This is a genomic window from Mesorhizobium sp. M0019 (assembly GCF_040323975.1).
In the GTDB taxonomy this organism is placed as follows: Bacteria; Pseudomonadota; Alphaproteobacteria; order Rhizobiales; family Rhizobiaceae; genus Mesorhizobium.
The window spans coordinates 1-43,074 of the sequence record NZ_JAMYVK010000054.1; the positions used below are offsets into that span (position 1 = coordinate 1).

The window sequence follows — 43,074 nt, forward strand, 5'->3', positions numbered from 1 at the left end:
CGAGGTTCGCGGAAAAGCGCCCAACAGCGGCCACATCGCCGCTTCAGGCCGCCAAAACCTCATCGCCGTGCATCAAGGCGGCTAGATCAGACCGTATTGGCGAGCCTTGTTGCGCAAAAACGGCAAGCCATTACCCATCACTTCGGCCTCGTCCTTCGCGACTGGCCGCCAGACTGAGAGGCCGTAGGAGACTTCCGGCGGCATGTTGATGAAGCTTTCCATCGCAAGTCCACCCTTGAAGCCGATCGCCGCGAGCGTCGCGTAGATCTCGTCCCAGGGGCAATTGCCCGTACCAGGTGTGCCGCGATCGCTCTCAGACAAGTGGATATACTTCAGGTGGTCGCGAGCGGCCAGAATACCATTGGCGGCCCCCTTCTCCTCGATGTTCATGTGATAGGTGTCGAGATGGACAAAGATGTTGTCGGCGCCGACTTTCTCGAGCATCCAGACGGCCTGCGCGCCGGTATTTATCAGGTGGTTCTCGTAGCGGTTCACCGCCTCGATTCCGAGCTCTATGCCGCGCGTCTTGGCGTGCTTGGCGGCGACGGTCAGCACATGCGCGATGTTGTCGTATTCCTTTTCGGTGGGTGGCACGCCGGTGCGTTCACCGATACCACCGAAAATCACACCGGAAAGCGCCAGAGCGCCCATCTCTGCAGTCTTGTCGATGGCCACTTTGAGATGTTCGATGGCGGCATCCGGCCGCACCGAGGCCCAGGCCCGCTCCGGCAAGCCAAGCGAGCAAACAGCTGGAAGATTGTGCTTTTCGAGCAAGGCGCGCGTATGCGCGGCATCGACCGCCGGCGCGTTCAGAAGCGCGATCTCGATAAAGTCCATGCCGTATTTGACGGAAGCGGCGATCGCCTTCTCTGCGCCCGCCCGGTCCCAGTTCATCGTCCACATCGAGGTGTGGACCCCAAAACCATGCATCTAACTCACCCTTTGTTTGTGTTTAGGAACTTTAGGCGCCCGGCAGCCCAGCGCAGGATCATCACCGTGATCATCAAAATGCCCCAGACCGCCGTCGCCAGATGCTGGTTGGCGCCCATCAGATTGAGTCCCGAGGACAGAAGCTGGAGCACCACGAGCGCGACGAAGACAGGGATCACGCCACCGAAGCCGCCGAACGGATTGACCCCGCCAAGAAAGCAGGCAAGCACAGTGATCAGCAGATAGGACTCGCCGTGGCCGACACGCACCGAATTGAAGCGCGCCAGCATGATGATACCGGCGACCGCGCACATCGCACCGGACAGTGTGTAGACCAGAACCTGCACCTTGCGCGTATTGATGCCGGAGTAGCGCGTGGCCTCGATGTTGGAGCCGATCATATAGGTGTTGAAGCCTAGCTTCATGCGCGTCAGCAGGAGGTGCCAGATCAGCACACAGGCGATGAAAATGAGCAACGGAACCGGGATACCAAGAATCGAACCGTAGCCGATCGGCGCCAGGAAGCTGGGAAAGCCGGACACGTCGCCGCCATGCGTCAGGAACTCACCGAGACCGCGCAGGAAAATCATCATCGACAGCGAGACCAGGATCGGGTGAGCCTTGGTGTTGGCGATGACGAGCCCCATGATCAGTCCACTAAGTGCTCCGACCGCAAGGGCAAGGATCGCGCCAAGGACAAAGGCACCGATGCCCGCGTCGACGCCGCCCTGGCTTTGAAGGATCCAAGCGAGCGTCAGCCCGGCGATGTTGGCCGTGAAGGTGATGGCCAGGTTCAGGCCGCCGGTCAGGATCGGCAGCAGCATGGCGAGTGTGAGCAGGCCGAGCTCCGGCAGCTGGTAGGCGACGGAGCCAAAAGTGGCCCGGGAAAGGAAGTTCGGTGCGGCAATGCCGAACACGATCATGACTACCACGAAGGCAGCAAGCGGACCTGCCAGTTCGGGGCCAAGCAAGTTGCGGACGCGTTCAATCACAGCCGTCATGAAGGCACCCGCCGGCTTTTCAGGAACGGCAGCAGGCGTTCGATGCTGGTGTTCGACAGGGTGATGGCGGTCAGGATGATGGTGCCGACGATCATCTTGAACGCGAAAGGCGACACGCCCATCAAATTAAGTCCGTTCTGGGTGATCGAGACCAACAGAACGCCAAGAATGCAGCCGAGCACGCTGCCCTTGCCGCCGCCAAGCCGCGCACCGCCAAGCACTACGGCTGCCAGGACGTCGAGTTCGCGCCCATATAGGGCGTTAGGCACCACTTCCTGCGCGTAGTGCGCTTGGACGAGACCGGCGATGCCTGCCATCAGGCCAAGCCAGCCGAAGGCGATAAACTGCATGGCACCGATATTGATGCCGAAGCGGCGCGCGCCTTCCGGATTGTCGCCAAAAGCGTAGAGTTGGCGACCAGTGGTCGTGCGCGTGATCAACGCCCACGTCGCGAATACGCATATGGCCATAATGAGCACGGGTAGGGTTATCTCCGCCCAGGTGCCGTCAGCCATCTCGCGCTCGAACAGCACCACGCGGTTGGTGAGCCAGTCCGGCAGATTGTAGATCGAAACGCCGCCTGTGAAGAACATCAGCAAGCCGAAGAAAATGTTGAAGGTCGAAATCGTGGCGACGATCGAGATGATCCTGAACCTATGGATCAGGAAAGCATTGATGCAGCCCAACGCGGCGCCCAATGCGCCAGCAATGGTAAGGCCGACAATCCAATTCCCGCCGCCGATCCAGCCAAGGACGATTGCCGTCAGATATTGCACCACGGAGGCGGCAACCGCGAAGGAGATGTCAATGCCGCCGGCAATCAGCACGACGAGCAGACCGACGGCGAAGATGATGTTTACCGAACTTGTGTTCAGGAGGTCAAACGCATTGCCGAGAGTGAAGAACCGGTCTGTCGCAAACGACAGAAAGGCGCAGATGACCGCGATCACGGCGAGCAAAGCCAGCTCTGTTGCATGAGAGCGGACAAACCTACGCATAGACCGCCTCTTCGATCGCCTGGAGGGACGTGGCGCCGGGAACATATTCGCCGACAACGCGCCCCTGAGCTATGTGCAGCACACGGTCCGCGTTGAAATAGACTTCCGGCACCTCGTCCGAGATCAAGATAATCGACAGGCCGCTGTCGGCCAGCTTGGAAACGATATCGAATATGCCGGCACGCGCGCCAACATCAACACCGACCGTCGGTCCGTCGAGGATCAGCAGTTTCGGTTGGGTCGCCAGCCATTTTGCAATGGCGACACGTTGCTGATTTCCCCCCGACAGGGTCGAAACCGCGTCTTCCTGCATTCCGATCCTAACGCCGAGATCCCTTATCCAGCTACTGACCAGGGACCATTTGCGATCGCTCGAAATGAAACCGCCCGAAAGAACCTTGTCCAGCGAGGCAATGACTATGTTGTCGGCAATTGATTGGGGCTGAATGAGGCCGAGCGACAGCCGGTCTTCCGAAAGATAGGCGACGCCGGCGGCGATCGCGTCACGGTTGGAACCGAAGCGAACGGGCCTGCCATCCAGCACAACAGAGCCGGACCTCGGCTTGCGCATGCCGAACAAGGTCAACGCCAGCTCGGTGCGCCCTGCCCCAAGCAGCCCGGTGACGCCGAGCGTCTCGCCGCGCCGGACCGTCAATGACACGTCTTCGAATTCACCGGGCCGCGACAGCCCTTTAACCTCAAGCATGACCGGGCTCGTGCTCAAATCGCGATGCAGGACGGAATAGTCGAAGGTCTTACCGGTCATCAGCTCTGTGATGCGCGATTGGGTCAGACCTTTGGTCGGATAGACGCCAACCAAGGCGCCGTCGCGCAGCACCGTCACACGGCTGGAGATTTCGAGAACCTCCGCCAAGCGATGACTGACGAACACAACGGCAACGCCCGACGCCGACAGATTACGCACAATGCCCAGCAGATAGTCGGTTTCAGATTGCGTGAGCGAGGCCGTCGGCTCATCCATGAAGACAAGCTTCGCCTCGCCGACGAGCGCGCGCGCGATTGCTACGATCTGCCGCTGTGCGATGGGAAAATGGTGGAGCGCGAGATCGACATCGAGGGTAACACCAAGACGTTGCAAAGCGTTGGTCGCGAGACGGCGCATTTCGGCATAGTTCACCAGCCGCGGCCACCGGCCGATGACAGTCTGAAACGCGATGTTCTCCGCGACGGTCATCTCGGGGAACAGAGCGAGGTCCTGCCAGATGACCTGAATTCCGCCGGCCTGCGCCGTTACCGGTGACATATGGGCGTAGCTCTGGCCGTCATAGTCGATCCCGGCGCCAGCCTCGGGCTTGTACACGCCAGTGATGACCTTGATCAGCGTGCTCTTGCCCGAACCGTTCTCGCCGGCGAGGCAATGCACCTCGCCCGGCAGAACCTCAAAGCTGACATTCTTCAGGGCCTTCACGCCGCCAAACGTCATGTTGACATTGCGCAGCGATAGCAGCGGCCGTGACGCGGAGCCATCGGGTGCCTGATCAGCCATCGAGTTGAACCTGGATCTAATCGCGTTGACACATCCTCAGTCGGGCCGGCTCGAGGCCAGCCCGGCTGCCACAGCCTTTGGAGGCTTTACAGGCCCATCGCCGCGAGCCCGTCGACAGTGTCCTTGTTGATCGGGACCAGCTGATCGACGATGATGTTATGGTTTTCGAAGTCGGGCTTGACTGTCCCTAGCCCTTCGATCGTATCGCCATCTTTGACTTCTTTGCCCTTCATGAGCTGGTCGGCTAGCGTAACGAAGACCTCACCCGCCTGCTTCGGATTCCACATGAAGCCGCCGGAGATCGCGTCGCTCTTGATGAGCTTCTGGCCCTGCCCCGGCGAGAATGGGCCGAGCACGAATATCTGGCCCACCTTCCGGCGCTCTTCGATTGCACGGCCAGCGCCAATCGGGCCTTGGCTGCCGAAGGCAAGGAAGCCTTTCAAGCCGGGATTGGCGGAAATCAGATCAAGTGCAGTGCTGCGGCTCTTGTCCACATCCTCGGCGACGCCGTAACGATCGCCGACAAGCTTCATGTCCGGATGGTTCTTCTTCAGATACGCGATTGCCGCATCGGCCCAGGCATTGTGCAGCGGCACCGTCAGCGAACCAACGAAGACTGCATATTCACCTTTGCCGCCCATCTTGTCCGCCAAGAGCTTGGCATGAGCCTCGCCGAAGCCGGTCGCGGACGCGAGTTCGAAATCCCAGTCGGCGCCCTTCTGGCCGGGCGATTCATGCGTGATGACGATGATGCCGGCGTCCTTCGCCTTCTGCAGGACAGGTTCAAGCACCTTCGCGTCATTCGGCACGACACCTATGACCTTGACTCCCTGAGCGATCAGATCCTCGATGGCGCGAACTTGCAGTGCCGGATCGGCACTGGTCGGGCCAACCATGAATGCGTCGACGCCGAGCTTCTGGCCGCGCTCCTTGATGCCCGCCTCCATTGCGTTGAACCAGGGAATGCCGCCGATCTTGACGACGACGCCGACTTTGCCGGCCTGTTGAGCCATGGCAGCGATTGATCCGCCAAGCATAAGGGTCGCGGCGAGCGCCGCGATCATGAACTTTTTCATCTGTACTCCTCCCATAACGTTCCCAACGGGAACACACCTCCGCCACCGATTTGTGCTTGCACAATCGATGGTGCATTAACTATTGTGCATCAAGACGCGCTCGTCAAGCGAGATATTGCTCCAGCGGGATATTGCTCTAAACAGAAGCTCCGGAGGGCCAGATGCATCAGCAGGTCAAGAAGAAGGCGACGATCTATGACCTGTCCGTGCTATCGGGCAGTTCGCCGTCGACCGTGAGCGCGGTGCTGAACGGCACTTGGCGCAAGCGCCGCATCAAGGAAAGTACGGCGGAAACAATTCTCAGCCTCGCCGAACGCCACCAGTACACCACCAATCTGCAGGCGCGAGGCTTGCGACGATCGCGATCGGGCCTGGTCGGCCTGATGCTGCCCATCCACGACAATCGCTACTTCTCCTCCATGGCGCAGACATTTGAGGGACATGTGCGCAGCCGGGGTCAATGCCCGGTCGTGGTCAGTGCCAGCCGCGACCCGGAAGAGGAACGCCGGACCGCGGAGACGCTGATTTCCTACTCAATCGACCAGCTCTTCATCGTCGGCGCCACCGATCCGGACGGCGTGCACGAGGTCTGCGAGGCGGCGGGACTGAGGCATGTCAACATCGACCTACCGGGAGCAAAGGCGCATTCGGTGATCAGCGACAACTATGAGGGCGCGCGGATGCTGACGGAGTCAATCATCCGCCAGTTCGGCAATGATGACCCCCTGCGGCCGGACGAGCTGTTTCTGTTTGGCGGCCGCAACGACCACGCAAGCCGCGCACGCATCGCCGCTTTCCATGCGACCAAAAAGGCACTGTTGGGCGCCGACCCTGATGACGGAGTACAGTCCTCCGGCTATTCGCCCGACATAACATTGCGTGCTTTCGAGGCATTTTGCCAACGCCATGGCAAGCTGCCGCGCGCATTGTTCATCAATTCGTCGATCAATATGGAGGGTCTGCTGCGTTTCATGGCGGGCCGGCCGGCGGAGATGTTTAGCGAGCTTGTCGTCGGTTGCTACGACTATGACCCATTCGCCTCTTTCCTGCCCTTCCCCGTAATCATGGTGCGGCAGAATTTTGAGGCGATGATTGCGAAGGCGTTCGAACTGATCAATGAACCGCCGACGGCCCCGCAGATTTTCCTGATTGCGCCGGAGTTGATCCAACCCAGGTCCGCTTTGAAAGGGCCGCTCGACACGCTGAAGGATATAGCGTGAGCGCCCCGAGAACGGGTCTTTGCACAGCTCTCTTCATCCAGGTATCGACGCCTGACACGTGTAGCGTCTTTATGGAAGTCAGCGGCGGTTCGTACCTCAGAGGCGTGCGCCGCTTTGCGTGCACGGCTTGGGATAGTTGTGTGCGTCAAGTTCTGCAAAAAGGGACGGCCATGGTGGTGGTCATGCGGCTTGGCGCAGAGCGCCGTCTCTTTCATGGACACTTCGAGACCGATATAATGTTTCATGGCCGTCCTCCGTTCGATGCCTGGGCCCGGTGTTGATCGCGAGCCCGTTCACCTCGCAAACGTCCTGGCGGCGCGACACAAATTCGAACCAATCCAGATCGGTGACGCCGACATAGATCTTGATCGCGCTGCCGGTCATGGAAACGCCTTGATACGATCGCTCACGATCGCCTTCACTCGCTCCGCGACCTTTTGAGCAGCGTCGGCCCGTCCGGTAAAGGACGGCAGAGCGAGCGTGGGCGCTGCTTCGCGCAGGGCGGCGGCAATCGAACCTATCGCTTCTTCCGCTCGCGCGACCGGCAGTTCGATCGTGCGCGCGAGAGTTAGGAAGTCCTGCCGTGTAAGCCGGTCGTCCTTACCGTTGAGCTTCAGCGCCGTACGATCGCCACCAAGCCCCGGAAAGACGCGGGTCGTCACGGCGTCGTAAAGGGGTGCGAACCGGACAGTCTCGAACCGCTTAGAGCCAAGCTCTGCAATCTTGAGGAGCGCCAGGTTCTTGAGATGCATGTCCCCGTCGGCGATCAGCCACGCGAAAAACGCCCGGCGGAACAAGGTCTCGATATCGGCGGCAGGGTCGGTCGAAAGCGGCCGCAAACCCCGCGCCATGCGTTCGATCGTGCCGTCGTATTTGGCTGAGGCCGGCAGATCGAGAACCGAACAGAAGTCCTCGAGCGCTAGGAAGCGTCGATCATCGGGCCCGCGTCGCACGTCGAATCGCTCGACGACCAATGCAGGTGACATCCCATCCGGCATGTCGATGAGCGCGGCGGCCGGAACCTCGAAGCCCGCTGCGCGACCAAGTTCAAGACAAAGCCATTCGACGACCGGCAGCATTTCGAAGCCCGCGGTTCCGGCCGGCTTAAGGATGTGAGTGAATGGCAGATCGATCGCGGGCAGCAGGGCGCCGTCCGATGCCAAATTCATCGGCGCCTTGATCTGGACACCCGATAATCTCGGCGTTTCCGCGCGCGCAAACAGCTGAGCCAAGTTGTGCTCGAACGTCTCCTCGATCTCGCCTCGCGACGGGCCGACGTATCGACCAGTGAAGCGCCCATCGTCGGTGAACGCGGCAAGTTTGGTGTCGAGTTCGTCTCGCGGCAGGACGTTAAGCTCGGCTTGGCTCTCGACGACCGCGATATTTGACATGTAGCGCTTGCCGCGTCGCAGCGCTTCGCGTTCATCCCGCTGATGGAGCACTTGCGCGAGCCATCCTTCTGGGAGGAGCGACTCGATGAAAGCCGGCAGCTTGCCTGGTGCAGTCTGTCGAACGAGTGGCGGACCGCTGCGCCTCACAGGCTTCCAGCGCCACTCGAATCCATCGTGGATTAGACGGCCGAGGGGATCCCCATGCCATGCCACAAGGAGATCCAGTGCTGCCTTGTTAACGGAGCCCTTGGGCGCCGCCGGGCGCGCAATCAGATAACGCTCAGCGCCCTCCCCTTCGCGGTACCATCCGTTCTCGCGAGCCAACGCCCAGACCGCGTCAGCGGCCACCTGTGGCGAGCCATGTTCCTCTATGAGTCTTGCCGCCATCTCGGCGCGCATCGGTTCGGTGATGGCGCTGGCATGCTCGCTCCGCAAACGGAACGCTTCCAGGAAGCGTTGGCGCGGCGAGGAAACGTCAACTCGCAACTCGCCGAGATCGTCCCCTACCACCGCAGAGGCAGTCGAAGGATGGGGGGGCGCCTCATTCTGGATTATTTCGAGCATCCGTAGCCGGGTTCGTTGGTTGCGCCGACCGCTAACGAACAGGCGGCCGTCAGGTGTGGGAGCAAGAAGTTGGGCAGAGGCCGACGATAGATAGGCAGTAGGATAGAGGTAGCGCGCGATGCGCACGGCGTGGCCTAAAACTGCTTGCTCAACGTCGTCGCCTGATCGTGCATAAACACCGCGGACGAGCGGGACGAGTTCCCCTACCGCCGCTAGCGCATGCGCACGTCTCTTGTCTATTGTCTCTCCAACCAGCAGTATGGGCACGGACTTTCTCGCATTTCAGATGCGCGAAAGTCCGCTAATAGGCGTCGAGAGTCAAGGACTTTCTCGAATCTGAAATGCGCGAAAGTCATGTCTGGCTACCGGCGTCGCCAGTCTGCTCGGCCGCATTCTCGATCTACTTTTTGCCGAATGCACTGCTATCACGGTCGAGCAATGGAACCCCGTCGAATGAGGGCTCGCGCCCAGCGGAAGCGATCAGTCCAGCATGGGTCATGCCCTGCCCTGCGCACTTTTCCGCAGGATCAACGTTCGTTGTTGTCATCCTCATAGCCTTCATAGTTGTCCTGCGGCGCATAATATTCCGCTGCGTCATAGACTTGAGTCTTCTTGTAGCGCTCGCCCAGGCCAACCGCAGCGAGGCGCGAAAAGCTGTTGATCTTCAAGCCGCAGGCGATGCACTCGAAGCGATTGGGCAGATATTCCTGCGTCTCGGTGATCTCGCCGTCCTCGAGTTTCTGTGTCGGCGCAGTGACGGGCTCACCCACGACCAACGCTTGGGAAGCGCACGATGGACAGTTCACCCGATGGCCGCCTGGCGGATTGCCCAAACGGCCGCCGACTGGCTGAGCGTGGTGCGCTCCTCGTTGCTCTTGGCGGCCCAGGCGTTCTTGTGAGCGTCGACATCTCCCAGGACCGCCTTAGCGCCGTCATCGGCAGCGGCGGCGATGAGTTTGGCGGCGACTTTCGCCTCGGCATCCCCGGCAAAGTCAGGCAGTGACATGCCCATAAAATCAAGGAGAACCTCGCATATGCGCTGAGCCCGCCGATGAGCGCACACGGCATCATGGAGTTCTTAAGCAGCCGTCGAAGGCGCACAGCATCCTGAGATCGACGCACGCTGGCCACGAGCACGTCGATGGAAAGAGGACGACCGGCAGCCGGTCACTCGCATCCAATGAAATCAATCGGAAGGCTGCCTTCAAGGCGCTTCGCATGAACCGGCACTGGTCCAGTCTGCCAATGCTGGCGCGGGATCGCAGTTGCTCAGTTTACTGCCTCCCCAGCATCTCTCGCTGCAAGCGAACCGAGCGCCGACCAGTCGAGCTTTTCGCCGCCATGGGCGAGCAGGGTGAGGAAGCGGTCACGCAGGAGGTTTGCCACCGGCAGCGGCACGCGCAGGTCCTCGGCTGCTGCCAGCGTCAGCCGGATATCTTTCTGACCCAACGGCGCGGCGAAGCCGGCAGGCTCGAATTTGCCCTCCACGATCAGCGCACCATAGGTCTTGTAGATGGGGGCCGTGAACAAGGTCGACGTCAGAATATCGAGATACTGTTCCTTGTCGACACCGCCCTTGCTGACCAGCGCGATGGCTTCGCCCAGCGATTCGATCACCGAGGCGATCAGGAAGTTGCCGCTAAGCTTTACCAGGTTGGCGGCTTTCGGCGTCTCGGAGACGACGAAGGTCTTCTGGCCCACGGCGTCGAAAATCGGCTGCACGGCGGCGATGGCATCCGGCGCTCCGGCCGCGACGACGAACAGTTTGCCGGCAGCCGCCACCTCGGGCCGGCCGAACACCGGCGCTGCGACGAGGCGCTGGCCAGCCGCGGCATGATCGGCCGCGAGGCGCTCCGACAGAGCGACGCTGATCGTGCTGAAGGAGATGTGCGTCGCTCCTGTGCGAAGGGTCGCGAGCAAACCGCCATCGCCATAGACCACGCTTTCGACCGCGTGATCATCTGCCAGCATGGTGACGACAGCCTCGCCGCGGCAGGCCTCTGAAAGTTTGGCCGCCGAACGCGCACCCTTGCGGACCAGGACCTCGTCCTTGCCAGGCGTCCGGTTGTAGACGGTCATGGCATGCCCTGCCTCAAGAATGTTCGTGGCCATTGCGGCACCCATGTGCCCCAGTCCGATGAAGCCGACGTCCATGATGTTCTCCTTTCGATGCGGTCGCGAGACGCGCGTTTCTCACTTGTGCCGATCCGCCCGATCCAGACGCTCGGGTTGGCTGGGGATCTCTTGGGCCTGAACTCTTGCGGTATACGGTTCCTGTTGGAACGTGCTCCATCCTCGCGCGGTTGCCATCGTGAGTGCACTTTGGAAACTATCCCAACCTCAGCTCAATGACGGGTGCGGATGTTCGGCCTGACGAACAGCTGGGCAAAGGGCGATCAGGCGATCGATCGCCGCCAAGGCGAAGCGTAGGCTGGGCTCATCGACCAATCGTCCATCCCAAATCTTATCGGCAACGTTGCCAATGACGACCTGCGGACCGAGAACGGGACGTGACTGAATGGCGAGCAGCGTCTCGTTGGCCTGTGCCTGAGCACGAACGCCGCCGGTAAAGGCCGGCGACACGGAGATGACGAGCACCGCTTTGCCGGTCAATGCCGACCGACCGAGCGGCCTCGACGCCCAGTCAAGCGCGTTCTTGAGGACGCCTGGGATGCCGTGATTGTACTCCGGCGTCGCGATCACGACCCCGTCGCTTTCCGCGACAGCTTGCCTGAACGCCTGCACCGTCTGCGGTGTCGATGCTCCATCTTCGTCCTGGTCGTAAAGAGGCAGCCGCAGGTCGCCGATCTGGAGATCAACCGCCGAACTGAGCGCCGGCTGGAGGCCTCGCAGGACGGCAAGGGAGTAAGAGGCTCGGCGCAGGCTCCCCGGCAAGCCGAGGAGCCGCGCCTGACTACGTGCCTCGATGATCGTCATCGGTGCGATCACTTTCCGGGCTGCAACGGGCCCGAACCGGCGCCGGTCGCTTCGATGGCGGCAGCGATCTCAGCCAAATCCCGCCCGGTCAATTCGAGGCTTGCGGCGTCGAGCCAGCCGTCCACCTGAGCCGGGCTGCGGGCGCCGACGATCGCACCCGTCACCCCCGGCCAGGCCAGCGTCCAGGCGATCGCAACCGCGGCAACGCTGGCGCTGTGACGCTCCGCGATCGGTTTTAAGGCATCGGCGAACTCCAGGTTGCGGGTGAGCTTTTCGCCGGAGAATTCGGCGTTGCGGGATCGCCAGTCGTCTTTCGGCAGGGCTTGGGCGCGCTCGACGGAGAAGCCGCCGGTGAGGAGGCCGGATTGCATGGGGCTATAGACAATGACGCCGGTCTCATGAGCGTGGCACCAGGGCAACTCCGCCTGGGCGACATCGCGACGAATCGCGGAGAACGGCGGCTGCAACGTGTCGACATGGCCGAGGCTCTGGGCCGTTTCCAACTGCGCGGCACCGTGGTTGGAAAGGCCGACGGCACGCACCTTGCCCTCCTTCTTCAGGTCGAGGAGCGTTTGCCAGTACACTTCGAGCGGCGTGCCATCCTCGGCCGGCCAGTGCATTTGGTAGAGATCGATGCGCTCAACGCCGAGGCGCTTCAACGAGGCTTCCACCTCGCGGCGGATGCTTGCGGGCGCGCCGACTTTGCTGGGGAGCGCTTGGCGATCGTTTTCGTCCCAGATGAGGCCGCACTTGGTGAAAACGTAAGGCCGCTCATTGGCCGGGATCTCAGCGAGCGCTTGACGCACGACCTCTTCCGAGTGGCCGAGGCCGTAAATAGCCGCCGTGTCGATCCAATTGATACCGCGTTCCACCGCATGCCGTATTGCAGTGATCGAGTCGCCATCGTCCTGTGCACCCCAACCAACGGCCCAATCGGCTCCGCCGATCGCCCAGGCGCCGAACCCGACATGGGTGATCTCCATGTCGGTGCGACCCAAGCGGCGGGTCGGGAGTGCCTTGGCGAGGGATGTCGATTGTTGAAGCGTATCCATGATGCATTCTCCTATGTGCACCGCAACATGAGAAATCTCCGTCCATCTTTCCAATGGATAATTGAGATGCTATTGATCGGTTTAATGCCTTAATAGGATGGCAATCATGGAACTGCGCCAGTTGCAGCATTTCGTGGCGGTCGCCGAGGAGAACCATTTCACCCGGGCCGCCCAGAGGGTGAATATTGTCCAATCGGCTCTGTCGGTTTCCATCCGGGCTCTCGAGGAGGAGCTCGGCGCTCAGCTCTTCATTCGCAGTACGCGACAGGTACGGCTTACGACCACCGGCCGTGTCTTCCTCGACAAGGCGCGAGCGGCACTTGAAGCGGTGCGCGAGGCTCGCGACACCGTGGCGGCGATAAAAGGACTGGATCAAGGCACGCTCACTATCGGCACCGTGCAGAGTCTCCCGGCTTTTCTGGATCTGCCGTCGCTGCTCGCGCGGTTCCATGCGCAGCACCCAGGTATCGAGGTCCGGCTCTGCCAGGGAAGCTCGACCCATCTTCTGGAGAAGATCAGAAGCGGGCGAATTGACCTTGCGTTTTTGCCTCTATGCGAGCCGCCAGTCGGCATCGCGACAACCATGATTGCTTGTGAATCTCTCGTCGTGATCTGCGCACTCGATCACGACCTGGCGGGCGGTGACGAGGTGTCGCTCTCCGCGTTGAAAGGCGACCCATTCGTTGATTTCGAGCCGGATTGGGGGACGCGGAAACTCGTCGACCGCGCCTTTCTGGAGGTCGGCATAGAGCGTCGTACCGTCTTCGAGGTTAGCGACCTTGAAACGCTCCTGGAATTGGTTGCGCGCGGCCTCGGGATCGCCCTTGTTCCGGAGGCCATCGCCGAAGCACGGCGCTCCACGCTCAGCATCAACCCGATCGCTCAAACAGAGCTCTGCTGGGAACTCGTGGTAGCCTATGCAGCCGGCGACGGCACGAGTGATTCCCCGCCAGATCACGCCCCGAAGGCCTTTCTGAAACTCTTGGCGGATGCGAGGAGATCCGACAGCAGTTTACAATACCAGCCATGACTTCAAAAGAGGGCCGGATCCGGCGCGCCGCAATCGCCGCCACTTGAAGAATTTGCTCCCGGCAATCGATGGCTAATCCTCGACCCGGCTGTGGCGCTGACGCTGATTTGAAGGGCGAGATATACACCATTATCGTCCGTCGTTTCTCAGCGAAATGGGACCAGAGATGCCGCAGTTCGCGCGCATCTGCGCCAGTTTTGAGCAGGAGTTGGTCCATGCGATTCAAAGGTAAAGACGTTCTCGTGACCGGCGGGAATTCGGGGATAGGACGCGGAATCGTCCAGTATTTCCTGAAAGAGGGAGCCCGGGTCGCTTTCGCCGGCCGCGACCGCGAGAAGGGCCGCGCCGTTGAAGCGGAAGCAAAGGCGATCGAAGGCGAAGCCCGCTTTTTCCCGTGCGATCTGTCGGAAGAACATCAAGTCGAGGACCTGATCGGCCAGATCGGCCAATGGGGGCGACTGAGTATCGTCGTCAACAACGCAGGCGCCGGTTCGCGCCGAAGCGGGGTTGAGCCCGGCGATCGCCCCCGAGCGAGATGGGACAAGATGCGCGGCGCCAACCTGGACTCCACCTATTTTGTATCCTCCTACGGCTTGCCGCTGCTGCGGGATTCCGGTGGAGGTGCGATTGTGAACATATCGTCCACGGCCACATTGCACGGCAATTGGGGCCTGTACTGCGTCGCCAAGGCGGCCGTCGAAGCGCTGACGCGATCGCTGGCCATCGAGGGGGCTCCGCATCGGATCAGGGCGAACTGCGTCAGCCCTGGCTGGATCGCCACCGAAATCGATGCAGGGGCGCCAGCGTCGGGTACCGGCGACTGGACGGTGCCGCCAAGCGTGTTCGACCGGATGGGCACACCGGCCGAAATCGCCGCCGCTGTCGCGTTCCTGGCGAGCGATGAAGCTTCGTTCATCACCGGCCAAACCCTGGTTGCCGATGGGGGGCTCTCGATTCTGGACTACACCTCGCTATCGCTTCTCGAGCAACGCGGTTCGGTGCTGTTCTCGGGCATGGTCGGCGACACTCCGTAAGGGGTCGAAAACAAAGACGCGCCCGGCATCAAGTTGCGTGACCGCGAGGCAGGTTACTCTCATTCTGACCACTACGAAGCTTGGATGGCATCATTGAATTGAACGTCCGCTTAGGGGTCCACAACGGCAAGTTCGCGCGAGCCGGAGAATGGCGGGTGGTGTGTAGGGTTTCGGATGCCGGCCCAAGCGAAAGTCTCTCCTCCTGCACGGAGCCGGCGTCGGAAAGCCTCCAGGGAAGATGCTATGGGACCGGCGGCGAGACTGATCCTGGCGAGTTGGCTTGTCGCCGGGATCGTGCCTGGCGTCGAGCGCCAGCCAGCCGCTGAAGAAGCTCGCGATCGACGAGAACGCATTGCTGATGCTGCTGCATCGATGGCGTGCGGAAGCGGAAACGGCGGGTCACAGCGCGATCCCGAAACGGCCGGCGTGTCGGCGCCAGTGTTCGGACCAGGGCGCACTTTGCTTGGCGCGCTGACACTTGCCGGTCCGCGGTCACGCGTCGATCAGGCGTTCCTTCGGGGCATGAAACGGCCGCTGCTGGAAGCGGCCGTCCGCGCCACCCGCGCCTTCGGCGAGGATGCTTCGGCCCTCGAGCAAGCGAGTCGGCAGGCCAAGCGCACGCGCAAGAATGGCCTAATCGATGGGGTGGAACCGTCGACGCCGACGTTGCCAAGTGCGGCAGGTACGCAATGCGTGGGATTTCGATGGCCCGCCGATGAAGGTTCGCGCGTGAATCGCCGCTCTCTTGATAACGATCAGCGTGCCACCAGCCCGCTCAACGACCAAGCGTCACAAGTTTCGGATTCTTCGGCATGCCAAAGTAATGGGCGACGCCGGTAAAACGTATCGCGATTTCGCGATTTCGGCACCGGCAAGCAAACTTCCATCGCCTGGCCGTCGTCGGCACTATCTGTGTCAATACGGAGGAGTTGTGTTATAGGCGGACTCCCATCAACAACCGTGGCGGATTGCCGCCCAAAAGGAGACCATGCCTAGTTCCGATGGCAGTATTTACGATCTGATCGGGATACTCGCCGTACTTGTTCTCGTTGCCGCGAACGGTTTTTTTGTCGCAGCGGAATTCTCTCTCGTCGCAGTCCGCCGTAGCCGGGTGATGGAACTGGTCAATGCCGGCAGGACCAATGCCAGTGCCTTGAAGCGGGCGGTCGACAATCTCGACGCCAACCTTGCTGCCACGCAGCTCGGGATCACCATATCGTCGCTTGCGCTCGGATGGATCGGCGAGCCTGCGCTCGCCCATTTGATCGAGCCATTGCTGAGCGCGCTGCCGGGATCGCTCGCCATGGCCGGCTCTCATGCGATCGCGGTTGCGATCTCCTTCATCATTATCACCGCCCTGCACATCGTGCTCGGCGAACTCGCCCCCAAGAGCCTTGCCCTTCAGCGCAGCGAGGGCACGGCACTCTGGGTCGTGCGCCCGCTCGGCCTATTCCTATTTCTGCTGCGGCCAGCGATCATCTCGCTTAACGGACTCGGCAACCTGGTACTGCGCCTCTGTGGGTTGCGACCCGGCACGGGAGAGGAATCCCTTCACTCGCCGGACGAACTCAAGCTGCTCATCGCGGCAAGCCAGGAGGCGGGGCTGCTCCACCAGGCGCAACAGGAGGTCGTCGAGCGCGTCTTCAGTATCGGCGACCGGCGCATCGCTGATATCATGACGCCGCGCCGCGACGTCGATTGGATTGACGCTGATGACAGTCCCGACGAGATTCTGCGCACCATTCGCGAATGTCGCCATGAGCAGCTTCTGGTCGGCCGGGATGGCATCGACGAACCGCTTGGCATGATTCTGAAGAAGGACCTTCTCGATCAGGTGCTTGACGGGCAAACGCTCGATCCGATGGCTGCCATCCGCCAGCCTCTGATCGTTCACGAGGGAACAGCAATCTTTCGTGTGCTCGATCAATTCAAGAAGGCGCCTGTACGTCTGGCGATCGTCATCGACGAATATGGCAGCCTGGAAGGGATCGTCACGCAAACCGATCTGCTCGAGGCCATCGCCGGCGATCTGCCGGACGCGGAGGGCGAGGAACCGTACATCGTCGAGCGTGGGGATGGTTCGCTGCTGATCGACGGCATGATGCCGGCTCATGATGCTTTCGCTCGCCTTGGCTTCCGATCAGGACAGCCGGATGGCGGTTTTCACACGATCGCCGGGTTCGCCCTCTCCCGGCTTGGGCATCTCCCGGAAGCCAGGGAGCATTTCGACTATGAGGGCTGGCGGTTCGAGATCGTCAATATGGATGGAAAGCGGATCGACAAGCTGCTCGCCCGCCGGCTGTCCATCACATCTACTGCTGCAGCCATTTGAGGCCGAACGCGCCAGGAACCAGAATGCCGGTGGCCCAGACGAAGGCTGAGGTGGTGTTGGCAATCTGAAACGCCAGGGCGGGCATCTTACAGATGCCCGCCGCCAATGGCACGGATGCGCGCAAAGGACCGAAGAAGCGCCCAAAGAACACGCCGGCCACCCCCCATCGCTCGAAGAACAGGTGACCGCGCGGAATGAGGTTTGGATAACGTGACAAGGGCCAATAGTGCGAAACCCCGTTTCCCAACCGCGTGCCGATCCAGAAGGACAGCCAGTCCCCCAATGCCGCCCCAATGGCGGCGGCAAGCCACAGAGGCCAGAATGCGATACCGCTTTCGCCGATGAGAAAACCGACACCGATCAGGATCACGGTTGCAGGCAACAACAGAGAGATGAACGCCAGCGATTCCCCAAAGGCCAGCACGAGCACCAGCGGAAAACCCCATGCTTCATGCGTCCGGATAAACGCGATCGTCGCTCGCGTGATCTCATCGAGGCTCATTCATCACTTTCCAATTCGCACCAAGCGTGACCGGCGGCTGACATCTCACCATATCGGTCCCTCTGGCAAAGACCTGCCACGTCGGAACGGATGTCTTGCAGACGTGTAGCGGCCGAGCAACGCACACGGCGCAAGTAACCATTCACAAGGATGTTCCTCTCGCTCTGATTGACAGTACCCACGGGATCGACCTTAACTCATTCTTAACAAAAGTTGGTTGGGCGGGTCGGATGAGTTCCTCACGAGTGCGGTTGTGCGTACGGTTGGGCGGCGGTGCGGTCGTTGCAATCGTTGCGATAACGTCCACGTGGTCGGCGGCGACGGCTTCACAGTCGATGCTGATCGGTGGCTTTATCTCGCAGCCGATCGGTCACTACAATTTCTGCAAATCCCATCGGGCCGAATGTGAGATCCGCTCACGCGACAATGGTCCGGAGCACATGACCGGAAAACTCTGGCGGCAGATTACGAGCGTCAACCTGACGGTCAACGACAAAGTCAAGCCGAGGAGCGATCTCGACCAGTATGGCCAGGACGAATTCTGGGCCTATCCAGACAGCGGTTTCGGCGATTGCGAGGACTATGCGCTGGAAAAGCGCCGGCTGCTGATAAACAGCGGCATTCCTGTGTCGGATCTATTGATGACGGTTGTTCGCAAGCCCGACGGCGAGGGTCATGCAGTGCTGACTGTTCGAACCGACAAGGGCGACTTCATCCTCGATAACCTCATCAACACGGTGCGCCGCTGGGACCAGACCGGCTACCGCTTCCTGAAGAGGCAAGCCGGCACCGACACGGGGCGCTGGGTCTCCATCCTTGATGGCGACAACCCACTGGTCAGCGCGATCAAGTGACGGTCGTGTAACAGTTCACCCAAAGTTGACGCCTTGCCGAAAGAGATCTCTCCGGCTGGTGCGCAGCCTGCTCTTCGTCTTAGGTCGGAGTGTTCGTCGTTGTTAAGGCTTTGTGTCCGCCTTCGCCTGATTGCTGCTCGCCCCCTTCGACGGGCACACTCAATGGCGCTGTCGCCTCCGGGCAGCCGCTCTGAATTTTTTTCCATGACGAAATGTTGAGAACCATGTCGCACTGCGCGAGTTCCGGTCCCGACGGCAATTGCAGACAGGCGAATTCACCGTGATGGAACGTGCGGCCGTTGGCGATGCACTGACATTCTGCCCGCGCGGGCGTTGCAACAAGCGCCGCGAAAACCAGGATGCAAGAGGCATGGAACGTCCTCATGCGAAATCATAGCACGATCCGGAGCGGGCGCCAGATCGCCCAGCACGAGGTACAGCGCCGTGATGATGACGAACGCAATCGCGACGGCGGTGGCATGGGAACCGGCGTTGGCGAGCGAGCCCGGGAGGCCACTCAGCAGAGGCTCGATCAGATGCACAGATCAGCACCCGTCGCCGGCCGCTCCGGCGCCCGCGAGCAGTAGCGCCATCAGTGCGGCGAGAACTCGGACGCTCCGCCGCGCCCAATTTCGACCCTTTCACGCGCTCGGCAACGCAACCCTGGATGAGGACCGCGTCATTCCACACGCAAATAACCGCTCAGGCCGCTCTTCTGATGTTCAATGACGTGGCAATGGAATACCCAATTACCCGGATTGTCAGCGACCAACGCCACTTCCATCACTTCTTGCGATTTAAGAAGGGCCGTATCCGTTACAAGCGACGCAATTTTGCGCTTGTCGGAGTAGCAGACGGAAGGACATACCGTGCAAATGGATCGGATGATCGTTCGGCGTTTCGTTGCGAAGGCGCAGAACATAGCTTTGCCTCGTTTTAGAGCCGCGAGCGGATCAACTGGCCCCGGCGCGTCCCCTCGCCAGGCGACGCGGTTGATCGACCAGAAGGTGTAGCCGAGCGTGCCGCAAATACCCGGCGCCGGCGCATCACCATTGGGCGACCAGCCAAAGACGAAGTCCATTGTCTCGGCATCGGCAAGATCCGGCTCCGGTACGCGATTCGGCCGCAGCGGCTTGAGTTCGCCAAGCGCCCGCCCGGCGCTGGCGCCTATAGGCAGGAATCGGACGAGAACGCGAGGTCCCTTGGCTGTTCTGAGTTTCAGGCTGACGATCTCGTCTTCGCCATCAGGCACGCGGAGGGCGATATCGGCGCGCTAGCCGGGCGCGACGACAATGCCCCGAGGCGCAACAGGCTGCCGCAGCGGGTTGGCATCAAGAGCGATCACTTTGGCCGTTCCGCCATCGAGGTCATAAGTGCCGATACGGGTGACATCGGTGACTGCCAAACGCAGGCGCACAAGGCTGCCCGCCGGCAGATCGTAAATCGGGGTGACTTCCCAATTTACCGTCGAGACCGTACCCAGCGTGCCGCCGCGCGCAGCGTTGCGTGCCTTGAACAATTCGATGAACTGGCCGTCTTCGCCGAGACGGAAGTCGCGGATATTGAGCGGCAAATCCTGGTCGAAACCGGCATCTTCGTCATCTTCGACAACAAGCACGCCGGTCAGACCGCGGGCCATCTGATCGAGCGTGTTGCAATGCGGATGATACCAATAGGTGCCGGCATCCGGCGGTGTCAGAGTGTAACGGAAGCTTTCGCCCGCCGCGATAGGACGCTGGGTGAGATAAGGCACGCCGTCCATGGCATTGGCGATGCGCAATCCATGCCAGTGCACACTCGTCGCTTCATCGAGATCATTGACCACGTCTATGGAAAACGGCCTATCTCGCAATAAACGCAGAGTGGGCGGCGGCCCGCCCGCACCGAAACTCATCATCCCTTTGGTGACGGTGCCGGGCAAAATCGACCGACTGATCGCTGAAACCGGCAAGGTCAGATCGGCTGCTACGGCCCTGCCGGCAATCAGCCCGCCTGCAGCGCCGACAGCTACTGCTGCCGTGCCGCCCAGCAAGAATCCCCTGCGCGACATTCCCGACATGAAGCAGCCCTTTCAGTGGAGTATAGCGGACGTGGTGTTGTTGTCTCTTCCTTCACGAATTTCGAACCCTGGCAATGATTCAAGGTGAAGGTGGCGTAGTCTCCGAAGGACTTCAACTGAAGTTGGAGTTTCACTTGCTTTTTGAGGATTGCCACACAACGTCGCACTGAACCGCGAGGCGTCTACGTGGCAGCTCTCGCCGAACGGCTTGTTGTGGGTGTAGCGTGCCCGATTGGCAGGAGTTACGACGCAAGCTATCCCCTTACCGGAAATGGGCTCGCCTGAAATAGCACATTTGAAGCGGCCACGGTCTCTTAAACGCCCCATAAACGCAAACGCCCATAGACGCTCATCACTCGTCAGCGCTCTATTTCGGCCCATTTCTGCTCGCCGCAGGATCGGTGCAAATACGGTCATCCAATTTCAATAACGGAACCCTGTAATGCTGCCGTCACATACGGTGGCTAGGCGGATGCAGGGCGCCCTGCCCGTCCAACCTCTGGAGACAACCATGCGCGCTTTGCCGACTGTCATGACGGTTGCGGCCCTGCTGGGCACGCAGCCCGCTTTCGCCGAATTCGTCACAGCTTTCGATTTTCCGCAGCCGAAAGACACCAGCGAGTTTTACACGGTTATCGAGATTCCGGCGGGAAGCTTCACTAAATACGAGATTGACTCAGAAACTGGCCATATCATCGTCGATCGATACCAGTCCATGCCGGTCGTCTATCCGGCCAACTACGGTTCCGTTACCAGTTCGTTGGGCGGCGACGGCGACCCGTTGGATGCGCTCGTCTTCACCCGGGAACCCGTCGTGCCCGGTGCTCTGATCAAAGTCCGCGCCATCGGCGTGCTCAACATGGTCGACGGCGGCGAAACGGATGACAAGATCATCGCTGTGCCGGCCACGGACATCGATCCGCAATATGACGGGATCAAGACCATCGATGATCTTCCGGCCATCGAACGACAGCGCATCGAGGCATTCTTTCGAGTTTACAAGCAGCTACCTGAAGGCCGCAAGGTCGTTGAGCTGAACGGCTTTGGTGGCGCCAACGTCGCCATCGACATGGTTGGCAAAGCCATTGAGAGCTACCGGAACAAGAAGGACTGACAGGATAGCAGAATCTTAACAGGAAGCTCATCCATAGGACTGGTCCCTAGCGGTGTTGGAACACCGCTAGGGTATGCATTGGCCTTGCGTCGCACTGTTGGCTGCGCGCAAGCTGCGCTTCGCTTTAGCTCCGGGCGTTTGCTGTTGATAAAGCCAAATCGTTGGCTTTATCTCCGCCTTCGCCTGGTTTCTGCTCGTCCCCGTTGACAGGCAAGCCAAACGGCGCAGTCGCCTCCGGGCATCCATCCTGAATTTTTTCCATGACGAAATGTTGAGAACCATGTCGCACTGCGCGAGTTCAGGACCTGACGGCAATTGCAGACAAGCGATTTCGCCGTGATGGAAAATGTGGCCGTTGGCGAGGCACTGGCATTCGGCCGGCGCGGGCGTTGCAGCGAGCGCCGCGAAAACCAGAATGTAAGAGGCCGTGATCGTCCTCATGCGCAAGATCATAACACGATCCGGAACTGTCGCTAGTGTGAACGCTCCACAAGTAACTCGGCGGAGAACTCGTACCGCGGGCGCTCGCGATCCCTCAATCGTCGTTCGCGTCGGTTTTTGCCCTCATTGTCGTATTTTGTGGCCCGAATCAAAGGCACGGCCAAGCGACCAAAATGACCAGCAAATCCATCGGCATGCCGCGCCCAACGACACCTGCCAAACTGCCGGCATGCATGACGAGCAGCGTTGTTCGAACCAACGGCCGCGATGATGCGCGGCACGTTCAGGTTGAGGGAATGCGCGGGTCCTGAACGAGATAGAGCCGCGCAGTCGGCGTGAAATCAGTCACCAGGAATGAGAACGAAACCGTGCTCAGCGGATCGACCTCGCCTTTCCGGAACAGAAGATGGTCATAAGGTTCGAATTCACGACTGAATTCGGCGAAACTATCGGACCGAATTGCATCCGTTTCGCGGCGCGCCTGGTCGAACGAAAGCCCGTCGCTGGAATCGCTTGGCTGGTTGAGAATCTCCTGCAACTCGAACTCGAATTCGACCCAGGCGTGACCGCTGTTGTTGAGGGCAACGATCCTTAGGGAAATGAAACCGGTGGCATAGTTGCCGGAGGCACCGAATGGCTGAACCGGCCGGATGGCGCGTATGGTGAGGGTTACCGGGCTTGCCGACTCGAGTTCCTCGGTAATCACGACAGGATCGGCCCTTGTTCCGGCTCCCGAAGCGGCAATGATCCGGAATCCGCCGAGTTCGTCGGAAAAGGAGTAGGCGCCTGCTTCAAATATTCTGGGCCTTGTGCCATCGGCTCCAGCGAGGAGTCCGCTTGCTGCGAGCACGGTTGCGAATATCCCTACCAGACGTGCGCCTGATATTCGGGTTGACGGGTGGTGCCACATGGCTCGAAGTATGAACGACATTCCCGCGGCCGCATACTGGAATGGCTCAGGCGAGAGGGTATGATGGTTGGATTTGGCGCCGTAGGTCGAGGCATTCAACCGGATCGGCCACCGCAAACCGCGGAGAGGTTGTCGCTGCCGGCGATATGCGCGAGAGGACGTACCGATGTTCGGACTTGGCATGACCCACCTGTTGGTTATCTTCGTGGTGGCGCTGGTTGTTTTCGGCCCCGAGGAGCTTCCAAAAGTCATGCGATCGGCGGGGGCAATGATGAAGACATTCAATCGGATTGCGGGCGATTTTCGAAAACAGTTTGACGACGCTATACATCAAGCCGAGAAGGAACTCGACCTGCAGGAAACCCGCTCGATGCTTCAGAATGCGATGGAGGACGTGCCGCGAAGCGCTGACAAGGCCATAGTAGGGAAGGACAGCAATCTCAATCCGGCCGCTGAGCGGGGCGCAGAATCTGAACTGACGTCGGTCACGGCCAAGGACGCGAGGTTTAATGCCGAAACGTCATCAAACCAGTGATCGGGCAGAAGAGCAGTCGCCCATCGGAACCATCGCGAGGCTCCCAGCCGTTCCACCTTCACCGTCTCGGTTTCGCCCGACCACAGGCCGAGGCTCAAGACCTCATGACGGGCATCCCCTCACTGTGAAATCCCTTCACAGGTTACCGTTGTTCCCCCACTGCCGTGCTGCAGCCGTGGTCTTTTTGACAATCGCGTTGCTGACTGCGGCGGCCACCGACGTCGGCTCCGCTTCAGCGCATCGCAACGCGCTCTGGCAGGTTGTGCAGACCTGCGCTCTTGCCGCAGCGCATCTTGGCAGCGCTTTCCCCTGCGAGGAAGTGATCCTGCCCAGGCAGGGCGTGCCTGGATCAGCTCTCATTAAATCACCCCGCTACCGGACCGAGTTTCTGTTGACGCCACTCACGGCTGTTGCCGGCGTTGAAAGCCCGTCTGTCCGTTGGCAGGGCAGTTCCCAACTCTGGAATCGGGCATGGAAAGCACGAAGCAAGGTCTCGGCGAGCCTCGGACGTCACCTTCCACGAACGGCCATCGCCATGGCTGTGAATTCCAGGACTGAGCGATCCCAGGATCAGTTCCACATCCATATCGATTGCGTTGCGGTGTCGGTGGAAAAGAAACTTGTCCTGAAGGGGCCGAAGGTGGAAGGTCCGTGGCAGCTTCTCCCTTTGGCTCTGATGGGGAAACGCTATTGGATCAAGGCAGTCGATAAGCCGGATTTGGAAACGACCAACGTAGTCGGCATCATCGCTTCCGGCCTGCCGCAGGCCCGGCGCGCCATGCATCACGTAAATGTCGTCGTCGTTGGCGCCGAACTCGCCGGCGCAAGACCGGGATTTTACATCCTGACCAACTGGGAAAGCTCGCCGGCCGAGCGCCTTTTGGATCATCACTGCACCTCGCGTTGAGCACCGGAGGCAACTGGCGAGACCAATGGCCGCACCCGGACACTCGACGGAAGTCTCAAAGCAGTCTTCGCGGAATGGTATCCGGGCATGGCAAACGACAATCCAAGACCCGATCAGCGCAGCAAAGCTGCGTGACCGCCCCACAGTTCCTCATGCTCTCCTATCTGCAGGCCCGCACCGGCTAACGTCGGCTCTTCGACGATCCGATGAAGCGACAGCCCGAGACGAGCTGCGCACCATGCGCCTCGAAACGAGCGAGATGCCGTTGCGGGGGCAGCGACGGTCTACCCGCTTGATCGGGCCACGATCCTGGCGCAGTCGCCTTTCGACGTGAAGGTCGAGTTCGACAAGGTCGTTAGCGCCGACCAAGTCACGGTGACGATCAACGGCCAGCCGGCGGAAACCGTGTTGGGCAAGAAATTCGAATTCATCGAGAAGGAAGAAGGTTTCGACGCTTCGGCGGTGTTGATCCGCGCAGCCAGCATTTCGCAGCCTGGTACCTACAAGCTGGAGGCGAAGGCCGGCGACGAAATGAAGTCGGTGAGCTGGCAGGTTTTCGGCACCCCGGCAACGCCCAAGGCCAAGAACGTCATCTTCTTCCTCGGCGACGGGCTTTCGGTCGCGCATCGCACCGGCGCCCGCATCATGTCGAAGGGCATGACGGAAGGCAAAGCCAACGGGCGCCTCAACATTGACGACCTCGATCACATGGCCTTCATCGGCACGTCCGCGACCAATGCGATCTCAACCGATAGCGCCAACACGATGTCGGCTTACATGACGGGCCACAAGACGGCTGTCAACGCGCTCGGCGTCTATGCGGATCGCACCAAGGCTAGCCTTGACGACCCCAGGGTCGAGACGATCGCAGAGGCGCTGCGGCGCACCGGCAACAAGTCGATCGGCGTTGTCTCGACCGCCGAGGTGGAAGACGCCACCCCTGCAGCGGTCCTCGCCCATACCCGCCTGCGCGCCGACAAGGCTGACATTGTCGGCATGTTCTTCGACGTCAAGCCCGAAATCGTCCTTGGCGGCGGCTCCGCCTACTTCCTGCCGCAGAGCACGCCGGGCTCAAAGCGCAAGGACGACAAGGACTACATCGCGATGTTCAGGGATGCCGGTTACACATTGGCGACCGACAAGACCGAACTCGTGGCCGCCAAGGGAACCAACACCGGCAAGATCCTCGGCCTTTTCCACACCGGCAACATGGACACGACACTCGACCGTGAATTCCTCAAGAAGGGCAGCGTCGAGAAGTTCCCGAACCAGCCCGGCCTTGTCGAGATGACGCAGACCGCACTCGATCAGCTTTCCAAGGACGAGGACGGCTTCTTCCTCATGGTCGAAGCGGCGTCCGTCGACAAGATGTCGCATCCGATGGACTGGGAGCGGTCGCTGTTCGAGACCATCGAGTTCGACAAAGCCGTCGGCATCGGGATGGAGTTCGCCAAGACGCATCCGGACACGCTGATCGTCGCCACGGGCGATCACACGCACGGCGTGTCGATCTGGATGACATCGCCGGGCTTCTCGAAGCAAACGTCCTTCGGCTTGCGGATGGCGTGTGGCCTGGTCTTTGGGGGCGATTTGCGGCCGGCCTTGCGGATGAGTTCGGGCACCGGCGTCACCCGGCCACGCTCGACCAGCTTCTTCAGGATGCGGCCGACAGTGGCGTTGGAGACGGCAAAGCCGGCCTTACGCAACACAGGACCGAGCTTGTCCTTGCCCCAGAAAGGAAAGTCCAGCCTGAGCCGCTCGACCTCGGGGCGAAGGGTCGGGCTCCAGCCGTTGGCGCGAACCCGGTGCGGACGCCGGCTCTTCGGCTCGGGTGCGCTTTCCCAGCGATAGAGGGTCGAACGCGGCACTCCGACGGCCCGCGCTGCCTGCCCGGCATCCAGTCCGTCCCGCATCGCGCGCCGCCATCGCGCCACCGCGTCGCGTCTTCTCTCTGCTTCGATAGTTGGGGTCTTCGCGCCGAGAAGCCGCGACGCCCGGCCGGCGTTGCGTATAATATGACCGGGCAGGCCAAAAACCTGCATGGGGTTCTCCTATGATTCGAGCTTCGCAACCCGAGTTACGGAGAACCCCTCCTCAACTGCAAGAATCTCATATCTGTCTGAGCGCGGTCAGTCGCGACATGGCTCCTGACGCTCCGGCGCCTGGAGCAGAACGCCGGAAGCAAGTTTCGCTCATGAAACAGCGCCCGATCACCCGCCGCAAATTGGTGCTGCTTGGCTCGGCCGTCGCACTGGTCAAGATGACTGGCGCGAGTTCCGCTTCCACGGCAACGGCAACCCTTGGCTTCGATGAGCTCTATGGAAAGATCAGCGTTCTCGGGCTCAGCTTTTCGGACAAGGTGAAAGGGCTCGCGGAAGCGGAAGTCTCCATGCAAGGCTTCATGGCGCCGCCGCTCAAGGCCGAGGCAAATTTCTTCGTGCTCACGGAAATCCCAATGGCGCTTTGCCCGTTCTGTTCCTCCGACGCCGACTGGCCGGACAACATCGTGGTAATCTACCTCGACGAGGCGCAGACGTTCGAGCAGGCCAATGCCCCGATCGAGGTGAGCGGGCGGCTGGAGGTCGGTTCATGGACCGACCCGGAAACCGGCTTCGTCAGCCTGCTTCGCATCGTCGATGCGCATTTCCGCACGGCCTGACCGCAGATGCTCCGTTTGACGATCCGTGACCTTGAGATGTCGTTTCAGGGTCTTGGCAGGCCTGCGCTGGCTCTGTCCGCGCTGGAAATCGCGCCAACCGAAAAGGTTGCCGTTACCGGTCCGTCCGGGTGCGGGAAGACGACCTTCCTGAACGTCGTCACCGGGCTCGATCGCGTTCGGAAGGGTTCGGTGCGATGGGGCGAGACCGATCTTTCCGGTCTTTCGGAAGCTGGTCGCGACCGTTGGCGCGCTATGCATGTCGGCCTTGTCATGCAGGAGATCCACCTGTTCCCCGGCCTCTCGGCGCTCGACAACGTGCTGTTGCCGAGCCGACTGTCGCGGCTCCGTTCGAATACCGACTTCAGAGCGGACGGCATGCAGTTGCTCGAGCTGGTCGATATAGATCGTCCCGATCAGCCGGTCGAAACCATGTCTCGTGGACAGATGCAGCGGGTCGCGGTGGCTCGGGCGTTGGTCGGGCGGCCGGCAATCATCGTCGCCGACGAACCGACAGCCAGTCTCGATGCCGATTCCGGGGCCTCTGTCGCGGACCTGTTGCTGCGACTGTCCAACCAGGCGGGTGCGACGCTGATCGTGGCGAGCCACCAAAAACGCCTCATCGAAGGCCTCGATCGCGTGATCCATCTGGAGTCCGGCGCCGTCGTCAGCGACACCGGCAAGCCCGCGGCCACGCATGATGAGGCGTTTCTTTGACGTGCGCGCACGATCGGTCGCGAATCCGATCAGCCGAGGTAACCATACTGCCGGTTCTGCGGCCGCGCTCACGCGAAGGAAATGACCCTTGTTGCGGTTTATCGCTGCGGACTTGAAGCGACACTGGATCGGCGTGGCTGCGGTGGCGCTGCTCATCGCGCTCGCGACCGCGCTCGGCGTCGCTGTCACGCTCGGCGAGCGGGCGCTTCGGTTGGGTAGCGCGCGTGCGGCGGGCGCCTTCGATCTGGTAGTCGGCGCGCCCGGCAGCGAGACCCAATTGCTGCTGTCCGCCGTGTTCCTGCAGGCAGCGCCCTTGACGCTCATGCCGGGCAATGTACTGGCGGGGCTGATCAGGGACGAACGTGTGGCCTGGGCGGCCCCCGTCGGGTTCGGTGATTTCGTCGAGGATTTCCCGATCGTCGGCACGACGCAAGCGCTGGTCGACGGACTGGGCGGCGCGTCCGAAGGACGCACGTTCGAGAAGCTCGGCGAAGCGCTTGTCGGAGCGTCCGTGGCGAAGAACATGGGAAGCCGCTTTCACCCGGCGCACGGCCAGGTCCGCCAGGCGACCGCAATGCACAATGATGTCACCTACGCGGTCGTGGGACGGCTGAGGCCGACCGGTACCGCCTGGGACCGAGCCGTCATCGTTCCGATCGAAGCGGTCTGGCACATTCATGAACGCGATCCGGCGGGAACAGGATCGCCGCTCCTGCAGGCTGCCGCCCAAGGCGCCGCAGAGACAAGCGAGTTCGACCAGCCGATCCATCCGGAGGCCGTCCTCGATCCATCGACACCCGGCCTGCCAGCCATCGTGGTGAAACCGCGTACGGTCGCTGACGCCTATAAGCTGCGACAGGCGCACCGCAACAATCGGACCGTCGCGATCTTCCCGGGCGAGGTGCTGACGAGGCTCTACGGAACGCTCGGCGATGCGCGACGCCTGCTTTCCTTGGTGGCCGGCGGAGCGCAGGCGCTTGTCGCCGCCGCGATCCTGCTTGTCGTGATCCTTCACGTCATGCAGCGGCGCCGGCAGATTGGTGCCTTGCGCGCGTTCGGGGCGCCGCGCGGACGGTGGTGTTTGAAATCGTCTGGCTGGAGACGTTCGCAATCATCGCAGCAGGGGTGCTTCTCGGCTTCGGGCTGGGCTACACGGCCGCCAGAACGGGTGCGCACCTCTTGAGCGGAGCCAGCGGCTTTACATTGCCCGTCGAGTTCCACAGCGAGGACTGGCAGTCCGCCCTTGTCTTATTGGCTGTCACGGGTCTGATCGCTCTGGTGCCGTCGATGCTTGCATACCGGCAATCGCCGGCGCAGGCACTCAGAAACTGAACCGATTTGTGCTCATCAAAAATTCTCACCGCAGCCCGAATTAGGAAACTGCTCGTCCTCGCAAACGGTTTCGTCAAAGCCAACAAAACCTATGCCCAACGCTCTATCGCGATTGACACCCAAGACAGTCGTCGGTTCAGGTTGCCGGAAGATCGTGACGGCCGCAAAGGAAGTGCAATTGGCTGAAATCGGATGGAGCGAGGCGGCGATCCTAGGAGTGGTTCAAGGACTGACGGAATTTCTCCCGATCTCCTCAAGCGCGCATTTGCGGATCGTTGGTGAATTCCTGCCACCGGCCGGCGATCCCGGCGCCGCATTTACCGCCATTACGCAGATCGGGACCGAGATCGCGGTCCTGATCTATTTCCGGCATGACATCATCTGCATCATCGCCACATGGCTGCGTTCCCTGGCCGGCCGCCGTGAACGGCTGGACCCGGATGCCCGCATGGGATGGCTGGTGATCATAGGGACCCCGCCGATCGCCATCCTGGGACTATTGCTGAAGAACCTGATCGAAGGTCCGGCCCGCAACCTCTATCTCACGGCAACCATGTTGATCGTCTTCGCGCTGGTTCTCGCGGCCGCCGACCGGCTGGGCCCCAAGCGCAAGGCTTTGCGCGATCTGGGCTGGCGGGACGGCTTTCTGTTCGGCGCCGCCCAGGCGATGGCCCTCATCCCGGGCGTTTCGCGATCGGGAGGCACTATAAGCGCCGGACTGCTGATGGGTTACACGCGAGAGGCCGCGGCCAGGTATTCGTTCCTGCTGGCGATACCTGCCGTGCTCGCCTCAGGCTTCTTCCAGCTCTATGCAAGTTGGGGGGCAGACAGTCCGGTCGGCACCGGTCCGACCGCGCTTGCCACCCTGCTGTCCTTCGCGGTCGGCTATGTCGCGATCGCGGGTTTTCTGAAGCTGGTCTCGACGCGCAGCTACATACCCTTCGTCTACTATCGGATCGGGCTCGGCGCCTCGATATTTCTGCTTCTCGGCGCCGGTCTCCTGTCAGCGTCCTGAGATTATTTCGTGCCGCTCACGAGAATGTTCTGTTGGGATTCGATCGCTTCGCAGTGGCCGGAGTTGGATCGCGACTGGCGCTTCAGGTAGGTGTATCCGGTGTCCGACCACAGCAGGACCTTCGGCTCCAGATTGTCGAGAATGAAGTCACCGGCGGTCGTGTTGACGCTCAGGATCGCGTGCCCCTCGCCGCTCGACTGCCTGACCACCGTTATCCAAAAGGTTTTGCGGGGGCACGCCCTGTCTCATCAGTTCGCGACGTTTTTCCAGCACGATGTCGTCGCAGTCGCCAAATCCCTTATAGGGATACTCCCATTTCTCCTCGACACCCCGGGTATCTATGTCCGTCATGGCCATGATCGTCGTGTTGGCCCCGTTGTTGATTTCGATCCTTGTCTTACACAAGGAGCGGGTCAGTTCGATGGGCTTCGGGTCGCGCCTGACGATCGAGCAATCATCGCGATAGTTCCGACAGTATTCGTAATGACCGATCGCTGCGTTGTCCGTCCGTTTGTTCGCATGAATGCGAGCTGCCCTGCATTCGCCGACCATGACCGATGACTTTTGCGATCGCTCGTAGGCGTTAACGTATCCGTAAACCACCGCGTCAAGCCGGTGAGCGACATGGAACACAATGGAGTTCCAGAATATTGGTCCTATCCTGACGATAATCTGGGTGATTGCGAGGATTATGCACTGGAAAATCGGCGACCGCTGATGCGAAAGGCCTTCGCGTCTCCAGTCTGCTCTTGACGGTAGTGCGCAAGTCCGATGGCGAAGGACACGCTGTATTGGCGGTTCGAACCGACAAGGGCGATTTCATTCTCGATAATCTGACCAATAGGGTTCGTCCCTGGTACGAGACGAACTATCACTACCTGAAGCGCCAAGCGGAATACAACACGAGACGGTGGGTTTCCATCTTGAGCGAAGACGATCTTTTCGTCGGCGCGGTTAGGTAACGCGATGCCGAACATTTTTTCCAGCGTCCTTGCATCCGAACACCTTGCCGGCTCGCAAAACCTCCGCCTCTCTGTTATAGGCTCGAAAGCACACTGCCATGACCATATGACGGCACACCCTGCATCCCTTCACGGAGCCGGAGGCTGCCAACGGAGCCTCATGCCAACAGCCAAGCTGCAGCGCTTTTTGATGACGGTGACGATCGTTGCAACTTGTGTCGGAACGGCCCCAGCCGTGGCGCAGACTGTCACAGTCGTCCCGACGGGCAATCGTCTTGCCGAGCAACCGGTGATCCCAAGAGCGTCCGCGCTTCGTTCCAAGGCATTCAACACGACGTACGAGGAGAAGTATCGGGCCATAACCGCCTTGCTACGGGACGACCGCAAACTCGTCGGCAAGATCAGGAAGGCGGCGCTCGCCTATGGCATCGATCCGATCCACATCGTCGCGGCTCTCGTCGGAGAGCACACCTACAATATCAGCGTGGTCGACTCGGTTCAGACCTATTACGTCAAGGCGCTCGCCTATGCCGATCTGAAGTTCTCCTTCAGCTACAGGGGCACTCCGGTCCAGTCATTCGTCCAGCGGCCCGAATTCGCATCCTGCTCTTCTCTCGAAAGCAGCGCGCTGATTTGGAGCTGCCGCGACCAGGTCTGGGAAGAGACATTCCGGGGTCGCAAGGTCGATGGCGTCGACCACGAACCCATCACGTTCCAGCGGGCCTTCTTCCAACCCTTCTATGCGGGGCAGACCTTCGGCCTGGGACAGATAAGCCCGCTTGCAGCCCTGCAGGTCACAGACATGGTCAGCCGGGTCAGCAAGCTTCCCCGATTGTCGCCCGATCGCCCGCAGGCGATCTATCGCGACGTCATGGATCCTGATCGCAGTCTTGTTTACATCGCCGCGATCATCCGGGATTCGATCGATGCCTATCGGGAACAGGGGTTCGATATATCCGGTAATCCCGGAATCACCGCCACGCTCTACAATGTTGGCCAGCCGCGCAGACGTGCACGTGAGTTGAGGCAGGCCGTGACCGACAAGACCGGCCGCACCCTGCCCGTCGAGAACTATTACGGCTGGCTCATCAACGACAGGCTCGAAGTACTCAAGGCGCTTCTCACCGATGGCACGAAATGATCGTGGTTGGTGGCCGGACACTCGCGAACCTGCGTCGGATGGCGGGACAGATTTATGCCGGAAAAGCTGGCTGTCATGAGACCAATTCCGCTTGCATTTGGCGAACGTCTGTCGACATCAGATGGAAGCAAACAGTGCACTCAAGCGAACTCATAAAGCGCGCCGGAATTGCCGGTCGCGTGCAAGATGGCCAAGCGAGGTATCGTGTGTCGATAACCATGCGGCTCCAAACTGAGAATGGCTTACCCAGCGCGACGTTCTGAAAACCACATATTTGAAGGACAAGGTGGCGTTTCGCACACGCCTCTACGGCTTGACTGACTGAGGGGGTGACATCGCCATGCTTGATCCGATCGTGAGTTTCTTCACCCGGATTTTCCAGTGGATTGGCCGCGGCATCGGCCTGCTGATCGGTGCGATCCTGTGGCCGTTCCTGTGGGCGGGGCGCTGGTACACGCAACGCGGCTGGATCCTGAAGGCGGTGCTCGGCCTGGCTGTGCTCGTGCTGATCGGTCTCTATGTCAACTTCTTCTACGCCACCCAGTGGTGGAACAATTTCGACCCGAATTACGTCGACAAATACACGTTCGAAAAACGCAACAGCTCCGCCGGTGAACAGGTTTCCGCCGCCACCGGCACCGCCACCGCCAAGACCTGCGGAAATTCAGCCATTGCCCAGGTCGCTGCCGACCTGACCGACTTCAACGTCAACCAGAATGCCTGGGTGTCGTCGATGATCCTCTACAAGCTCGGCCTGTTCGGCATCGACTGGGACCACACGCCGTTCATGGACAACAAAGCTTCGTTCCAGCGCGGCATCAACCAGGCGGTGCGGCGCACGGCGACCGAGCTTGCCGACAATCTCGGCCGCGTGCGCACCACTTCGCAGATCGACGCCGATCTTCAGGACGCGCGCGGCAATCTGCAGTTCGATGAAGAGACCTGGTATTTCGGCCTGAACCCGTTCGGGCCGAAGACGCCGACGCCGAGCTACTATCGCGATGCGGTGCGCAAGCTGCGCGCCTTCAACGCCCGGCTGGAAACCTGCCAGACGGTGTTCGATGCCCGCGCCGACAATCTCAAGCAGTATATCGACCGCATCTCGTCCGATATCGGCTCGACCTCGGCGATCCTCAAGGAGCGCGCTGAGCACTACAACAATGGCTGGTTCGATTTCCGCGCCGACGATCGCTTCTGGTTCGCCTATGGCCAGCTCTATGCCTATTACGGGCTGATGAAAGGCGCCGAGGCCGATTTCGAGGACGTGATCAACGAAAAGCACCTGCAGAGCCTGTGGGACACGATGGACTCGCAGTTCGTCTCGGCGCTGCGCATCCAGCCCTTCATCATCGCCAATGGCCGCGAGGATGGCTGGCTGTTGCCGAATCACCTAACGACAATTGGCTTCTACATGTTGCGCGTGCGCTCGAACCTGGTCGAGATCAGCAACGTTCTTGCGCAGTAACTCGGTGGATGAAGCGCTCGGGGCATCGAGGCATGGAGACCGGTAACTTCTCTGGGGTGAGCCCGGCCACGATTTGTTAGCGCCGACTGGGCCATCACCGTTGCTTTGTTTAAGGCGGCGGCGATGGCGGTGGAATGGACGATCACGATCGAGAGCAGGAACGAATTCGGCGATGTTCGCCGAAATGAGGTCCGGATCGACAAAAGCGATGAGCGTCTGCGTGACGGAGACCTTGACCTGTCGATCGACGGTGGCAAGAAGATCATGGCCGCCCTGCAAACAGCGGTCGCGACCTAGGAGGCGAAAACCTACACCCTGTTGAATGACATATTCACGTGCGTCGAGGGCCGGCTGCGGTACAAGGATTTGATCGGGTGACCGATAAGAAACAGGAACCGCCGCTCTATCTCGACATGGGCTTTGCCGAGGCTCTCGAACGTTTCGCACAGACAGACAAGAAGGAGGCCGACGAGCTGGCCGAGCGTGGACGCGCCATAATCCGCGAGCGGAATGAACCGGTATCGCGCACGGACCTGTTCAAGGCCCTCACCGAACGCGGGCTGACGATTGCAGCCACTGACCCTGAGATGGTCCTCTCAACGATGCTGTGGCGCACGCGCGACCGTGTGGCCCGCGTTAAAGGCGGCGGCTATTGGCTGGCAGACGTTCCAAACGAGGCGGCGGGTTACTTCCCCGAGACCAGCACCGACAATGACCAGATGGAAAACACGCCGCCTGAAGAGGGGCTGCCGACCGACGCCGGCACCCCCGCAGTCCGCCACGATCTTCTTGATGAGGCATGATGGGCGGGCACCCGGTTATCACCTCCCCAGTGTTTTCGAGCCTCTGAATAACGGTGCCGGAAGTCATTGCGATGTAGCGTGGCGATTGATCAGTCCGCCCGGCCTCGGTGCAACGCTTGCCCTAACCGGACTCTGATCCTGAAACCTGTGCTCTGTCAAATGCTGGGTGAGACACGTATATAGGTCCCAAAATTTGCAACAGAACCGATAGGCTGCCATGCGGGCCCTCGCCTCAACCTGGGGCGGCGGGACGTAGGCTCGCCGGGTTCTCAGGACAAGTCCGCACGCGAGGGACGCAATCCGTCGACAGGATCAGGGCCCATTGGGTCCGTCCGACATAGTCGTGATCCAGTCAGAACGTGTCCAAAGAATTTGGATCACCGGTTGAACGCGGAAGGTGCGGATCACTGCTATTTCGCTCGGCGCTGCCTATATGAAGCAGCAAGAGCATCGATTAGGGAACTTACCTATGTTGATTTCGCGTTGGTTTGCAGTTTTGTTTGCAGGACTGTTCCTGGCATTTTCCATGGTCGCGATGGATCACGCTGAGGCGCGCCGTGGCGGCAGCTTTGGCAGCCGTGGCATGCGCACGTTTCAGTCGGCCCCGCCGACCAGAACGGCGCCACAGCCTGTCGCTCCGGTCGAGCGCTCGATGACGCCCAACACCGGAACGAATACTGCGGCCCGCCAGACGCAGGTATTCCCGCAACGACCAGGCTTCCTTAACGGCTTCGGCGGTTCGATGATGCGGGGCTTGCTGCTTGGTGGTCTGATCGGAGTTCTTCTGGGCCACGGGTTCGGCGGTTTGGCAGGCATGTTTGGCCTGCTGCTTCAGGCGCTGCTGATCGGCGGCGCGATCATGCTGGCCCTCCGCTTTTTCGGGTCGCAGTCGGCACGCAGCCAAGCGCCTGCCATGGCTGGCGTTCCGCGAGGCGTGGGGAGCTTTGGGCGAAGCGACACGACCCAGCGCGATGCGGACAACGTCACATCGTTTCCCATTCCGGGCATCGGGTCTGGATTTGGCGGGACGGCTCAAGCTACCGCTTCCGATGAAATCACACTGACCCAGGCGGACCTCGATACGTTCCAGCAACGGTTGACGGAAGTCCAGGAAGCGTTCGGGCGCGAAGACCATGCTGCCCTGCGCCGGCTGGCGACCCCGGAGATGGTGTCCTACCTGTCCGAGGAACTTGCCGACAATGCCAAAAACGGCCTCAGGAACGACGTGTCGGATGTCAGCCTGTTGCAGGCCGACATTGCAGAATGCTGGCGGGAAGATGATCGCAACTACGCGACGGCTGCGTTGCGCTACGAGTCTCGCGACGTCACCCGCGAGCGCGACAGTGGCAAGATCGTCGCGGGCGACGCCGATCGGCCGACGGAAACAACCGAACTGTGGACCTTCACGCGCCAGAACGGCGCGGACTGGAAGCTCTCCGCAATACAACAGGCTTAACGGCTAAAAAGCCGCGGGTTTAGGAATCAGAGTCCATTCGCCGGCGACGCAAACGCGCGAGCGAACGAGCACGCCTTTCCCAATGGAACATTAGCGATATCGAATAGTTGAGTTCTTGCTCTGGATGCCGCCGCATGGTGTCTAGATGGACAAACATCGGCCGGCCCGCGTCATCGATCCCTCCGGTGGCGCGGCTTTTTTCGGGCCCAAGGAGGTCACCTCGGCCCGGGAGTGATTTCGTCAGCGCCAGCGCTCCTCGGCCAGTTCCGGCGAATAGCCACGAGGTCGATTTTCCGGCGGAGCTTCGCAACGTGGTTTCTGGTCCGTGGTGCCTGGAGCACCATTCGGGGATTCTCACTGTCTCCTAATCGTGATGCTCGGGCATGTCTTTAAGCTGGTCCTTCGTCCAGTTGGTAACGGCATGGACGTCGCCGTTCTCGTCGCGCATGAAATCCAACTGGCTGGCGGAAACCGCTACAGGCTTGGTGCCTATGCCGAGAAAGCCGCCGACATCGATGACGACCTGGCTGCCGTGCAGATGATCGACAGAACCGATCTTTTCATCGTCAGGGCCGTAAATGGTCGCGCCTTCGAGTATCGATGGCGTCAGCTCAGCGTTTGTAAGCCGTACGTGGTTGGTGTGGTCCATGACCGGGTCTCCTGTGGGTTAGACAAGATGAACCAGCGACGCTCCTAAGAGTTCCGAGGGAGCGCTTGACTCAGCCGGAAGGCGCGGGCATGGGCAGCAAGCCGACCGCGGGTTGATACCGGGTTGAGGGCGGCGAAGTCATCTCTAGGCCAACTAGACTCGCCGACAAGGGAACAATCAGGAATCACGTTCCAGTGGCTTGTGTCCGGGCTGCTCGTGCCAGATGACCCGGAGGTCTCGCCTATCGACCGGCTGGCCACATGCAGGGCAGATGTAGAAGTTGTCTGCCCTGTCGGCGGGCTCTTGGCCGTGCCGGCGACCGATGATTGGCGCGCCGAGATCGGATAGCTTTGTCACCCTTCCCAGGTTCGTGGCCTCGCGCTCCAAAGTTTTCGATTGTTGCCATGCTCCTGAATGAGCTCCCGAACCTGCTCGGGGCGTGATGCGGTGCTGCTTGCGAAGTATCTGACCTCATGATCTTCATCGCCCGACACGCTCGGCTGGAGTTCATCGAACCGTTATTCCCGACCCTTGTGGAGAAACCTCCAGAGGGCGACGACTGGATTCACGAAGTTAAGTTCGACGGCTACCGATCGCAGATCGTCACGGATGTCGGCGGCGTGCGTATCTTCACCCGCCGTGGCCTTGATTGGACCTCGAAGTACCGTGACCTCGCAAAGGCCGCCGCCGAACTGGAGTTGGAAAGCGCCATTATTGATGGCGAGATCATCGTACTCGATGAGACCGGCCTGTCGGACTTCGGTGCGCTGCGCAAAGCCATCACGCGGCGCCAGCACGAGCTCTATTTCGTCGCCTTCGATCTGTTGCACCTCAACGGCCACGACCTGCGCGACGTGCCGTTGGAGGGCAATCGCTGAAGGACAGCGCATCCAGTTCAGCGAAGCCCTGCCAGACGACGCCAAGGCAATCTTCTACCTCGTCGATCGGGCCGGTCTGGAGGGTATGGTTTGGAAGCGCAAGGGCAGCAAATATCGCAGCGGCAACTCGACAGCCTGGCTGAAGACGAAGGCTTTCACTATCGACGAATTCGAGCTGCTTGGCGTCGAGCGCGAGGTCGGAAAGCCCGCCTTCGCACTGATGGCCGAACGCGGTACTGGCCGTTATGTCGGCTCTGCTTTTATCACCTTGAACCGCGAAATGCGCGAACGGCTTTGGAAGCGAATACAGGAGCGTGCAGGCACGGCGCCAAAGGGCATGAAGCGGCCGACGAGACATTATTGCTCGTCCCCCTCGGCGCTTCTCAATTTCGTATGTCAGCCAACGGCAGAACATCCCAACGATGGATGACGCGCCGCCGCCGAGCAAACAGGCAGTAAGTACAGGACTGGTTGAAGCGCTCGACCAACTTACGATGGCTAGCAGGATCACAGTCACCGTTGAGATCAAATAGCCCACGCCCTTCAGCATGTGCAGGGAAGCCTTTGTCATGCCTAAACCTCCTCAACGGCTTCAGGTCTGTAAGCGCTCATACGACCCCCTCGATTCCGGACCTGCTCAGCCTGGCCTGACCATGCGAAGAATCCTCTGATTTGGACGGAGGTGACTGCATGGATAGAGACGGCAAAATGGGCGTCCAATTGGACGTCTCAAGCGACGGCTATGCCGGTCGGCTGGAGGTGATCGAGGGCCCGACGGGCCGGCGGCGGCGCACGGACGCCGAAAAGACGCGGATCGTAAGTCCGCCATAGGGCCACCATTGCTTCCCCTTCTTCATTGCGGCGCTCTTCCTGCTCGCGGCGAACTTCTTTCCGCGCTCAAGGGGCGTCTTTGAACTTCTGTTTCTGGCATGGTACACGGCGCTCGCCACAGCCGCCGCCGTTCCGACATTGCCGAGTTCGCCCAGCCCTTTGACGCCGGCCGGGTTGACGTCCAGATCGATCTCTGGGACGAGGATCACATCAACTTGATTGATGTCCGCGTTTACCGGCACCAGATATCCCGGGCGCGGATCGTGAACAGCGGAGTTGCCACCACATCCTCGGCTGCCGCTACTGTCAAAACAATGCTTGCGGTCGCTACTGCGCTCATGGCAACAAACAGGCTAATTTTGGTTGACCCTCTCTCGTCATCGACGCCTGCCATCATAGCCACAATCGTTCAGGACGGAATCGATGCGGCGCAAGATCGCCTTGGAATATTGAGCTAGGCTATAGCGAACCTCGGTCGTCTGAGCTTTTTGGCGGGCTGAAGTGGCGAGGCTTGAGGTGTAACACGCATTGGGCCAATGGTCGCTCGACAGCGACCGAAATCATGGAGCTGAGGTCTGATGAGTAAAATTGCCTTACTTCCTCTGGTGACGTATCCGGAAGCGAATTCCACCAAAATCGTCTCAAACGCAATCGCGGTGGTCAAGCACATTGGCGCGGCGCTTCACGCATTAACGGTCAATGTCGATATCCCGGGTATTTCCAACCCCGTGTCGAGATACTTGATCAACCTTCCCGAAATGATCCGGGAGACAGAAGCGACCAGCCGCAAGCATGGGCTCGATTTGCTAGAGGCATTGAAAGCTGAAGCGGCACGCGTCGGATCGCCCCTGACAACCGAGGAGATTGCTGTTCAGCCGGCATCTATCAGCGATGTTGCAGCAACGCAGTCACGCTATTTCGATTTTTCTTTGATTGGGTTGGAGCCAAATAACCAGACTGCGCGTATGACCGTTGACGCGGTTCTGTTTGGTTCGGGCCGACCGACCATAATTCTGCCGGAAGGCGCAAATGTCGGTGCAATCGATCATGTCATCATCGCTTGGGATGGGAGTCGCGTTGCGGCCCGGGCCGTTGCCGACGCGTATGAGTTTCTGCAATGTGCGGCAAAGATAACTGTACTGACAGTGACAAGCGAAAAGCCGCTGCGCGATATTGGCGAACGCCTCGCTCTAAGCCTGAGAACGCGTGGCCTTCCCGCTGAGGGAGTCTCAATCGATGCTGAAGATCGCCCCATTGGCGTTACGCTTCAGGAGCGCGCTGTCGGCATGAGCGCCGATCTGCTTGTCATGGGTGCGTACGGCCATTCCCGGATGAGAGATTTTGTCGTGGGTGGCGCAACCAAAGGCGTTCTTGGCGATCTGCGCCTGCCTGTCCTTTTGTCGCACTAGAAATCTGCAAATCTGCCCTCGATTGCGCCAACGGCGTCAAAGGAACCAGCTACGAGTTCAAAACGAAACCGTGCCTAATTCTCGTGAGTTGCGGATTGTTTCGCCTTGCCCATCAGATCCACGCCTGCAGCCATTTGAGGGCTTCATGCCGTCCAGATCGATGAAGGTCACCACCAACCCCGTTCCGGTCCGGGCGGCGCGCTTCACCACTTCTTTAGCGAGCATTGCGAAGCCGCGACGGTTGTGAAGGCCTGTAAGTTCGTCGTTCGCGCCGCCTATGATTGATTCTTGCCCCTGCCAGAGGCGGTTCGAGACGGTGCGCAGGACCATCTCGTCAAAGGGCATATCGACGGGTAGCAAATTGCTCGCGCCATTCGCTGTGCTCGGGAGCGCCTTCGAAATTCGAGCTCGAACTGAACTGCGGAGCATACCCTGGACGGGTATCTCCACTCCCATGAGATCAAATATTGAGCCCATCATTGCCCATGGGCTGGACACCGACGATCGGCGCCTATGACGGCAAGCCGACCGACGGAAAAGTCCTGCAGCACAGTGGCCTCGCAAGGGTTGTCATCCCGCCTCGTGCAACAGCGGTGGAAAGCGGTGACACCGGACCGCCTGGTCAAAGGGACAGCCACGTCGCGGTGATCGCGAAAGACGGGCGGCTGCCATGGCAGGCGGCCACCGGCTATGGCAAGCGTGCCCTGATCGAAACCGCCATCGGGGCGCTACAAGGCGCTGATAGGACGCCGCTTGCGGGCGCGTTCCTTCCCGGCTCAGCAGACCGAGGTCGCCATCGGCTGCATGGTTCTCAACCGCATGCTGGCATATGGACGCCCGGAATCTGTCCGCTGCCGAGCCATGAAGGCATAAGGGTTGATATCAAAGACCGGGATGCGTCGATCTTTTGATCGCTGCACCAAAGTCCAGTCGGAGGTGCTGGCCGCTATGCCCGGAAGAAGGCGAGACGAGGCGCCGCGTTGCAGGTATAGCCGGTCGCCCGAGCTGTCAAGCGACCTTGAGATTCTTTAAGGCCTTCTCGAAGGCGTCCTTGACGGGCTTGGAAACGTCGGTCACCGCCTTGGTTGTGAGCGCCTGGAATTCCTTGGCCTGCTCGACACCCATTTCGACGCGCTTGCTCAGGAAAGTGGTCTGCAGCTCAAAAACTTCTGACGGCGACTTGGCACCCACCAGAGCTTCGAGATGCGAGAAGTCGGCTTCGGCATTGGCGCGCAGCGCGGCAATCGTCTTCAACGACAGCTCGTTACCGACCGACTTGGCGGTTTCGAAGGTCGACTTGAGCACCTTCTGGGTATCTTCAGCGCCCGACTGGAATTTGGCAAGAGCTTCCTTCGATTGCTCGACGTCCTTTTCGGCGACCGCGCGGAGCTGATCGGTGGCCTTGCTGGGGTCGAATGCCGGGAGTTCGGTCTTTTCAACGGTTTCGCTGGTCTTTTCAGCGGTCTTGGACATTTCCTTATCCTTCTAGTTGGCGATGGTTTGTTGCCCCGCCCTTACAACTCCCAGTATATGACAGTCTCTTTTGCATTGCGACATTTTTGTTGCGCCGCATCACTATGGCCGCGCCATAGGAGCGCTCTGACGGTGATGCGCCCCGTGTCCTTTTCTCGCGCTCGAGCGCAGACCATCTGATGAAACCGCGCTGGGAGCCCTGGACCGGCATCTAGGTTTTGATCTCCGTCAATTGACGTCGAACGAGGTGAGCGTAAAGACTTCCTATGTCGTGGGAGGGGAGTTAACGAATTGCGGGTTCGAGTAGGGGCCGCAAAGCGACAAGGCGAAGAAGTCATGAGCTTCGACCAGCCGCTTTTGAGCGTCTGCGTGACGGAGACCTTGGCCTGTCGATCGAGGATGGCAAGAAGATCATGGTCGCCCTGCAGAGCGCAGTCGTAAATGAGGAGGCGGAAGCCTACACCCTGTTTCGACGGGTCTGTCCGGATTGCCACAAACTTCGGCCAGTCAAGGACTATACGACGCGTCGCGGTGTTCGGCACGGTGGAGGTTCGCAATCCCCGCTGGATGCTGTGCCGGGATTGCCATCCAGGGATGGACGCTGCGCGGGTCGATCGCGCGATCCGCGACCTGGGACAACTCTTGGAGAGAGTGATCAATTTTGCAAGGAGACGGCGACTTCTCCATCGCCCGTCTTCTTAGCCTCGGCTCGCAGCTCCTGACCTATTTCAGATCGAACCGCGACGCGATCGTCAACTATGCTTGAAAGCAGAAAAAATATAATACAAACACCAGCTTGTTAGGCGGATCGATCCCAGCCAACTGGTCTTCATGATGGACCGCTCTTGACGCAAAGCGACCGGGAAGCTGCGGCACTCGATCCCTTGCTGTCTCCAAGAGGTTTTCAGTTCGGCATCCACTGCAGCTTCGGCTGGATCGTATCGGCGGTTCCAGAGAGAACCGCGTCGCCGCCACACTCCGCGAGGGCTTTGCTGACGGTTTGGAGTGTTGGACCGCGCCCAAAACTGAGGGTGACGCCAAGATTTCGCAACTTCAGTTGCAGGCGGGCCAGGGAATGATGCAGCCACCAGGGACTGGCTCCGCCGATTGCGCGCAAGCCTTGGCTTTGCTCGTTAAAATGTAGAGAGCCATGACCGGCTTCCCGGTCGACGCCGCTGCCGCGAGTGCCCTGTTATCGGAACCCTCAGGTCCCGGCGGAAAAGCACGATGGTGACCGGCGTCTGGCTCATATGGGCCTGTTGCGCAGTAACCGGGGATGTTTGGATGGGGCGGGATCGCAGGGATTTCGCTCGTATTTGTGAGCTCCGCCCCCTTGTTTGGGGTTTCGGCGGCGGTTTCGGCCCGGGCGGCCGGGCTGCGGGCGCACCTATCCCGTGATGGCGGCCCATCGGCGCATGTTGAAGGCGATCGCCGCCAATGTCACCTGGGCGGTGGCCTTCGCCAGTCCGACATAGCGGATCTTGGTCAGCTTCATGCGGTTCTTGAGCGTGGCGAAAGTGGTCTCCACCGCCGCTCGCCGTCTGGCGATCAGGCGGTTGTAATGTTTGAGCCGCGGCGGCAGCGCATGGTGCTTGTTGGGGCGGCGCGCGATGCGCACCTTCTTGCCCTCGGCCTTGAGCCGGGCGCGGCGGGCATGGGTGTCGTAGGCGGCGTCCGCCCACACCGTCTTCTCGTCGCCGCAGATCAAGTCATCGGCCATCACCGTGTCGTTGACGTTGGCTGGCGTGGTAATCACCGTGCGGATCAGGCCAGAGCCCTCATCCACCCCGACATGGGCCTTGTAGCCAAAGGTGAAGCCGCCCTTGCCCTTTCGCGCGGTGACGCGGGCGTCCGCATCCTTTGAGGCCTGATCGTCCGTCGGGGGCAATGAAA

Annotated in this window: 48 protein-coding genes and 3 pseudogenes; 24 read left to right on the forward strand and 27 right to left on the reverse strand. The window is 60.5% G+C overall.

The features are described from left to right. Nucleotides 1-81 precede the first annotated feature (81 nt). The 5 genes from NKK47_RS28635 to NKK47_RS28655 all read right to left on the reverse strand — a co-directional run bounded on the left by NKK47_RS28635 (nt 82) and on the right by NKK47_RS28655 (nt 5,512). Complete coding sequence (locus NKK47_RS28635; RefSeq protein ID WP_352579123.1) at nt 82-930, reverse strand: sugar phosphate isomerase/epimerase family protein; 849 nt, start codon at nt 928-930, stop codon at nt 82-84. Between the two features lie 5 nt (nt 931-935). Further along, on the reverse strand, nt 936-1,931 hold the full coding sequence (locus NKK47_RS28640; RefSeq protein ID WP_352579124.1) for an ABC transporter permease: 996 nt from the start codon (nt 1,929-1,931) through the stop codon (nt 936-938). After that, nucleotides 1,928-2,929 (reverse strand): ABC transporter permease, encoded by a 1,002-nt coding sequence (locus NKK47_RS28645; RefSeq protein WP_352579125.1) that lies wholly within the window; start codon nt 2,927-2,929, stop codon nt 1,928-1,930. Before NKK47_RS28645 ends, NKK47_RS28640 begins: the two co-directional genes overlap by 4 nt. Next, nucleotides 2,922-4,436 carry a sugar ABC transporter ATP-binding protein gene (locus NKK47_RS28650; RefSeq protein WP_352579126.1) on the reverse strand — a complete coding sequence of 505 codons (1,515 nt, stop codon included), beginning with the start codon at nt 4,434-4,436 and terminating at the stop codon, nt 2,922-2,924. Before NKK47_RS28650 ends, NKK47_RS28645 begins: the two co-directional genes overlap by 8 nt. A gap of 86 nt (nt 4,437-4,522) precedes the next feature. Beyond that, a complete protein-coding gene (locus NKK47_RS28655; protein ID WP_352483383.1) occupies nt 4,523-5,512 on the reverse strand; it encodes an autoinducer 2 ABC transporter substrate-binding protein in 990 nt (329 codons plus the stop codon). Between the two features lie 161 nt (nt 5,513-5,673). Here NKK47_RS28655 and NKK47_RS28660 point away from each other — a divergent pair, with 161 nt between their 5' ends. After that, a complete protein-coding gene (locus NKK47_RS28660) occupies nt 5,674-6,732 on the forward strand; it encodes a LacI family DNA-binding transcriptional regulator (RefSeq protein ID WP_352579127.1) in 1,059 nt (352 codons plus the stop codon). Between the two features lie 180 nt (nt 6,733-6,912). On the opposite strand, the gene NKK47_RS28665 is transcribed toward NKK47_RS28660, so the two are convergent. The 7 genes from NKK47_RS28665 to NKK47_RS28695 form a co-directional block, all read right to left on the reverse strand. Continuing rightward, entirely contained in the window at nt 6,913-7,116 is a 204-nt protein-coding gene (locus NKK47_RS28665) for a hypothetical protein (protein ID WP_352579128.1), read from the reverse strand. Continuing rightward, complete coding sequence (locus NKK47_RS28670) at nt 7,113-8,954, reverse strand: HipA domain-containing protein (protein WP_352579129.1); 1,842 nt, start codon at nt 8,952-8,954, stop codon at nt 7,113-7,115. The genes NKK47_RS28665 and NKK47_RS28670 overlap by 4 nt, the downstream gene beginning before the upstream one ends. Before the next feature lie 260 nt (nt 8,955-9,214). Further along, on the reverse strand, nt 9,215-9,457 hold the full coding sequence (locus NKK47_RS28675) for a hypothetical protein (RefSeq protein ID WP_352579130.1): 243 nt from the start codon (nt 9,455-9,457) through the stop codon (nt 9,215-9,217). 32 nt (nt 9,458-9,489) lie between these two features. Further along, nucleotides 9,490-9,693, reverse strand: coding sequence for a hypothetical protein (locus NKK47_RS28680; RefSeq protein WP_352579131.1), 204 nt, complete (start codon nt 9,691-9,693; stop codon nt 9,490-9,492). Nucleotides 9,694-9,956: 263 nt separating this feature from the next. Next, nucleotides 9,957-10,841, reverse strand: coding sequence for an NAD(P)-dependent oxidoreductase (locus NKK47_RS28685; RefSeq protein ID WP_352579132.1), 885 nt, complete (start codon nt 10,839-10,841; stop codon nt 9,957-9,959). Nucleotides 10,842-11,027: 186 nt separating this feature from the next. Further along, nucleotides 11,028-11,624, reverse strand: a complete 597-nt coding sequence (locus NKK47_RS28690; protein ID WP_352579133.1) for an NADPH-dependent FMN reductase — start codon at nt 11,622-11,624, stop codon at nt 11,028-11,030. Between the two features lie 8 nt (nt 11,625-11,632). Next, nucleotides 11,633-12,607, reverse strand: coding sequence for an aldo/keto reductase (locus NKK47_RS28695; RefSeq protein WP_352579134.1), 975 nt, complete (start codon nt 12,605-12,607; stop codon nt 11,633-11,635). Nucleotides 12,608-12,782: 175 nt separating this feature from the next. Here NKK47_RS28695 and NKK47_RS28700 point away from each other — a divergent pair, with 175 nt between their 5' ends. The 4 genes from NKK47_RS28700 to NKK47_RS28715 all read left to right on the forward strand — a co-directional run bounded on the left by NKK47_RS28700 (nt 12,783) and on the right by NKK47_RS28715 (nt 17,072). Beyond that, nucleotides 12,783-13,706 (forward strand): LysR family transcriptional regulator, encoded by a 924-nt coding sequence (locus NKK47_RS28700; RefSeq protein WP_352579135.1) that lies wholly within the window; start codon nt 12,783-12,785, stop codon nt 13,704-13,706. 107 nt (nt 13,707-13,813) lie between these two features. Beyond that, nucleotides 13,814-14,740, forward strand: coding sequence for an SDR family NAD(P)-dependent oxidoreductase (locus tag NKK47_RS28705; protein ID WP_352579136.1), 927 nt, complete (start codon nt 13,814-13,816; stop codon nt 14,738-14,740). Between the two features lie 243 nt (nt 14,741-14,983). Next, a complete protein-coding gene (locus tag NKK47_RS28710; RefSeq protein ID WP_352579137.1) occupies nt 14,984-15,580 on the forward strand; it encodes an IclR family transcriptional regulator in 597 nt (198 codons plus the stop codon). A 148-nt stretch (nt 15,581-15,728) separates the two neighbouring features. Next, a complete protein-coding gene (locus NKK47_RS28715) occupies nt 15,729-17,072 on the forward strand; it encodes a hemolysin family protein (protein ID WP_352579138.1) in 1,344 nt (447 codons plus the stop codon). Here NKK47_RS28715 and NKK47_RS28720 read toward each other — a convergent pair. Next, nucleotides 17,053-17,574 (reverse strand): DedA family protein, encoded by a 522-nt coding sequence (locus NKK47_RS28720; protein ID WP_352579139.1) that lies wholly within the window; start codon nt 17,572-17,574, stop codon nt 17,053-17,055. The two genes, NKK47_RS28715 and NKK47_RS28720, sit on opposite strands and share 20 nt — an antisense overlap. A 230-nt stretch (nt 17,575-17,804) precedes the next feature. Between NKK47_RS28720 and NKK47_RS28725 the strand changes: the two genes are divergently transcribed. Further along, nucleotides 17,805-18,428, forward strand: coding sequence for a transglutaminase-like cysteine peptidase (locus NKK47_RS28725; RefSeq protein ID WP_352579140.1), 624 nt, complete (start codon nt 17,805-17,807; stop codon nt 18,426-18,428). Between the two features lie 79 nt (nt 18,429-18,507). Here NKK47_RS28725 and NKK47_RS28730 read toward each other — a convergent pair whose 3' ends face one another. Then, a complete protein-coding gene (locus tag NKK47_RS28730; protein ID WP_352579167.1) occupies nt 18,508-18,813 on the reverse strand; it encodes a hypothetical protein in 306 nt (101 codons plus the stop codon). Here NKK47_RS28730 and NKK47_RS28735 point away from each other — a divergent pair. Further along, nucleotides 18,812-19,015, forward strand: coding sequence for a hypothetical protein (locus tag NKK47_RS28735; protein WP_352579168.1), 204 nt, complete (start codon nt 18,812-18,814; stop codon nt 19,013-19,015). The genes NKK47_RS28730 and NKK47_RS28735 overlap by 2 nt on opposite strands. Nucleotides 19,016-19,107: 92 nt before the next feature. Here NKK47_RS28735 and NKK47_RS35265 read toward each other — a convergent pair whose 3' ends face one another. Next, on the reverse strand, nt 19,108-19,680 hold the full coding sequence (locus NKK47_RS35265; RefSeq protein ID WP_502905065.1) for a multicopper oxidase domain-containing protein: 573 nt from the start codon (nt 19,678-19,680) through the stop codon (nt 19,108-19,110). Between the two features lie 21 nt (nt 19,681-19,701). Beyond that, nucleotides 19,702-20,460 (reverse strand): multicopper oxidase family protein, encoded by a 759-nt coding sequence (locus tag NKK47_RS28750; protein WP_352579141.1) that lies wholly within the window; start codon nt 20,458-20,460, stop codon nt 19,702-19,704. 538 nt (nt 20,461-20,998) lie between these two features. Between NKK47_RS28750 and NKK47_RS28755 the strand changes: the two genes are divergently transcribed. Then, complete coding sequence (locus NKK47_RS28755; RefSeq protein ID WP_352579142.1) at nt 20,999-21,601, forward strand: inorganic diphosphatase; 603 nt, start codon at nt 20,999-21,001, stop codon at nt 21,599-21,601. A 66-nt stretch (nt 21,602-21,667) separates the two neighbouring features. Here the strand turns inward: NKK47_RS28755 and NKK47_RS28760 are convergent, their stop codons facing one another. After that, nucleotides 21,668-22,042 (reverse strand): hypothetical protein, encoded by a 375-nt coding sequence (locus NKK47_RS28760; protein WP_352579143.1) that lies wholly within the window; start codon nt 22,040-22,042, stop codon nt 21,668-21,670. A 283-nt stretch (nt 22,043-22,325) separates the two neighbouring features. Next, a complete protein-coding gene (locus NKK47_RS28765) occupies nt 22,326-22,892 on the reverse strand; it encodes a hypothetical protein (RefSeq protein ID WP_352452000.1) in 567 nt (188 codons plus the stop codon). Nucleotides 22,893-23,118: 226 nt separating this feature from the next. On the opposite strand from NKK47_RS28765, the gene tatB reads away from it, so the two are divergent. The 7 genes and pseudogenes from tatB (at nt 23,119) to NKK47_RS28800 (ending at nt 30,114) form a co-directional block, all read left to right on the forward strand. Continuing rightward, entirely contained in the window at nt 23,119-23,487 is a 369-nt protein-coding gene (gene tatB, locus NKK47_RS28770; protein ID WP_352579144.1) for a Sec-independent protein translocase protein TatB, read from the forward strand. Beyond that, nucleotides 23,462-24,394 carry a CDP-diacylglycerol diphosphatase gene (locus NKK47_RS28775; RefSeq protein ID WP_352579145.1) on the forward strand — a complete coding sequence of 311 codons (933 nt, stop codon included), beginning with the start codon at nt 23,462-23,464 and terminating at the stop codon, nt 24,392-24,394. The genes tatB and NKK47_RS28775 overlap by 26 nt, the downstream gene beginning before the upstream one ends. A gap of 306 nt (nt 24,395-24,700) precedes the next feature. Continuing rightward, nucleotides 24,701-26,245, forward strand: a complete 1,545-nt coding sequence (locus NKK47_RS28780; RefSeq protein ID WP_352579163.1) for an alkaline phosphatase — start codon at nt 24,701-24,703, stop codon at nt 26,243-26,245. Between the two features lie 343 nt (nt 26,246-26,588). Continuing rightward, entirely contained in the window at nt 26,589-27,053 is a 465-nt protein-coding gene (locus NKK47_RS28785; RefSeq protein ID WP_352495676.1) for a hypothetical protein, read from the forward strand. Between the two features lie 6 nt (nt 27,054-27,059). Next, entirely contained in the window at nt 27,060-27,767 is a 708-nt protein-coding gene (locus tag NKK47_RS28790) for an ABC transporter ATP-binding protein (RefSeq protein WP_352579146.1), read from the forward strand. 88 nt (nt 27,768-27,855) lie between these two features. Next, nucleotides 27,856-29,099: pseudogene (locus NKK47_RS28795) on the forward strand (ABC transporter permease). A gap of 187 nt (nt 29,100-29,286) precedes the next feature. After that, on the forward strand, nt 29,287-30,114 hold the full coding sequence (locus NKK47_RS28800) for an undecaprenyl-diphosphate phosphatase (protein WP_352579164.1): 828 nt from the start codon (nt 29,287-29,289) through the stop codon (nt 30,112-30,114). 2 nt (nt 30,115-30,116) lie between these two features. Here NKK47_RS28800 and NKK47_RS28805 read toward each other — a convergent pair whose 3' ends face one another. Together NKK47_RS28805 and NKK47_RS28810 are read right to left on the reverse strand one after the other, a co-directional pair. Further along, entirely contained in the window at nt 30,117-30,323 is a 207-nt protein-coding gene (locus NKK47_RS28805) for a transglutaminase-like cysteine peptidase (RefSeq protein ID WP_352579147.1), read from the reverse strand. Then, nucleotides 30,262-30,747: a transglutaminase-like cysteine peptidase gene (locus tag NKK47_RS28810; RefSeq protein ID WP_352579148.1), complete on the reverse strand. Its 486-nt coding sequence runs from the start codon at nt 30,745-30,747 to the stop codon at nt 30,262-30,264. The genes NKK47_RS28805 and NKK47_RS28810 overlap by 62 nt, the downstream gene beginning before the upstream one ends. Here NKK47_RS28810 and NKK47_RS28815 point away from each other — a divergent pair. From NKK47_RS28815 to NKK47_RS28840, 6 genes and pseudogenes are all read left to right on the forward strand, one after another. Continuing rightward, a pseudogene (locus tag NKK47_RS28815) lies at nt 30,739-31,076 on the forward strand (transglutaminase-like cysteine peptidase). The gene NKK47_RS28810 and the pseudogene NKK47_RS28815 overlap by 9 nt on opposite strands. Nucleotides 31,077-31,266: 190 nt before the next feature. After that, entirely contained in the window at nt 31,267-32,217 is a 951-nt protein-coding gene (locus NKK47_RS28820; protein WP_502905068.1) for a DUF1402 family protein, read from the forward strand. A gap of 340 nt (nt 32,218-32,557) precedes the next feature. Beyond that, nucleotides 32,558-33,682 (forward strand): DUF2333 family protein, encoded by a 1,125-nt coding sequence (locus tag NKK47_RS28825; protein ID WP_352579149.1) that lies wholly within the window; start codon nt 32,558-32,560, stop codon nt 33,680-33,682. 123 nt (nt 33,683-33,805) lie between these two features. Next, nucleotides 33,806-33,979, forward strand: a complete 174-nt coding sequence (locus tag NKK47_RS28830; RefSeq protein WP_352579150.1) for a hypothetical protein — start codon at nt 33,806-33,808, stop codon at nt 33,977-33,979. A 77-nt stretch (nt 33,980-34,056) separates the two neighbouring features. Beyond that, nucleotides 34,057-34,485, forward strand: coding sequence for a hypothetical protein (locus NKK47_RS28835; RefSeq protein ID WP_352579151.1), 429 nt, complete (start codon nt 34,057-34,059; stop codon nt 34,483-34,485). Nucleotides 34,486-34,954: 469 nt separating this feature from the next. Then, nucleotides 34,955-35,941, forward strand: a complete 987-nt coding sequence (locus NKK47_RS28840; RefSeq protein WP_502905069.1) for a Tim44 domain-containing protein — start codon at nt 34,955-34,957, stop codon at nt 35,939-35,941. Between the two features lie 364 nt (nt 35,942-36,305). Here NKK47_RS28840 and NKK47_RS28845 read toward each other — a convergent pair whose 3' ends face one another. Further along, entirely contained in the window at nt 36,306-36,590 is a 285-nt protein-coding gene (locus NKK47_RS28845) for a PRC-barrel domain containing protein (RefSeq protein ID WP_352579152.1), read from the reverse strand. Between the two features lie 473 nt (nt 36,591-37,063). Between NKK47_RS28845 and NKK47_RS28850 the strand changes: the two genes are divergently transcribed. After that, a complete protein-coding gene (locus tag NKK47_RS28850; protein WP_352579153.1) occupies nt 37,064-37,468 on the forward strand; it encodes an ATP-dependent DNA ligase in 405 nt (134 codons plus the stop codon). Here the strand turns inward: NKK47_RS28850 and NKK47_RS28855 are convergent. Beyond that, on the reverse strand, nt 37,422-38,039 hold the full coding sequence (locus tag NKK47_RS28855) for a hypothetical protein (RefSeq protein ID WP_352579154.1): 618 nt from the start codon (nt 38,037-38,039) through the stop codon (nt 37,422-37,424). The genes NKK47_RS28850 and NKK47_RS28855 overlap by 47 nt on opposite strands. 169 nt (nt 38,040-38,208) lie before the next feature. Continuing rightward, nucleotides 38,209-38,541, reverse strand: a complete 333-nt coding sequence (locus tag NKK47_RS28860) for a hypothetical protein (RefSeq protein ID WP_352579155.1) — start codon at nt 38,539-38,541, stop codon at nt 38,209-38,211. A 336-nt stretch (nt 38,542-38,877) separates the two neighbouring features. Between NKK47_RS28860 and NKK47_RS28865 the strand changes: the two genes are divergently transcribed. Next, nucleotides 38,878-39,708, forward strand: a complete 831-nt coding sequence (locus NKK47_RS28865) for a universal stress protein (RefSeq protein ID WP_352579156.1) — start codon at nt 38,878-38,880, stop codon at nt 39,706-39,708. 57 nt (nt 39,709-39,765) lie between these two features. Here NKK47_RS28865 and NKK47_RS28870 read toward each other — a convergent pair whose 3' ends face one another. Next, entirely contained in the window at nt 39,766-40,068 is a 303-nt protein-coding gene (locus NKK47_RS28870) for a diguanylate cyclase domain-containing protein (RefSeq protein ID WP_352579157.1), read from the reverse strand. A gap of 146 nt (nt 40,069-40,214) precedes the next feature. Here NKK47_RS28870 and NKK47_RS28875 point away from each other — a divergent pair. Then, a pseudogene (locus tag NKK47_RS28875) lies at nt 40,215-40,581 on the forward strand (IS5/IS1182 family transposase); the annotation flags it as partial. A 135-nt stretch (nt 40,582-40,716) separates the two neighbouring features. Here the strand turns inward: NKK47_RS28875 and NKK47_RS28880 are convergent. The 3 genes from NKK47_RS28880 to NKK47_RS28890 form a co-directional block, all read right to left on the reverse strand. Beyond that, nucleotides 40,717-41,181 carry a phasin gene (locus NKK47_RS28880; protein ID WP_352579158.1) on the reverse strand — a complete coding sequence of 155 codons (465 nt, stop codon included), beginning with the start codon at nt 41,179-41,181 and terminating at the stop codon, nt 40,717-40,719. Between the two features lie 904 nt (nt 41,182-42,085). After that, nucleotides 42,086-42,298, reverse strand: coding sequence for a deoxyribodipyrimidine photo-lyase (locus tag NKK47_RS28885; protein WP_352579159.1), 213 nt, complete (start codon nt 42,296-42,298; stop codon nt 42,086-42,088). 270 nt (nt 42,299-42,568) lie between these two features. Then, on the reverse strand, nt 42,569-43,074 hold a 506-nt coding region (locus NKK47_RS28890; protein WP_352579160.1), incomplete at its 5' end, for an IS5 family transposase.

Excerpts from the sequence above, each read along its gene's own strand:
- NKK47_RS28635 (WP_352579123.1), bottom strand. The coding sequence starts at position 930 with ATGCATGGTTTTGGGGTCCACACCTCGATGTGGACGATGAACTGGGAC.
- NKK47_RS28640 (WP_352579124.1), bottom strand. The coding sequence starts at position 1,931 with ATGACGGCTGTGATTGAACGCGTCCGCAACTTGCTTGGCCCCGAACTG.
- NKK47_RS28645 (WP_352579125.1), bottom strand. The coding sequence starts at position 2,929 with ATGCGTAGGTTTGTCCGCTCTCATGCAACAGAGCTGGCTTTGCTCGCC.
- NKK47_RS28650 (WP_352579126.1), bottom strand. The coding sequence starts at position 4,436 with ATGGCTGATCAGGCACCCGATGGCTCCGCGTCACGGCCGCTGCTATCG.
- NKK47_RS28655 (WP_352483383.1), bottom strand. The coding sequence starts at position 5,512 with ATGAAAAAGTTCATGATCGCGGCGCTCGCCGCGACCCTTATGCTTGGC.
- NKK47_RS28660 (WP_352579127.1), top strand. The coding sequence starts at position 5,674 with ATGCATCAGCAGGTCAAGAAGAAGGCGACGATCTATGACCTGTCCGTG.
- NKK47_RS28665 (WP_352579128.1), bottom strand. The coding sequence starts at position 7,116 with ATGACCGGCAGCGCGATCAAGATCTATGTCGGCGTCACCGATCTGGAT.
- NKK47_RS28680 (WP_352579131.1), bottom strand. The coding sequence starts at position 9,693 with ATGTCACTGCCTGACTTTGCCGGGGATGCCGAGGCGAAAGTCGCCGCC.
- NKK47_RS28685 (WP_352579132.1), bottom strand. The coding sequence starts at position 10,841 with ATGGACGTCGGCTTCATCGGACTGGGGCACATGGGTGCCGCAATGGCC.
- NKK47_RS28690 (WP_352579133.1), bottom strand. The coding sequence starts at position 11,624 with ATGACGATCATCGAGGCACGTAGTCAGGCGCGGCTCCTCGGCTTGCCG.
- NKK47_RS28695 (WP_352579134.1), bottom strand. The coding sequence starts at position 12,607 with ATGGAGATCACCCATGTCGGGTTCGGCGCCTGGGCGATCGGCGGAGCC.
- NKK47_RS28700 (WP_352579135.1), top strand. The coding sequence starts at position 12,783 with ATGGAACTGCGCCAGTTGCAGCATTTCGTGGCGGTCGCCGAGGAGAAC.
- NKK47_RS28710 (WP_352579137.1), top strand. The coding sequence starts at position 14,984 with ATGGGACCGGCGGCGAGACTGATCCTGGCGAGTTGGCTTGTCGCCGGG.
- NKK47_RS28715 (WP_352579138.1), top strand. The coding sequence starts at position 15,729 with ATGCCTAGTTCCGATGGCAGTATTTACGATCTGATCGGGATACTCGCC.
- NKK47_RS28720 (WP_352579139.1), bottom strand. The coding sequence starts at position 17,574 with ATGAGCCTCGATGAGATCACGCGAGCGACGATCGCGTTTATCCGGACG.
- NKK47_RS28725 (WP_352579140.1), top strand. The coding sequence starts at position 17,805 with ATGAGTTCCTCACGAGTGCGGTTGTGCGTACGGTTGGGCGGCGGTGCG.
- NKK47_RS28735 (WP_352579168.1), top strand. The coding sequence starts at position 18,812 with ATGCGAAATCATAGCACGATCCGGAGCGGGCGCCAGATCGCCCAGCAC.
- NKK47_RS28730 (WP_352579167.1), bottom strand. The coding sequence starts at position 18,813 with ATGAGGACGTTCCATGCCTCTTGCATCCTGGTTTTCGCGGCGCTTGTT.
- NKK47_RS28755 (WP_352579142.1), top strand. The coding sequence starts at position 20,999 with ATGCGCGCTTTGCCGACTGTCATGACGGTTGCGGCCCTGCTGGGCACG.
- NKK47_RS28760 (WP_352579143.1), bottom strand. The coding sequence starts at position 22,042 with ATGAGGACGATCACGGCCTCTTACATTCTGGTTTTCGCGGCGCTCGCT.
- tatB (WP_352579144.1), top strand. The coding sequence starts at position 23,119 with ATGTTCGGACTTGGCATGACCCACCTGTTGGTTATCTTCGTGGTGGCG.
- NKK47_RS28775 (WP_352579145.1), top strand. The coding sequence starts at position 23,462 with ATGCCGAAACGTCATCAAACCAGTGATCGGGCAGAAGAGCAGTCGCCC.
- NKK47_RS28785 (WP_352495676.1), top strand. The coding sequence starts at position 26,589 with ATGAAACAGCGCCCGATCACCCGCCGCAAATTGGTGCTGCTTGGCTCG.
- NKK47_RS28790 (WP_352579146.1), top strand. The coding sequence starts at position 27,060 with ATGCTCCGTTTGACGATCCGTGACCTTGAGATGTCGTTTCAGGGTCTT.
- NKK47_RS28820 (WP_502905068.1), top strand. The coding sequence starts at position 31,267 with ATGACGGTGACGATCGTTGCAACTTGTGTCGGAACGGCCCCAGCCGTG.
- NKK47_RS28825 (WP_352579149.1), top strand. The coding sequence starts at position 32,558 with ATGCTTGATCCGATCGTGAGTTTCTTCACCCGGATTTTCCAGTGGATT.
- NKK47_RS28830 (WP_352579150.1), top strand. The coding sequence starts at position 33,806 with ATGGCGGTGGAATGGACGATCACGATCGAGAGCAGGAACGAATTCGGC.
- NKK47_RS28840 (WP_502905069.1), top strand. The coding sequence starts at position 34,955 with ATGTTGATTTCGCGTTGGTTTGCAGTTTTGTTTGCAGGACTGTTCCTG.
- NKK47_RS28845 (WP_352579152.1), bottom strand. The coding sequence starts at position 36,590 with ATGGACCACACCAACCACGTACGGCTTACAAACGCTGAGCTGACGCCA.
- NKK47_RS28850 (WP_352579153.1), top strand. The coding sequence starts at position 37,064 with ATGATCTTCATCGCCCGACACGCTCGGCTGGAGTTCATCGAACCGTTA.
- NKK47_RS28855 (WP_352579154.1), bottom strand. The coding sequence starts at position 38,039 with ATGACAAAGGCTTCCCTGCACATGCTGAAGGGCGTGGGCTATTTGATC.
- NKK47_RS28865 (WP_352579156.1), top strand. The coding sequence starts at position 38,878 with ATGAGTAAAATTGCCTTACTTCCTCTGGTGACGTATCCGGAAGCGAAT.
- NKK47_RS28880 (WP_352579158.1), bottom strand. The coding sequence starts at position 41,181 with ATGTCCAAGACCGCTGAAAAGACCAGCGAAACCGTTGAAAAGACCGAA.